Genomic DNA, 56811 nt, shown 5'->3' on the forward strand with positions numbered 1-56811 from the left:
TTGTTGGTTTCATGCTGTGGCCTGTGAGCAATGTTGCGCAATTTTGTATCATAAACACCTTCCTGCCTTTATCAATGGATGCCCAACCTAAGGCGAACTGATATGATGGCTCACATTGTTCGTATGTTTGTTTAACCCTTATTTGATCTTAGGAAATTAGTACATCATGGAGCGTCGTTACCGACTTGTTTTAGCCTGTCCCGATCGCGTTGGCATTGTGGCAATGGTAAGTAACTTTATTTCTAGCCATGGTGGCTCTATATCCGATGCCAATCAGCACTCAGATCCTACAACTGGCTGGTTTTTCATGCGCGTGGAGATTGGAGCAGTAACTCTGCCTTTTTCGTTGGATGAGTTAAGAGAGGCTTTTACGCCTATCGCTCAATCGTTCAATATGACATGGAACATGGCTGATTCTTCTAAGCCTAAACGCGTTATCTTGATGGCGAGTAAAGAGTCTCATTGTTTGGCTGATTTGTTGTATCGCTATTCATCAAAAGAGTTATTTTGTGAGATTCCTTGTGTTATCTCTAATCATGATGATCTGCGCAGCATGGTGGAATGGCATGATATTCCGTATCACCACGTGCCTGTGGATAAAGACAATAAGCAACCGCATTTTGATAAGGTGCAGTCTCTGATCGAGGAGTATAAGGCGGATGCCATTGTGCTCGCACGATATATGCAAATTTTACCGCCTGCGCTATGTGATATTTATCCTTTCCGAATTATTAATATTCATCATAGCTTCTTGCCTTCGTTTGCAGGGGCTAAGCCATACCATCAAGCGCATGAACGCGGTGTCAAATTGATTGGTGCCACTTGTCATTATGTTACGCAAGATTTAGACGCTGGCCCTATTATTGATCAAGACGTAACGCGTATTAGCCATCGAGACTTGCCAGAAGAAATGGTACGTTTAGGGCGTGATGTGGAGAAAACGGTTCTTTCACGTGGTTTGCGTTGGCACTTAGAAGATCGCGTGCTAGTGCATGGCAACAAAACGGTTGTCTTTAACTAGAGTGCGCGCAAAAGAGGATTTAGGCTCGCGCTAAGTGAACAATTTAGCGCGACAGTCGACAAAGCTGAACTAAACTAATAAGGAAAGGAGACAAACTTTCACGTTGCCTCCATGACAAGCAGGAGCGGTATCATGTTAAAATCAGTCAGTGTCCAAGATTACATGGCCACCGGTTTAGTGACCTTTAAACCTGAAACGGAGTTGTTCGAAGCCATTAGTGCTTTATTGCGATATAAAATATCCGGTGCTCCTGTGGTCAATAAAAAAGGTGAGCTAGTCGGCCTTTTGTCAGAAGTCGATTGCTTGCGGGCCATCCTCACCCATACCTACCATGAAGAAGAATGCGGCGGCTCTGTTGCTGATTGTATGACTAAAACTGTTGAAACCATCAATTATGATGCGGATATCGTTGATGTCGCTCGTTTATTTATTGATAAAGGCCGTCGGCGTTTACCTGTGGTTAAAGACGGTAAATTGGTGGGGCAAATCAGTCGTAGTGATGTGTTAAGAGCCTTTGAAGCCTTTGCTGAAAATGAATAGTGTTAAATTAAATGCTCCCTTTCGTTTTTGAAACGCTGGGGGAGTATTATCGTTATGTGGTACATAAATGTCGGTAACAATGCCTGAAAAACCCTTACTTGTTTATCCCTCACTCGCGCGAAAGTTAGGTGTTGAAGCTGCGCTTTTGTTTGGTTTGTGTGAAGACATGCTGGCATGCCCTGCAGCGGCAATCGTTGCTGGCAAGCAGGGACAGGGAATAAGGGAAGTAACTTTGTCGCACACGCAGTGGCTGAAAATGACAGAGTTCTGGGATGTCGATCGAGTTAATGAGTTAGTGGCCGTTATTGTTCGTAATACGGCTATCAGTATCGCCATTGCCAGCGATGGACGAGTGCGAATAGCCGATGCGATAAACAACGCGGTGGAGACACCCGTAGGTACGACTCATGACGAGTCTGGCGTATCAGCCCGTTTTGAAAGTGCTGAGTCTAAGGCTGCGCGAATGGAAGCGGTTGCTAGTGTTCGTCAATTAGATTCTGTGGAGCGCCTAAAAGATACAAAGATTACGGCTGCAGTGCCGAGTGTGGCGGAGCTTCCTGTGTATGATCAACCACCACCGATGCCTCGCCGTCCTTTACCGTCGCGTACTAATGCTAATATCCGTGAACGTGGGCCCGCTCCGGTATTTGGCGGCAGTATTGGCTGGAAACGTCAAAAAGATGATTCACAGCAAGACCGTTTACAACAGTTATTTGAGCAGCATGAAGAGCGAAACCAAAAACTTCATCCTATGTACTTAGGGTGGACTCCTTCTGAGTTGTTTTATTCTATGCTCCCGCGACATCAAATACCGCGCGAGGTAGTTGATACCTGTATAGATGAGTTTATCCTTTACTATATCGACAAAGAGCGTAAAGAAAGTAATTGGGATCAAAAATTCCTCGCGTGGGTCAAACGCGAGTGGGTTCAAAAGCAAACCCGCGAGTCACGCGAACAACGTAAAGAGCAATCTTTCTCAGGTCAATCGAATGAAAACACCCGCAGAGATTCTAAAGAAAACCGAAAACGGGTTACCGCAGCCATCATGGACATCAAAGACACCGATTGGTAGCGAGTCACAAACATCGGCAACTCCGGAGGTTATTAGCTTAGAAACCAAAGCAATGGTTAATATGATCTTTGCTCGGTTTATGGCTATTTATGGTCACAAATTTAAGAGCTGCTTTGAAACTCAAGATGAAATTCGTATAGCCAAACGAGAGTGGGCATTGAGTTTGACTTCTTATGATGAAAGCCAGCTTGTTCGCGCCGTTGACCGCTGTAAAGAAACTTTAGCTTGGATGCCGACTGTTTCAGAGTTTTTAAAAATCTTAGAAGAAGTCGGTGCTGGAGATGGTATACCTTCCGTACGTGCTGCCTATATAGAAGCTTGTCGCTTTTCACATGACCCGGTAGGTAAGCCGTGGAGCCACCCAGTGGTATATCATGCGGGTAGAGAAACGGGGTGGTTTGCTCTTAAAAGCGAAGAAGAGCGCACCACATTTGGTTTGTTTCGATATCATTATGAATTGGTGTGTCGTCGCTTTAGAGCTGGGGAATCGTTTGATATACCGCAACCTAAAGGCGTAACCGATAACCGCGACGCGACCTTGTATGCTTTTATTAAGCAATGGAGTGAATCCCAGTCGATTACTCAAGAGCAGGCCTCATCGTTGTTATATTATTTAACTAAACCTGAGGGTACGCGAGTTAGGGCCAGTTTAAAGAAACAGGCGATGGAGCAGGCTGCCCGGCTGGGTATTGATGAGCTACCTGATCAAGTGGGGAGCGTCAATTAACTGTATCTCATAGTAAAAAAGGCGAAGCTGTCACAAGCTTCGCCTTTTTTATGTGTGGTATTTATCGTTGATGTTAATGCGTTGTAAACTGGTTGCCAAACATATGGCCAATCGCTGCGCTTAGTGCTTCACTTCGTTGCGGCTGTCTAAACTCTCTCAGTATTAATGCCCGCAATGCTGGCATAAACATCAGGTCGGCCAATATGCGAGAAAAACCCGCCTGACCGGCTTCAGACTCCGCTAACTTTTCGAGAAACACTTTTAAAATATCAGGGTACTGAAGCGTCAAGAAACAGCGGGTGGCGATGGCTGTTAATACTTCGGCACTATAGGCATATTGAGAATTCAGGGTCGTTAGAATGGCTTGTTGCTTAAGTGCTTCGTCATGAGCTTGCGATAGCGCTCGCAGCAGAGCGGCGATTACAACGGGCTCTTGGTTGTCATTATCTAAACTGTCACTTAAACGTTGTTGTAGCGCGCCGGCTAAGGTGTGGTCGGGTAAGATATGTTCTAGGCAGCCACCTAATGCGCTGAGTACTTCGTTTGGCAGATGCTCGATGGAAAGGGCAAGTGCATGGCTGCTTTGTGTGTCGAGCCGCGCAACAACGTCGGCGATACCTTGATATCCTAATCCCTGCCAATTATTCCAGCCTAACTCTCCAGAAAAATAAGCGTTCGCTTCACGATAAAAGCCACTCGGGTCGCGCCCAATTTTTGTAGAGGCGATGGCATGGAACATGGCCATTTTTTCTTGATCAGGAGTGAAAGAAAAAGGGTTGTCTTTTAGTGCATCCTTTTCTTCATCTATGGTTTCTTTATTTAACATTTGGGTGATGTTTTGCATCAGCCGTCCTAAAAAATCATCACGAACTGCTTGGACAAGATAACCTTGCTCGTCCAAAGGAAATTTTAGGAACCACACCACGTTTTGCTCTTTGTTTTTAGGGTTCCACAATAACAAAGCCAGCCAAGCATGGTGCAAATATGGCGTCGGGTAGGGGATGCTTCCCTGCTCTAGTTTATTAAATTGGTCGGTAGAGAGTTTGCTGATGCGGCGTCCCATATCAAAGATTCTGAATTGAGCTCCGCTTTCGTTCAGTAGCTCATAAATACTAGAAAAAGACATGTAGGCCTCACCTAATTACTGTTACGGGGTATCGCTGTTATCGAACAGCATAATGAATGGGCGGCATTTTACCAGTGATGATGGCTAGGGTCAGCTCTCTCTTAGGCTTACTTCTTGGCTTTATCATTTTTATATACGAAGCCCACTTTTATTGATGCAGGTCCGGTTGTGGTGAGTGATTCAGCGTAAGCTGAGGGTATGTTTACTAATGAGATGGTGTGAATGGCTTTACTTAAATCTCTTGTTGGCAGTTTACGCGATTTGGCTCCCATTATTGTAGTTATCGCTTTTTTTCAGCTAATGGTTTTACAGCAAAGTGTGCCGGACTTAATGCAATTACTGGTGGGCTTTGTCTTAGTTATATTGGGACTAACCTGCTTTATATACGGTTTAGAGATGGGGTTGTTTCCTATTGGCGGGAGCATGGCATATGCCTTTGCTCAAAAAGGAAGCGTGTTTTGGTTGTTAGTGTTCTCGTTCGCGCTTGGGTTTGGGACAACCGTTGCAGAGCCCGCATTAATCGCCGTATCGGCTGAGGCGGCAGATGTGGCCGCTAATGGAGGGATGATTTCAAATACTGAATCTGAACGTCAGTCTTATGCGAATGGCTTACGCCTGACGGTCGCGTTTTCAGTTGGGTTAGCCATCGTTTTAGGGGTGCTACGTATTTTGAAAGGCTGGTCTATCCAGTACATGATTATGGCGGGCTACTGTCTTGTGGTGGCGATGACTATGGTAGCGCCTCGCGAAATTATTGGTATTGCTTATGATTCGGGCGGTGTGACTACCTCCACAATAACGGTCCCACTAGTGACTGCACTCGGGGTGGGCTTGGCATCCTGTATTGAGGGGCGTAATCCAATGATTGATGGTTTTGGATTGATTGCGTTTGCCTCATTAACACCTATGATTTTTGTGATGGCATACGGCATGGTGGTGTAAATGGCATTAATGACAGAGTTAGTGAGCACCTTTGCCACCACGGTGCGTGATGTACTGCCTATTGCCTGCATTCTTTTTGGCTTTCAGTTTTTTGTTCTTCGCCGTCCGATACCGCAGCTCAAACGGGTGCTCATCGGTTTTTTATTTGTGCTGGTGGGGCTGAGCTTATTTTTGTTAGGGCTTGAGAAAGCTCTATTTCCCATTGGTCGGTTGATGGCAGAGCAGCTCACTGCAGCGGATTTTATTCAGCATTGGCGGCTATCACCTAGTCATCGTGCGTTGCATTGGGCTGATTATTACTGGGTCTATGCGTTCGCATTTGCTATAGGGGCAAGTACAACTATAGCTGAGCCTTCGTTAATAGCTGTGGCGATTAAAGCCAATCAAGTTTCAGCTGGTGCTATTGGTGTGTGGGGGTTGCGTTTGGCGGTAGCGTTAGGCGTTGCATTGGGTATTGCGTTAGGAGCTTGGCGTATTGTGACAGGATACCCAATTCATTGGTTCATTATAGCGGGCTATGTGTGCGTGGTTATACAGACATGCTTTGCACCTAAATCGATAGTGCCTTTAGCCTATGATTCTGGTGGGGTAACCACGTCAACGGTAACCGTCCCTTTAGTAGCGGCTTTAGGGTTGGGATTAGCTGAAACAGTTCCTGGTCGCAGTCCACTTATTGATGGTTTTGGTCTTATTGCGTTTGCTAGTCTTTTTCCCATGATCACTGTCATGGGGTATGCGCAATTAAGTACGTGGCGACAACATAAAGAAAATGACTAAGCTGGATTAATGGAGAGAAAGTATGCACTTTAAATTGCTTTTGGTCTTTGTTGAAGACGGTAAAACAGACGAGGTCATGAAGGCGGCACGTGTTGCTGGGGCAACGGGGGCAACTATTATTAATAATGCACGTGGCGAGGGTATTACCCAAACGAAGACGTTTTTTGGGCTTAATTTAGAAACACAGCGTGATGTATTGTTATTTATAGTTGAAGAGCATTTGAGCCGAGCAATTTTAGAAACCATAGCAGAGGTTGCAGGTTTTGATGAAATGCCGGGTAAGGGGATAGCAATTCAACTAGATATAGAAGACGCCGTGGGAGTTGCGCATCAAGTACAGCAGTTAAGTTCTGCTGTGGAGGAACAGATATGAACGACCAGCTAAGCAAACGTCATATAGTTCGGGTGAGCCAAGTAATGGCTCAAAGCTATGCGATGATAGACGGGTTAGCGACCATCCAAGAGGCAATCGACTTATTTAAGCAAGACTTGGCGAGTGTTCTATTGGTTAATAAGCGCCATGACGATGACGAATACGGATTATTACTGCTGTCTGATATTGCTAAACAGGTTGTCGCTAAAGATCGTGCCCCAGAGCGTGTCAACGTGTATGAAGTGATGTCTAAACCTGTAATTGCGGTAGATCCTGATATGGACGTTCGTTACTGTGCGCGCTTATTTGAGCGCTTTGGCCTGTCGATAGCTCCTGTCATTAAACTGCAGCAGGTTGTCGGCGTTGTGAGTTATAACGAGATTGTGTTTGGGGGCTTGTTGGGGGAGGACAGCAGATAAAATGAAGCCAGTTGTTATTTTATCTGCTGTGTGGCGTTAATGCGGTACGCGTAAGCAATTATCGATATCGCCTATCAGTGCGGTTAAGCGCTGGGTATTCTGCGGCACGAGTTTAAGAGCCTCCTCGGCCATAGGCAAAATATCACTGTTGGTTGGCAAAGGATGACCAAGGCGAACCATCTTGCGAAATAGCGGAATCATTATCCACTGAACCCATTCTGCAAAGCTTAGTGAATCAACTGCAAAAGGTTCTGTGCTTGCAAGGGCTTCTGCACTAGGCTCAACCGTTTGCCACAAAGAAAGCGTTTGCATTTCTGATTCAATGGCGTCAAGAATAAATAGTAGTGTTTGTTCTTTGCTCATGTCGCATTTCTTACTTTTGAGAAGTGGCTGACTTTAAAGTATCGCTAATTAAAAAAGCGAGCTCTAATGCTTGTTCACCGTTTAAACGTGGATCGCAATACGTATCATACTGAGCGGCAAGTCCTTCTTCGGTAATTTGGTAGGCACCGCCCACACACTCTGTCACATTGTGACCAGTCATTTCTAAATGAACGCCGCCAGCATGTGTACCTTCTGCTTTATGCACTTCAAAGAAACCTTTCATTTCTTTAAGAATGGCATCTACACTGCGCGTTTTATAACCGTTATGTGCTGTTGTTGTGTTGCCATGCATAGGATCCGAGCTCCAAACGACATTACGCCCTTCAGCTTTTACCATGCGAACGAGTTCGGGTAACTTTTCGGTAATCTTTTCGGCACCCATACGAGCAATCAACGTAATACGCCCGTTATCATTGTTTGGGTTGAGTATGTCTAAAAGTTCGATCAGCCCATCACGCGTGGTTGTTGGGCCTACCTTTACCCCAATCGGGTTACGAACACCGCGTAAAAACTCAACGTGAGCGTGGTCTGGTTGTCGAGTCCGGTCGCCTATCCATAGCATATGAGCGGAGCAGTCATACCAGTCACCTGTTAGGCTATCTTGGCGAGTTAAGGCTTGTTCGTAGCCCAATAATAACGCCTCATGGGAGGTATACAGGCTGGTTTCTTTGATTTGAGGTGTGTTTTCAGCATGGATGCCACAGGCCTCCATGAAAGCGAGAGTCTGATCAATTTGATCAGCTAAGTGTTGGTATTTCTCGCCTAAGGGACTCGCTTGGACAAAGCCTTGGTTCCATCGGTGTACTTGGTGTAAATCGGCAAAGCCACCTTGTGCAAAAGCGCGTAGTAAATTTAATGTGGCGGCTGATTGGTGGTACGCCTTGAGCAGGCGCTCAGGATCGGGCTGGCGGGCTGCTTCAGTGAACGCGATGTCATTGATGATATCACCGCGGTAACTTGGTAACGATACACCGTCGAGCGTTTCATGAGACGATGAGCGCGGTTTGGCAAATTGCCCCGCCATTCGGCTGACTTTGACGACAGGAACGCTGCCGGCAAAGGTCATAACAACCGCCATCTGAAGCATAACTTTAAAAGTATCTCGAATTTTATTGGCACTAAATTCGTTAAACGTTTCAGCGCAATCTCCGCCTTGTAATAAAAAAGCGTTTCCGGCGGCCACATCTGCCAAATTTTTGCGTAAAGAGCGTATCTCACCTGCAAATACAAGCGGCGGGAGGGCGGCTAGTTGTGATTCGACTTGAGCAACATGATCAGCATTGCTGTATTCAGGTTGCTGTAAAATAGGTTTGCTTCTCCAGCTGGTCGGTGTCCAAATACTCATGGCTTAGTACGTTTTTCCAATAGTCAATTAAGCAATCCAGTGTAAGGTATCGCTGTGATTATACAAGCGGTCGATGCACATAAGACGTAGTTCATTGTTAGCCTGTCGTGTGTAATGGGTTATAACAAAATGCTTAGTTTTATATAAAGGCAACGTAGCGTTGCAATCAACACAAAAAGCGAGGGGGTTACGATGTCTAAAGATGATTGGCAAAAAGGGTTGCAAGTAAGAACAGAGGTGATGGGTGAAGAATTTGTTCAAAAAGCCATCGATAATACGACACCGTTTACTGAGCCACTACAAGAGTGGATAAATGAACATGCATGGGGATCGACTTGGCAAAGGCCTGGGCTTCCTCGAAAAACACGTAGTTTAGTGACTATCGCTATGCTGGCTGCACTCAAGGCTCCAACAGAGCTCAAAGGGCATGTTCGGGGGGCACTGCGAAATGGGTGCTCACCTGAAGAAATCCAGGAAGTATTGCTTCAGTCGCTTGTGTATTGTGGTGCTCCAGCGGCTCAAGAGGCATTTAGAGCAGCTAAGGAAGTGATTGAAGCCTGGAACCCTGACGAGTGATGCTCGTCAGGTAGGGTGTATGCTTAAGCTGAGCGAATACCGGTCAGAGTGCTAAAAGAGACTTGCTTGGCCGTGTCTAAAAAGTCGACCATGAACTCTGAGTTTTTCTGGTCTTCTCTAATTGCTGCGTAAAGAGTGCACCATACGCCACGCTCACCGAGTGATTTGGCAGCCACATAATCGCGCTGGAGGTATTCGTGTAAAGCCCAGTTAGGTAAGGCAGCAACACCGCGCCCGCTGGCGACTAGTTGTAAAATCATCAGGGTGAGTTCTGCGGTGCGGGTATCATGTGGCTCTACGCCTGCAGGTTCCAAAAAACGCGTAAATAAATCTAAGCGGTTTTGGTCAACCGGGTAGGTGATTACCGTTTCGCTTTCTAGATCGGTTGCGTGCACGTACTTTTTGTTTGCTAAGCGATGGCGTTTACCAACAGCCAATAATGACTCATAACTAAATAATGGTATGTAAGTTATGGTTGCACGAGGTTCTGGATCAGACGTAATAACAAGATCTAGATCGCCACGAGCGAGTGCCGGTAATGGTTGAAATGTAAAGCCGCTGGATAAGTCCATTTCTACTTCTGGCCAATGTTGTCTGAAATGGTCAATGGTGGGCATAAGCCAGTCAAAGCAACTATGGCAGTCAATACTGATGTTGAGCCTTCCAGCCTCTCCGCCAGCCAAGCGTGCGATATCCCGTTCGGTATTGCGGATCATGGGAAGTACTTCGTCAGCGAGGGTAAGCAAACGTTGGCCTGCAGAAGTAAAGCATATAGGTTTGGTTTTTCGAATAAAGAGGGAGCAGTTCAGGCGATCTTCAAGATCTTTAATCTGATGCGATAGTGCTGATTGCGTCAGATGAACTCGGTCAGCAGCCTCGACTAGGCTACCTGCATCTCTGAGTGCGGACAGTGTTTTTAAATGTCGTAATTCGATCATGCCTCAATCCTGAATGGCCTAACAACAGTAGGTATAGTTTAGACGGAAAGAAGGCAAGCCGGCCAATATTTATTATAAAGGCCGGCATCGCACTAATTAACGAGCAAAAACTCTAACAGTGCTTTTTGTGCATGTAAGCGGTTTTCAGCTTCGTCAAAAACAACTGAGCGCGGGTCTTCCATCATTTCTTCGCTGACTTCCTCGCCACGATGTGCAGGAAGGCAGTGCATGAATAAAGCGTCTTTATCCGCTAAATCCATTAATTCAGGTGTTACTTGAAAGCCTTCAAACCGCTTTAAACGAGTTTCTTGTTCGTCTTCTTGTCCCATTGAAGCCCACACATCCGTTGTTACAAGGTGTGCACCCTTAACGGCCTCTTTTGGTGAGTGAGTCAATGTGATGCGATCTTTGTATTCTTCAAGCAATTCGGCTTTAGGCTCAAACCCTTTAGGGCAAGCAATGTTTAGGTGGAAATCTAAGATAGCCGCCGCATTCATGTAAGATTGGCACATGTTGTTGCCGTCGCCTATCCATGCAGCCGTTTTACCTTTGATATCGCCACGGTGTTCCACAAATGTTTGCATGTCTGCTAATAGCTGGCATGGGTGGTAATCATCGGTTAGTGCATTGATGACTGGAACACGTGAATGTTGCGCAAAGGTTTCAACAATCTCATGGCTATACGTCCGGATCATAACAACATCAACCATGCTTGAAATGACGCGTGCCGAGTCTTCTACTGGTTCACCGCGACCCAATTGGGTGTCGCGTGAAGATAAGAACATGGCATGTCCACCTAGCTGGGCCATACCTGCTTCAAATGAAACACGTGTCCGAGTCGATGATTTCTCAAAAATCATTGCCATTACTTTGTTGGCAAGTGGCTCGTATACTTCACCTCGGTTACGCATCTCTTTTAATTCGGTAGCCCGGCTCAGTAGCTGTTTTAACTCGTCAGAAGTTAAATCCTTCAATGTTAGGAAGTGTTTTGTATTCATACATTCTTGCCGTCTCCGACGGCTTTCCTTATGGACCTTTTCGGTCTTTATTTTCTCGGTTTTGAACGCTCGTCGGCTGCATAAATTTTAATCAGCTTGCATAGCGTGTTGACCAGTAGGTCGGCTTCGGCATCAGTCATAATGAGAGGGGGCAATAATCGAATAACTTTCCCGCCACCTGTGATGTTAAGTAAGATGCCTTTTACTTTAGCGAGCACGGCTAATTCGGTGCCTGCTTCGGTGAGCTCGATAGCAATCATTAAGCCTTTGCCGCGAACTTCACGGATATAGGGCATGCCTTCAAGGTTTTCTTTGAAGCCTTGAAGCATACGGTCACCTAATTCGGCCGCACGATCACACAGGTTTTCTTGCATAATAGTTTCTGTAACGGCTAAACCAACAGCACAAGCCAATGGCGTTCCGCCAAAGGTGGAACCATGGGAACCAGGCATGAACACTTCGGCGGCACGACCTTTTGCTAAGCAGGCCCCTATAGGAAAACCATTGCCAAGCCCTTTAGCCGTAGTCACAACGTCTGGCACAATATAGGTATGTTGGTAGGCGAAATAGCGACCAGTTCGTCCATTGCCAGTTTGTACTTCGTCAAGCATGAGTAGCCAATCGTTTTCGTCGCAAATGTCGCGCAGCTCAGCTAAATACTCGCTATCGGGGATACGTATACCCGCTTCACCTTGGATGGGCTCAACTAAAATAGCAACGACATTCTTATTGCTGGCTGCAATTGAGCGAACCGCGTTAGCATCGTTAAAAGGCGCGCGAATAAAACCACTCACAAGAGGTTCAAATCCGGCTTGCGTTGCTCGGTTGCCAGTGGCGCTCAGTGTTGCCAATGTCCGACCGTGGAATGATCCATCCATGACGATAATGGCTGGGGATTCGATCTCTTTAGCATGGCCAAATTTGCGAGCAATTTTAATAGCTGCTTCGTTTGCCTCAGCGCCGGAGTTAGCAAAAAACACACTATCCATGCCAGCAATTTCAGTGAGGCGATCCCCTAGCTGTTCCTGTAGAGGAATTCGGTACAAATTAGAGGTATGGATAAGTTTGCTTGCTTGCTCAGTAATGGCTTTGGTTATGGCAGGGTGAGAATGGCCTAAGCCACACACCGCAATACCTGATAAAGCATCAAGATAGCGATTACCATCAGTATCAAACAGCCAAGCGCCCTCACCGGACTCAAAGCTAACCGAGAGCCGATTATAAGTGTTCATCAAGGACTGCTGCGCCATGTTCAATCTCCCGTACAACGCAAAAAGGCAGCCTTAGCTGCCAAATAAAGAAAGGCATTCTATTGTCACTATCTATTTTTAGCAACTTCCCGCCGGAAAGCTTGAAAAAGATAGTAAAGGCACAATATAGCAGGTAAACGGATGACTGTAGCAATTTGGACTCGATAAACCCGCTTAATTTTTTGTATTGACCAAGTAATTAGCTAGGGTATGTGGTAGGATTTTTACAGATAAATTCACACGGTTAATGAGTCGCAAGACGTGAGAAGGTAAGCTAATGAGCGTTATAGATACTATTAAAGACCAGATCGAAAAAAACTCTATTTTATTATATATGAAGGGAACACCACGTTTCCCTCAGTGCGGGTTTTCTTCTCGTACGGTTGAGGCACTTATGTCATGTGGTGAGCGTTTTGCGTTTGTTAACATTTTAGAAAATCCTGAGATTCGTTCTGAATTACCCAAGTACGCTAACTGGCCTACGTTTCCGCAGTTGTGGATTAACGGCGAATTAGTGGGCGGATGCGATATAGTGACAGAACTGCATGCATCAGGTGAACTTGAAACAATGGTCAAAGCAGCGGCTGAGTCTGACGAGACACCTGCTGAATAAGCCATTATGTCAATTGTTCGTCATTAAAGTTTTATGAACAAACCTTACAATGCGGGTTTGTTAAGTTTTACCTAACGATAGATAAAAACGGAGAAAATCATGGGTGTATTAGTAGGAAAGCAAGCGCCGGACTTTACAGCGGCAGCAGTACTTGGCACTGGTGAAATTGTAGATGCATACAACTTGAAAGAAGCAATCAAAGGGAAGTACGGTTTAGTTTTCTTTTACCCGTTAGACTTCACATTCGTTTGCCCATCTGAGTTGATCGCATTAGATAAGCGTATGAGCGCATTTGAAGAGCGTGGCGTAGAAGTTATCGGTGTTTCTATCGATTCTCAATTTACTCACAACGCGTGGCGTAACACACCTGTTAACTCGGGTGGTATTGGTCCAGTTAAATACACATTAGTTGCCGACACAAAGCACGAAATCTGCAAAGCGTACGATGTTGAAGCTGAAGGTGGTGTTGCTTTCCGTGGTGCTTTCATTATCGACAAAGAAGGTAATGTACGTTCGCAAATCGTTAATGATTTACCACTAGGTCGTAACATGGAAGAGTTGATCCGTTTGTTTGACGCGCTTCAATTCCATGAAGAGCATGGCGAAGTTTGCCCAGCTGGTTGGAATAAAGGTGATAAAGGTATGCAAGCGTCTACTGACGGCGTAGCTAAATACCTTTCAGAGTCGTCTGACAAGCTGTAATTGGTTCTTTTTGAATATAAAACCCGTATTTAATGATACGGGTTTTTTTTTGTTCATTTTTTCTGGTGTAATATAGCCTGCAGTCAATCACATGGATCAATTCCGAACCGGAATTTATGAGGAAGTAAAGAATGAGTAAAGCCAGTCAATTTAAGATGTTATCTGTATTGGGTGTGGCAGCATTGGTTGTGGGTTGTGCAGAAGTGCCTTCAGCTAAGTGGGAGCAGAGTACACCTTTTTGTGTTGCCGCAGGTGCATTGGCTGGTGGCGCTGTTGCTCAAGCTGCTGATAATCAGGGCGCCGCAGGTGCTTTGGTCGGTGCTGGAGTGGCGTATTTGATCTGTCACAAAGAGCCTGTTTGTGAGGCAAATGAAATTAAAACGGGCAAAGGTTGTGAGCTGGATAGCGACCAAGATGGTATTGTGAATCGAGCTGATCAGTGCCCCGGTACACCTGCGCGCGCTCCGGTAGATGGTCGTGGTTGCCAACTTGATTCAGATGCCGACGGTGTTGTGAATGTTTTGGATCAGTGTCCAGAAACACCAGCAGGGATTGAAGTAGACCCAGCGGGTTGCCCAGCAGATGAAGATCTTGATGGCGTGGCTAATGCAAACGATATCTGCCCGGCAACACCGGTTGGTGTATCGGTTGATCTTTCTGGCTGTCCTGCTGTCGATAAGTTGTCGTTAGAGGGTGTTAACTTCGAATATAAATCAAGCCGTTTAACGTCTGAAGCTAAAGCTATCTTGGATAACGTTGCTGAGGTGTTGAGCGCAAGCAGCAGTAAATTTACAGTTGAAGGGCATACGGACTCCGTAGGATCGGCTTCCTATAACAAGAATCTGTCTCAAGCACGTGCAGATTCTGTCATGGCTTATTTGGCGTCTAAGGGAATATCAACTGAGCGTATGAACGCTATCGGTTATGGTGAAAGCAGCCCTGTCGCAACAAATGATACTGAAGCAGGGCGAGCGGTTAATCGCCGAGTTGCACTGGTTCCTGTCATTTAATGCTATGAGCGAGTGAATAAAAAAGGCAGCGAGAGCTGCCTTTTTTATGAGGAATTACGGTTTCGTTTAATCGTGTTCTTGTAAGTCTAAGACCATGTCCCAACCACCTAAATCTTTCCAGCGGTTGATAATGCCACAAAATAGCTCAGCTGTTTTTTCCGTATCATACAGCGCGGAATGGGCTTGTTTTCCATCAAACGGTATACCGGCAACATCACACGCTTTGGCTAACACCGTCTGTCCGTAAGCTAGGCCAGCTAATGTGGCTGTGTCAAATGATGAAAAAGGGTGGAAGGGGTTGCGCTTTATATCACTGCGCGCAGCAGCTTCGTTGACAAAGCCTTGGTCGAATGATGCATTGTGACCAACCAAAATAGCGCGCTTACAGCCATGTGCTTTTACTGCTTTGCGGATCGGTTTAAAGATGAGCTCAAGGGCTTCTAATTCAGAAATCGCTTCTCTTTCCGGTGAAAAAGGGTCGATTCCCGTAAAATCGAGAGCGGCCTGCTCTAGGTTGGCACCTTCGAAGGGGGCGACTTCAGCAACAAAGCTTTGGTCGACAATTAAATAGCCTTGTTCGTCCATGGTTAATGTGACAGCGGCAATCTCAAGTAGCGCATCGGTTTTTGCGTTAAAACCAGCTGTTTCAACGTCAATGACAACAGGTAGGTAGCCACGGAAGCGTTCTGCCATTAATTGAGCGGATGAGCGATGATTCAAGAGAATTCCTTACTAGGCTGCTTGTAATATAGAGGGTTAGCCGACATTCTATCAGCCGTGATAGGTAAGGCCAAACACAGAAAAAGGGTTGGCTTTGCCTGTGTCTATCAATTTCACTGGTTAAGCTGTGTTTCTTTAGGCCGATAGCGTAAACATACCGTAAATTTTTGTGAGTCGTAAATTGTTAATATGATACAAATAATCCGTTTAGCCTTAGTAAGCTGGGCCGTGTTAAGTGCTCCTTTTGTAATGGCGGTAACTTTTATGGCCAGTATTGATCAGTCGGTATGGGATGTAGAAACATCAAAATTTTACTGCCGCCTATCACAAGAGGTGCCAACCTTTGGTCGTGGAAGTTTTTTTCATGAAGCCGGTGAAAAGGCGGTGTTTGAGTTGTCGCCCACGCAAAAAGGCAGCTTTTCTGGTGACGTGCGTTTAGTGGCCGAAGCATCACCGTGGCAGCCCGGGTTGGCGCCAAAGTATATTGCTCAATTATCGGTACCTGCAGCTTCTTCACCAGATCAAATCAAGCCATTAATGGTTAGCGAGCAATATGCCGGTGAAATGCTAGTATCGTTATTTCAAGGCATGTCGCCTACCTTCACAATGTCGAATTGGTTAGGGAGCGGTGAGCGAGCAAGAGTCGCGCTGTCGGCCGCAAATTTTCAAAAGTCTTACAGTGATTACATGGCATGCGTTGATGAGCTGTTGCCTGTGAATTATCGGCAAGTTGCTCGCACCGCCGTATTGTACCCGCCTGCTCAATGGCGCTTGTCAGACGCCAGTAAGGATCGCTTAGATCTTATTATTGAGTACGTTAAAACAGATCCTAAGGTGAAAGAGTTATATGTTGATGGGCATTCTGATAATGCGGGAAGGCGTTTATTAAATCGGGATCTATCTAAACAGCGTGCGGAAGACATAACGCGTTATCTCGTTGCTAATGGGATTAGTGAGGAGATGATTACCACTCGTTACCACGGAGAGCGGTATCCAGCGGTTCCCAATAACTCCAAAGCTAACCGTGCTCGCAACCGTCGCGCGACCATCAGGCTTGAGCGGGAGTGATGCAGTAATTCGTTTCTTTCGGTGTTATAATCTCGCGTTTGGTATGACTTTAAAAGTAGGCTGCATAGCGGCCATATTTCAGTGGAGCAAATGAATGTCCGATATTAAAAAGGTAGTACTGGCCTATTCAGGTGGATTGGATACATCTGTTATCGTCCGCTGGCTGCAGGAAACCTATAACTGTGAAGTAGTGACTTTCACAGCTGACCTGGGGCAGGGCGAAGAAGTGGAACCCGCGCGAGCAAAAGCTGCAGCCCTAGGTGTTAAAGAGATTTACATCGAAGATCTGCGTGAAGAGTTTGTACGTGACTTTGTTTTCCCAATGTTCCGTGCCAACACTATTTATGAAGGAGAGTACCTCCTCGGTACATCCATCGCACGCCCTCTAATTGCCAAGCGTCTAGTTGAGATTGCAAACGAAACGGGTGCGGATGCTATATCTCACGGTGCAACGGGCAAAGGTAATGACCAAGTTCGTTTCGAAATGGGTGCGTATGCACTAAAGCCAGGCGTTCATGTTATCGCCCCTTGGCGTGAATGGGATCTAACGTCTCGCGAAACCTTGATGGCTTATTGCGCTGAGCATGATATTCCGGTTGATTTCTCGGGCAAAAAGAAAAAGTCTCCATACTCAATGGATGCTAACTTATTGCATATCTCTTATGAAGGCGGTTTGTTAGAAGATCCATGGTCTGAAGCAGAAGAAGATATGTGGCGTTGGTCGGTTTCTCCTGAAGCTGCACCGAATGAGCCAACATACCTAGAGCTGACATATAAGAACGGTGATATTGTTGCAATTGATGGTGAAGAGCTATCTCCAGCAACGGTTCTTGAAACACTGAACAAAGTCGGTGGAGCGAATGGTATTGGTCGCCTAGATATTGTTGAAAACCGTTTTGTCGGCATGAAAGCCCGTGGCTGCTACGAAACACCGGGCGGTACTATTATGATGCGTGCTCATCGAGCTATTGAATCTATTACGCTAGACCGTGAAGCGGCGCATTTGAAAGATAGCATGATGCCGAAGTACGCTGAGCTGATTTATAACGGATTCTGGTGGTCAGAAGAACGTAAAATGATGCAGCAAATGATCGACTATAGCCAACGCCATGTAAATGGTGACGTACGCGTTAAGTTGTACAAAGGTAATGTCTCTGTGGTGGGACGTCGTTCAAATGACAGCTTGTTTGATGAATCGATTGCAACATTTGAAGATGATGCAGGCTCTTACGATCAAAAAGATGCTGAAGGTTTTATCAAACTGAATGCATTACGCATGCGTATCGCTGCAAGCAAAGGTCGTGATTTGTTAAAAGACTAACAGCGACTGTCTCTTTTAAAGCCCGCTAATATGCGGGCTTTTTTGTATAAATGGATTTTTTCTAATAGTCTGAAGACAGTTTCGGTAGTAAGAAGTCCATAATGCCTAAAAACGTGTCGAGTAGTTCAGCGTTAATCGTTGATTCACAGTTGGGTGAAATCAGTCATCACCGAGAGATAGTGGGGGCGCTATCATTCGATAAAATTGATGTCGCTTCGTCTGTTAACATGGCGCTGTCTTATTTGCGCAGTGTTCGCTATGACTTATTGCTGGTTTCATATGATCTGGGTAAGGGGCAAAAAAATGGGCTTCAGGTCATCCAGGAAGCCTTGGCCGAGCACTTGCCTTTACATCGTACTGTTACCGTGTTGCTCACTAACCCCGATGTTTCATTACTGGTGGGGTCCTTGAGCGCAGCTCCTGATATTTATTTGGCTAAGCCGCTATCCCGAGATCGATTGGCTCCGCGTTTAGAAAAAGTTCAACGTGTAAAGCGGGCTGTGTACCGGGTTGAAGAAGCAATGGATCAGCAGGAGTGGAATAAAGCCCTGATTTATTGTGAGAAGCTCGCGAGTTTTTATCCTGCTTTGGCTAGTTACTTAAATCGTATGTCAGGGATTTGCTTTTTAGCCTTGCAGGACTATAGCCAAGCAGAGAAGGTCTTTGAAAAGGCGGTCTCAACGCGTCGGCAAAACTGGGCTAAATTGGGGTTAGGTATTACATTTTTTTCCCAAGGCAAATACCAAAATTCACAGCAATGTTTGCAAGATATTATTGATCATCAAATAGTATCCATTGATGCCTACAAGTGCCTTGCGCAAAGCTTTCAGGTGGCGGGCCAATCAGGGGTGGCTATTACGACCATGAGAAAAGCAGTGATGATGCAGCCTACCGTTCCGCAATCCCATGCGGCTCTGGGCAATATTGCCGCTTTTTTTACCGAGTGGGCTTTAGCCGTGGAAGCCTTTCAAAGCACAATGGACTTCTCGCGATACACAGGCTTACAAAGCCCAGAATACTATTTTGCTTATGTTCGTGCTTTGTTAGCTCGCTTTGCCGATGGCCAGATATCAGCAGAGGAAATGGAAGTTAAAGCGCTACGTGCATTGGAATCCGTATCGAATGATTTTGATGCGGTTTCCATTGAATGTCGTGTGCATGTTTTAGGTTTCTGGCTTAATTGGAACCAAGAGAAACAATCGTTAGCCTTAGCGCACTTATCGCAAGCACATGAGATTTTTTTGGCAATGCCTTTGGATGACCAGTGGCTTTGGTTGGACTGGCTAGAAGAAGCGCTGGAATGCGCTGCTAATGCTACGCAGCTGACCTCGCCGCGTGAGATGATGGTTAAAACGCGCATTAAGGATAGCTGGGTCGATTTGTTATTGGTGGGGATACACAAGCTTAATTCAAAAGATTACTCACAAGCTCAAGTTATGTTAACGGAGTCATTTCGCTTGCAGCCTGCGTCTGTGGCCACTGCGTTGGCCACAGCTCAGTTATTGATTACAATTAAAGTTAAAAATGTGCAAGATTGCACTCCTAGTAATCAACAAATCGCCCATGTGTTAAATGGATTAGTGGCTCAGGAGTTTGGCCTGTTAACGCAACGACAAGCGCAACAAAAAGCAAAATTGATACCGCGTTTGTATGAGCTGTTAGAGTAGTTCGTCTTCATCTGAGAGGATGGATGTCTCGCTGATTTCATCAAAAGCCTCTTCTGGTACATCGCCTCTTATCAGGCCGCGAGCTAGTTTTCGTGTTAATAACTTGCCTTGAGCACCATCCGGTAAATCTGTGAATATGATCACATTTTTATCAATAAGTAGCTCAATTAAGTCTTCTATGATCCGAGAGATTGCCTTGTCAGACTGATCTAAATAAGCATCAGGAGAAAAGTTCTCGTCATTTACAGAAAGGAAGTCGCGAACATCGGGGTTGGACATGTCGACCTTTTCTGCGCCATCTTGGTAAGTCTCTGATAAACCAGTGATCCTACCCTCAGAGTTCCGTAGTGCGTATAGCATGAATCAATCATCTTTCAGTTAATAATATACATGTTAGTATGTAGCCCTAATTAGAGTTTGGTCAAGAAAATGGATACTGTGCAAGACTCATTATTAAATTGTTTAGTCCACCTCACCCAGCAAAATCATAGACCTTTATCCGCTGAAGTGCTGCGTGATGGCTTACCGTTAGAAAATAATAAACTGACGCCCAAGTTGTTTGTACGAGCAGCAAAGCGAGCCGGGTTTAAATCGCGTGTGGATAAGCGTGACCTGCAAAGTATCGCGCCGCTGACTTTACCGGTCGTGTTGTTGTTAAAAAACGATGAAGCCTGCATTCTTCAGGAGCTGGATAAAGAGGGCGGTACAGCTGTCATTATTCAGCCTGAAAGTGGCGGGGCTCACCAAGTCGCCCTTGACGAGCTTGCTGAGCAATATTCCGGCTATGCTATTTTTGTGAGGATGGAATACCGTTTTGCCGATCAGGTTTCTCGAGTACTGGATCAACGGGAAGGTCATTGGTTTTGGGGAACTATTTGGCGGTCTGCAAAAATATACCGTGACGTGTTGATTGCTTCCTTCCTGATCAACCTATTCGTGCTTGCTAATCCGTTGTTCGTCATGAACGTTTATGACCGGGTAGTACCTAATTCGGCGTTAGAAACGTTGTGGGTGCTGGCTATAGGCGTGATGATTGTCTATCTGTTTGATTTTGGGCTTAAAATGCTGCGCGCTTACTTTATTGAAATAGCGGGTAAAAAAGCTGATATTTTACTATCGTCCTTACTTTTCGAAAAAATTATGGCGTTGCATTACTCCGCAATGCCTACCTCGGTCGGTGGCTTTAGTAGCAACTTACGAGAGTTTGAAAGTATCCGGACTTTCTTAAGCTCCACAACCAATACGATCATTATTGACATTCCTTTCGCCATTATCTTCCTAATTGTCATCGGGCTTATTGGTGGGCCGTTAGTGGTTGTTCCATTGGTTGGGATTCCTATTATTGTCATTTACTCCTTAGTGGTGGCGCGTAAGCTCAAATCTGTTGTAGAAAAAACATTCGCAGCTAGTGCGAAAAAGAACGCGACACTTATTGAGTGTTTAACCGCTATGGAGACGGTTAAAACTCAGCGCGCAGCCTCGTCGCTGCAGCTGCAGTGGGAACAAGCGGTAGGTTATATTTCGCATTGGGGATTGAAGGCCAAGATGTTGTCTTCCTCCGTGATGAATTTTGCAGGCTTTGTTACACAGGTGTGCTCGGTAGCGTTGGTCATGACCGGCGTATATTTGATCGCTGAGCGTGAAATCACTATGGGGGCTTTGATAGCCTGCGTGATTTTATCTGGGCGTGTTTTGCAGCCGATGGCTCAAGTTGCTGGCTTAGTGACGAATTTCCATCAGTCTAAAGCCGCGTTAGAAGCGTTAGATCAAATTATGCAGTTACCTGATGAGCGTGAAGCTGGTCGTCAATATGTTCATCGCCCGGAACTATCAGGCAAGCTGGAATTTAAAGACGTTCAGTTCAAATACCCTAGTAGTGAACAAGCGTCTATCGAAAAGGTGTCTTTTAAGGTTAACGCCGGTGAGAAAATTGCGTTGATTGGTCGCATCGGCTCTGGCAAGTCGACTATCGAAAAACTCCTGATGGGGTTGTATCGTCCGGATCAAGGATCTGTGCGGATTGATGATATCGATATCAACCAGATTGATCCGGTCGATTTACGTCGAAATATTGGCTACGTGCCTCAGGATATCATGCTTTTTAGTGGCTCTGTGCGAGACAATATCGTGATGGGCTCGCCAGAAGTAGATGATGAACGACTTATCCAAGCAGCGCGTATAGCCGGAGTGGATAACTTTGTTAACCGTCACCCTCATGGCTTTGATATGCAAGTGGGTGAGCGTGGTAGTTTACTGTCCGGTGGTCAGCGTCAAGCGGTTGCCATAGCGCGTGGGTTGATTCATGAGCCTAATATTTTGATATTAGATGAGCCAACAAATTCTATGGATAACTCCACCGAAGATTTTATTCGCAAGCAACTAACACAATACAGCAAAGATAAGACGCTAGTGCTTGTTACACACAAAATGTCTCTCTTATCGCTAGTGGAGCGAATAGTCGTTATTGATGGTGGTTTTGTGGTAGCGGATGGCCCTAAAGCGGTTGTCTTGGATGCCCTTAAACAAGGTCGTTTGCATATTCAGCGTTAAGGTTGAAAGTGATTATGAGTGAAGATCAAAAGGTTGCTAAGGACGACTTGACTTATATGTCGAGTGTCAGTGAAGCCATTTTAGAGCAAACCCCAAAAGGGGCTCAGGTGCTTTTGTGGGCATTTTTTGCATTTATTATCATTGCCATTATTTGGGCTAATTGGGCAACTTTAGATGAAGTTAGTCGCGGTGAGGGTGAAATTATCCCGTCGCAACAGCTTCAAGTTGTTCAGAACTTAGAGGGCGGTATTGTTTCCCAAATCCTTGTTAAAGAAGGGGATTTGGTTGAGAAAGGCCAAGTCCTATTACGAATTGATGACACACGTTTTGCGAGTACTTTCAAAGAAAGTCGTGTTCGCCAGTTAGAGCTGCTCGCAAAAGCGGCACGCTTACGAGCTGAAGCTAACAGCGAGGCTTTTGTTCCGCCTGATGATTTTCCGCAAGAGTATCAATCGTTGTTAGATCAAGAAAAAACCTTGTACATGGCTCGTCGACAAGAGCTGGGCAATACATTAGATATCCTTGGTCAACAAACCACCCAGAAAAAGCAAGAACTACGCGAAGCGCAGTCTAAACAAACACAATTGCAACGTAGCTATAACCTGCTCAATAAAGAACTCCGAATTACCCAACCACTCGTTGCTGAAGGTGTGATTTCCGAAGTAGAGTTTCTTCGTTTACAGCGTCAGGTCAATGACTTGGCAGGAGAAAGAGAAGGTGTTCGTTTGAGTATCCCTCGCATCGAGTCGGCACTTAAAGAAACAGAGCAAAAGTTATCGGAAGCTCAATTCCAATTTGTTAGTTTGGCGCGAGCTGAGCTCAACGAGACGTTATCTGAAGCGGCGCGAATTAAAGAAACGTTGGAAGGCATGCAAGACCGAATAACCCGAACAGAGGTGAGATCTCCTGTGAAAGGTACGGTTAAACAGCTATTGGTCAATACAATCGACGGAGTTGTGCAGCCTGGGGATGAAATTATAAATATTGTCCCGTGGGAAGACACCTTGTTAGTTGAAGCCAAAATTAGACCTTCTGATATCGCTCAGGTGAGGCCCGGTCAAAAAGCGATAGTAAAAGTATCCGCTTATGATTTTAGTATTTATGGTGGTGCAGAAGCCCAAGTAACCTTCGTCTCGCCAAGTACCGTGCTCGATGAAGAACAAGAGCCGCACTACATAGTGAGGTTAAAAACGGATTCTCCTTATATCGAATCAGACGGTACTCAACTGCCGCTAATGAGTGGTATGACAGTGTCTGTCGATATCCTTACGGGTGAGAAAACGGTAATGGATTACATATTAAAGCCAATTCTTAAGGCAAAACAAAACGCATTAACTGAGCGTTAAGTCCATAAGGTTATCCTGTGCGCGGCCGACGTATTACTGAGTAATGAACTATATTGTTATCTAGTCTATGTTTGAAGTTGGTCTACATGGTCTTTTTGTGTGCGAATGGATACAAAAAGCGTTATATTAATGGGGCGTTAAGATGAAGCTGTTCATTGTAAGCGACAATGCTAAAGTCATTGCGCGTTGGACATTGATAGCCGGTAATACACAGCACACGTGTGAAAAATTGAGCTTAGATTTGTCGCATGTAAATGCAGATAAGTTAGAAGGGATTGGTTTACTCCATTTAGCTTCGTTAACTGCGGGTGAAGTTGGCCACTATCTTAATGTATATTCGCGCATAAAATGGATCGCTTTTTCTGATGTTCCTAGCGATTCAGAAGGGTTGAAATGCCTTGAAGCAGGTTGTCGCGGATATATAAACACGTATACGACCGAGAGTTTGTGTGAAGAATTGTTTGATGTCGTCGCCCGAAATGATATTTGGGCGGGTCCATCAATTACTAAACTTTTACTGAATCAATATTTGAGTGACAGACCTGGCTTAAAAAATGAAGGCGCTGCGCTCAATGATGTGTACAATCGCCTAACTCGCCGAGAAGAAATGGTTATGCGTGCAGTTTTGACAGGTGCGGCTAACAAAGAAATAGCGAGAGATTTAAGCATCACAGAGCGGACGGTTAAGGCTCATGTGGCTTCAATCTTGCGTAAAACACAAAGTAAAGATCGAGTTTCATTAATTGTTAAATTCTCCAATAGGGTTGCCTGATTGGATTTGCTGGGGGAGCAGAAGTGGTCGTTAAAAGGACGTTATTAGCACTAGCTGTTGGCATGAGTTTTGTCTTGCCCGTTAAAGCTGTAGAGCTTGATCAAGTGGTGACTCAAGCAGTGCTATCTAATCCTGATGTGAAATCTGTCATGAATGCGCGTAATGCAATTTATGAAGAGATTAACCAGGCAAAAGGCGGTTTTTACCCGCGTATTGATATAGCCGCTGGCATTGGTTACGAATGGACAGATACGGTATCCATTGATGATGTAGAGCTTAAGCGAAGAGAAGCCAGTTTTAGCATTGACCAAATGCTATTTGATGGTTTTTTGACTGATAGTGAAGTTGATCGCCACTCTGCAAGATTAGAATCAAGCAACCACCGTTTACGTGAGGTTGCTGAAGAGACGGCTTTAGAGTCATCTCGTGCTTATTTAGAAGTACTAAAGCGCAAAGAGTTGTTGAGCCAAGCAAAAGAAACGCTTTACAACCATGTGCGGGTTTATGATCAAATCAAACGACGCACGGAGTCAGGTTTAGGAACGTTGGCATCTAACCAGCAAGCAGAAGGTCGTTTGGCTTTGGCTGAGGTTAATGTGTTAACCGCTGAGAATAATCTGCTTGATGCTGAGGCTACGTTTCAGCGTGTTACCGGAGAAGTGGCTCCGGAAGTGATGGATTTTCCGCTAGTTGATCAAGCAATTATGCCGGCTACCTCGGACGAAGCTGTTAAGCGTGCCCTAGAAAAGCACCCAACAATTCTGCTTGCCGATTCGGACGTGGAAGCGGCTCGTGCACAGTATGAATCCGCGCGCAGTCTATTGTACCCAACGTTGAACTTTGAAGTAGATCGGAACTGGAACAACAACATTGATGGTGTTCGTGGTGACAATGAAGATCTAACAGCGATGTTCCGTTTACGCTACAACTTATACAACGGCGGTTCAGACAAAGCGCGTGTGCGTCAAACGCACCATCAAATTAATGAAGCGCGTGAGATTCAAGCCAGTGCTAAGCGTCAAACGCTAGAGAGTATCGAGTTGTCGTGGGGAGCCTATGAGATCCTTAAACGTCAATTAGAGTACTTAGAGAAGCACGTAGTAGCGAGTACGCAAACACGTGATTCATACTTCAAGCAGTTCAATATAGGTCAGCGTTCTCTGCTTGACTTACTGGATACTGAAAATGAAGTGTTCTCCTCTAAAAATGCTTACATATCTGCAAAATACGATTTTGTAATTGCACAGTATCGCTTGCTTAGTGGTATGGGTGAGATTTTAGATATGTTGCAAGTTGATGTGGCTCCATTAGCGTCAACGGAGTTTAGTGATTACCGCACTGATTTGAAATAATCACAGCACGGCCTTTGTCGCCGTTTGCATTAATCAGGCACGCCCGATAAAATCTCGCGGCCTGTATTCAAAGAAAGGGTTGCTGGCTAGCAACCCTTTTTCGTTTCCAAAGGATCGTATGAAAGCACATAAAATTTTACAAGCCCCCGTGCCTATGCGTTGGGTGGGGCCAATTAAGATCTCGGGTCACATCCTTAACGAAAAAATCAGTGTGCCTTTGGCAACATATGAGACTCCTTTGTGGCACTCGGTAGGGCGCGGAGCGCGTGTTTCGTCTTTAACCGATGGGATTAAAACAACTATTGTGGATGAGCGTATGTCGCGCTCTATCCTACTGGAAGCTAATGATGCATTTGAAGCATTTCAGGCGGTAGAGTCTATTAAAGCTCGCCAGCCTGAAATTCAGGCGGTGGTGTCAGGTTCTAGCCGCTTTGCTGTTTTATTAGATATACACAGCCAGATTGTTGGTAATCTAATTTATCTAAGGTTTGAGTTCAAAACCGGTGATGCTTCTGGTCACAACATGGTAACCAATGCGGCTGATCGGATAATTCCTTGGGTGCTAGAGGCATATCCTGAGTTACGTTATTCATCCATTTCTGGCAACTATTGTTCTGATAAGAAGGCAACGGCCGTTAATGGTATTTTGGGGCGTGGCAAAAATGTGATCTCGGAGATTGTTATTCCGCGTGAACTGTGTGAAAGACGCCTGCTAACAACGCCAGAAAAAATAGTTGACCTGAATATTAAGAAAAACTTGATCGGCACTATGATTGCTGGTGGATTGCGCAGTGCGAATGCTCACTATGCCAATATGCTGTTAGCTTTCTATTTAGCGACCGGTCAAGATGCTGCTAATATCATCGAAGGTTCACAAGGTGTTGTGCACGCAGAAATACGCGATGGCGATCTGTATTTTTCTTGCACCTTGCCTAATCTTATTGTTGGTACGGTAGGTAATGGTAAAGGGCTAACTTTCGTTGAAGAAAATTTGACAAAGCTAGGCTGCAAAGAAGCGCGCGAGCCAGGTGAAAACTCACGCCGTTTAGCCGCGATTTGTGCTGCTACTGTGTTATGTGGCGAGCTTTCTCTTTTAGCTGCTCAAACTAATCCTGGCGAGCTGATGGAAGCCCATATTAAATTGGAGCGTCAATGATCGATCAGACGAATGATCGTAAAATAGAGCATATCAGGGCGTTTGATGTAGACCCCGATATCGAGCGTAATGGTAGGTATTTTGATCGCATTAGGCTCATTCATCGTGGGTTTCCCGAAATAGACTTGTCCGCTGTGGACCCGAGTATTGAATTTTTAGGTAAACGCCTTAGTTTCCCGTTGTTAATATCGTCTATGACGGGAGGAAATCATGAGCTCGTGCGTACGATTAATCGAAATCTGGCCGTGGCAGCTGAACATTGCCAAGTAGCGTTAGCGGTGGGTTCGCAGCGGGTTATGTTTTCGGATCCTGAAGCGGTTGAGAGTTTTGATTTACGTAAATATGCCCCTACGACTCCCTTAATTGCTAACGTTGGGGCAGTGCAATTAAATTATGGGTTTAGCGCGCAACAGTGCCAAGCGGCTGTTGATGTGTTGCAAGCCGATGCATTGTATTTGCACCTAAATCCTCTTCAAGAAGCCGTTCAGCCTGAAGGGGATACTAACTTTGCAAATATTGCCCGTTTAGTGGCCGATGTTGTTGCAAATTTAGATGTTCCAGTACTGTTAAAAGAAGTCGGTTCGGGGTTAATGCCGGCAGATATTGAGCTTGGTCTACAATCTGGGGTACGCCATTTTGATGTGGCTGGCACCGGTGGGACATCTTGGAGTCGTATTGAACAGCATCGCCGGCAAAGTACAGGTGATGGATTAGGCTATACGTTTCAGGACTGGGGGGTTCCAACCCCTGTTGCCCTGCGGATGGCAAAACCCTATTTAGATAGAGCGACTTTGATATCAAGTGGTGGTCTCAGAGATGGGATTGATATGGTGAAGTCTGTTATACTCGGCGCCTCTTTATGTGGCGCTGCGGCACCGTTTTTAAAGCCGGCAATGGAATCAGCAGAGGCGGTTATCACTGTGATTGAGCGTCTAAGAAAAGAGTTTGTCACAGCTATGTTTTTGCTGGGAATGCCGGATGTAGTTTCGCTGTTTGGGAATGAACAATTGATCCTTGAAGAGCGTTAAGGAACAGAGATAGATATGTCATCAGTTGTTGGTATAGATCAAATTAGTTTCCATACCTCAAATCATTTTTTTGATTTGAGAAGCTTGGCTGAGCACCAAGAAACCGATCCGAATAAGTACTATGAAGGGATCGGCCAAGAAAAAATGGGTATGGCCGCCCACGATGAAGATATCGTAACGATGGCTGCTGAGGCCGCTTACCCTCTTGTACAAGGGGATGATTCGGCTGCTATTTCTAGTTTGTTATTCGCCACGGAAACGGGGATTGATCAATCGAAGGCCGCTGGTATTTATGTACATCGGTTATTGGGTTTATCAAATAACTGTCGTGTAGTTGAGCTTAAGCAAGCATGCTTCAGCGCAACGGCTGCATTGCAAATGGCATGCGCACTCGTTGCTCGGCAACCAGAAAAGAAAGTGTTGGTCATAGCGTCGGATATTGCTCGTTATGAGCTAAACACGCCGGGCGAGGCTACACAAGGTTGTGGCGCTGTGGCTATGTTGGTGACGGCTAACCCTCGGTTAGTCGAGATTGATCCAGAAGTGGGCAATCATGTCGAAGACGTAATGGATTTTTGGCGGCCTAACTACCGAAAAACAGCGTTAGTGGACGGTAAGTACTCGACCAAAATTTATCTACGATCATTAAAGCGCGCATGGGAGAACTTCCAAGCGGTTAGTTCGTTAAATTTTAATGACTTTAGCCACTTTTGTTATCATTTGCCGTTTAGTCGAATGGCGCAAAAAGCGCATCAGCATCTCGCGAAAGTGAATAAAACGACGCTAACGCCAGAGCAGCTAGAAGCACAAATTGCTGACACCCTTGTATATAACCGGATCATCGGTAACAGCTACACGGCGTCGATGTATATTGGTTTAGCCTCATTGCTAGAAAATTCTGCTGAGAATTTAGCCGGTCAGCGTATAGGTTTCTTTAGTTATGGCTCAGGCAGTGTGGCCGAGTATTTTTCCGGTAAAGTAGTGTCTGGCTATGAAGCGCATTTGTTCACGGCTGACCATGCGGCATTATTGCAAGCACGACAGCCGCTAAGCTATGAAGAGTATATTCATTTATATCACGCACCAGATCCAACGGACGGTGGTGAACATGTCATTCCGGTGTCAACCAAGGGGCGTTTTCGTTTGGCATCGATCTCACATCATAAACGTGAATATGTAGCGCTCTAATGCAAGCTCGTGCGCCAGGCAAGGTGATTCTCAGTGGGGAGCACTCGGTCGTTTATGGCGCTCCTGCATTGGCAGTAGCGATCAAAAAGCATACCTATGTTAGCTTTAAGCCCGTAACAGAGAGTAAAACGATTAACACTCTGTTTGCGGGTATCTCATCAGGTATGCACTATCCTTTGCATGCACTCAGCCATCTAAAGCATAAGTTAGACAATCGCTTTGAGCAGTTTGTAAAAGGCGATTTGCCGGTGCGCGGCATAATGAACCAACCAGATGATTTGTTGGTGTACGCTATGACTACGCTTATGCATCATTTACCTGTACCCGGTCGTGTCTCGTCAACGAGTTATCTGCCTATGCCGGGTCGCTTGTTGAGTGAAAGTGATCTTCCTTTAGGGGCTGGTATGGGGTCATCGGCTTCTGCTATTGCCGCTACTTTGGTGTTGTTCGAGCATCTATTGGACAAGCCTCTGACCTTAGATCAGCGTTTTGAAATGATTCGCTTTTGTGAGCGCCTCCAACATGGCCGTGGTAGTGCAATTGATGCCGCAACGGTTACTTATGGAGGCCTGAATCATATCCAAGCGGGTAAAGTGGCTGGTATCGATCAGCATTTAGGGGCGCATTGGTATTGGATATTTACGGGCTCCCCAACCGTAAGTACCGGAGAGTGCGTGCAGTCGGTTAGAGAACATTTTGAAGACGATACGGCGCTTTGGAACGCTTTTGCTGCGATTACCCGAGGCTTTGTGGACTGCGTGGGCGATTGTAATGTCAGTGAGACGCGCAACCCTCATATTGATTTGATTAAAGAGAATCATCGTTTGTTGCAACGTATAGGTGTAGTGCCTCATTCCGCTTCATTGCTTATTGATGCTATAGAAGCAGACGGCGGTGCCGCGAAAATCAGCGGAGCTGGGGCAACCAGAGGGGATGCTGGTGGTTTGGTGATAGCGTATCAGCCAGATGAGCAAGCCATGTCACAAGTCATGTCGCAATTCCCAGGTTATACGTGGGGAGCGGTGGAGCAAGATAGCCAAGGAGCTTGTTATGTCGGTGATTAAGGCATCAGCGCCGGGTAGTATTATGGTGATGGGCGAGCATGCGGTCTTATTCGGGCACAGGGCTATTGCTTGCGCGGTTGATAAAAGAATTTACGTTAGCCTCGCCCCGCGCAAAGATAGACAAGTCAGTATCTCGTCAGCGCTGGCTTCGTATGAATCTTCTCTGGATCAGCTAATGCCTGAGCCACAGCTTAGCTTTGTTCTGTACGCTATACAACAGGTAGCAGCAACATTGCCTTCGGGGTTCGATTTAACGATTGAATCAGAGTTTTCACATACGGTTGGGTTGGGTTCCTCAGCAGCGGTAACAGCATCTGTTGTGGCTGTGTTAGCAGAATATGCGGGTGACGAGCTGGATTCATTTGCGTTGTTTGAGCGCGCTCTTTCTGTGGTTCATGGCGTGCAAGGGCGAGGATCAGGTACAGACCTAGCAGCCAGTGTCTATGGAGGCTTAATTGCTTATACCGTTGAGCCCCGAGAAGTCATGCCGCTGTCGGGACTGCCTCCCATATCATTATTTTATTGTGGCTATAAAACACGTACGCCTGATGTGCTAAAAATAGTAGAGCGTAAGGCCAATGAGTTTCCTGATCTTTACCGGCAGATCTATCGTTTAATGAATGATACCAGTGAGCAAGCCGAACAGGCGATTCATGCACAAGCATGGGACCAGCTTGGTGCGCTTATGAACATATACCAAGGCTTACTGGATGCTCTTGGTGTGAGTGACCACTCCCTGTGTGACATTATTTATACCCTACGCGGGTGTGATAATGTTTGGGGTGCAAAGATATCAGGATCAGGCTTGGGGGACTGTGTCATTACGTTGGGTAGAACCTCAGATTTACCGCAGGCCTTGGCTGATAAATACGAAGAGATTCCTGTTGCCATTAGTAAAAAAGGAACACAGTGTGATGTTGTCTAAAGCAGAAGTGGTTGCTCGTTATTTGCCAGAGACCTTGCAGGTTAAACCTTCGGCCGAAGCTTTTGCTCCCAGCAATATTGCTTTATGTAAGTATTGGGGAAAGCGCGATAACGCCCTCAATTTGCCTGTCAACTCAAGTCTTTCAATCTCGCTAGGGCATTTAGGGACACATACGCGTTTAGCCTTATCGGATTCCGGTGAGGATAAAGTGCTGCTTAACGGTAAGGAGCAAGCGTTAGACTCTCCCTTTGCTGCCAAAGCCATTGCATTTTGGGATCTTTTTAGACGGGATCAAATTCTACCCATCGAGATAAATACCACCAATAACATACCAACCGCCGCAGGCTTAGCCTCTTCGGCATCGGGTTTCGCCGCGCTCACTAAAGCGATAAATGAATTTGCTAATCTCAATTTGCCAATAGATGTGTTGTCTGCTTTTGCCCGCATGGGAAGCGGTAGCGCGTGCCGCTCATTATTCGATGGTTTTGTTGAATGGGAAATGGGGCAGCTAGAAGATGGTATGGACAGCCATGGCATTGCTTTAGAGGCTGGTTGGCCCGATTTGCGGGTAGGCTTAGTGAAAGTTGAAACGGGTGAGAAAGCGGTAGATTCACGTTCGGGGATGAAGCGTACTGTTGAAACGGCTCATCTTTACCAAAGCTGGCCCATGCAAGCAGCTATGGATATTCAAAAACTACGCCAAGCAATTGCGGATAAGGATATAGATGCCTTAGGCATGACGGCTGAGCATAATGCTATGTCGATGCACGCCACCATGATCGCCTCATGGCCACCGTTGCTTTATTGGCAGCCGGCTTCGGTTGCGGTTATGCAGAACGTTTGGGGGCTTAGGGAGCAAGGTGTATCTGTGTATTTAACGATGGATGCAGGCCCCAATATAAAGCTGCTTTTCGAGGCTGATCAAGAGGCTGCAATTAAAGCTGTTTTCAACGATATGGAAGTTGTATCACCATTTGCGAGCTGATGGTTATTGCGCTCAGTGCAAAACATATTTCCCAACTAGTTAATTAGAACTCCATTCCTATACAATCCCGAGCCCTCTGCTGTATGGGCAAGGGCAATAATAACTACAGTACTCAAGCGCAGAGCGCTGAATAAAAAGGCCCGCCAGCCTTCAATGAGTACAACCTAATGGAGTTCTATTATGGTTATCCAGCTATTCCCTTTATGGGCTGTTTTATTATCGGTTGTTGCATTTTTTCTACCAGCCTTATTCGTTGACTTAAAAGCTTATATCGTCCCTTTGCTAACCCTTATTATGTTGGCAATGGGCTTAACCTTGAGCCTTTCTGACTTTAAGCGTGTTTTGCAAAAGAAGAGTGCTGTTGTAGTGGGTGTGGCGCTTCAATTTCTAGTCATGCCTGTCGCGGCTTACGCTGTTGCTACTGTGTGGGGCTTTGATAGTGATTTGACGGTGGGCATGTTGCTGGTAGGGAGCGTAGCCGGTGGAACCTCGTCTAATGTAATGTGCTATCTAGCGAAAGGAGACACGGCGTTATCCATATCAATGACAGCTATATCAACCTTGTTAGGTGTTGTGCTAACACCGGTACTAGTCTCTTTGATGATCGGCCAAAGCGTTGATGTGCCTGTAGCAGGTATGTTGTTGAGCTTAGTAAAAATTGTGTTAATTCCGGTCGGTTTAGGTGTGTTGATTAATACATTTCTTCCTGGTGTGGTTAAAAAATCAGAACCTGCTTTCCCCTATGTGTCTATGTTTGCCATTGTGCTTATCATTGCAATAGTGGTCGCGCTAAGTGCGCCTAAGTTGGCTGATATTGGCTTAGTCGTTGCTGCGGCTGTTGTTTTGCATAACACCATTGGTTTGATACTAGGCTATTGGGTAACCTTCCTTTTAGGCTTCGATGCCCGTGTATGTCGTACAATTGCATTTGAAGTAGGCCTACAAAACTCTGGGCTTGCCGCCGCTTTGGCTATTAAGTTCTTTACGCCAATGGCCGCGCTTCCTGGCACGGTGTTTAGTGTTTGGCACAATATTTCCGGCTCTTTATTGGCGAGTTATTGGAGCCGACGCCCTTTAGTTGAGGCGCCAGAAGCCAGCGCTTCAAAAAGTGATGTAACAAGCTAACTAACCGTTGTTTGGACAAAATCCATATAAAAAACGGGTCTGATGGCCCGTTTTTTTGTAGGCTATACCACTCTCCATATAATGATTACGGCTGGGTGTCATATGGGGTATTGGATAATTAACGAGAGATCGACTCCACAGTGACCGCTGTTACCGCTATACGTGGCTTTATTATTGCCCGCCATCAGCAAGATCAAAACCATACGCTCCAACTTCGTTACTGGGTTCGTCATGATGCCGGAGTATCGTTGATATCTATTGATCACCAAGAAACGGTTTTTTTTGTCTGCGATGAAAATGTGGACGATATTCGCTTGATCTGTAGAGACTTGAAGGGGTGGCGGCTTAAAAAGCTCTCGTTAACGGATTTGAATTATAAAGGCGTGCACGGGTTATATACGCGCTCTCTTCGAATACAGCGCGAGATCATAGAGCGGCTTACACGACACGCTATCGCCATGATGGAAGAAGATATCCGCCCAGTAGATCGTTACTTAATGGAGCGTTTTATCTTTGGCGGTGTAGAGGTGTTTCTACAACCCGGATTACCCCCCAAGCTGCGCCCGACGGATTACAAACCTTCTTTAACCGTTTTGTCTGTCGACATCGAAACCACCATGCGAGCAGATCTGATCCATTCAATTGGCTGCTATCAAGCGATCTATTCTCCAAACTCAGACGCTATCTCATTAGATAGTGATGGAGGCGTGACTCAATCTTGCCTCCTCGAGCGAGTGGTATTAATGAGAGGGGTTGGTAACAACACAGAACTCATCCGCTATTTCCCTGATGAGCGCACATTACTTAAAGCTTGGGTGGAGTTAGTAAAAAACATTGATCCTGACTTGTTGATTGGTTGGAACGTAGTTGGTTTCGATTTTAAAGTTTTGGCCCAGCGGGCTCAGGCATTGAAAGTGCCGTTAACCATCGGGCGAGATCAACAACCTTTGCAGGTCATGCAGTCGGGGCAAGGGAAATGGTATGCCAGAATAGAAGGGCGCAATGTCCTAGATGGAATTGATACGTTAAAAAACGCGACGTTTCATTTTGAAAGTTATAGCCTCGAATCTGTCGCTCAGAGCCTATTTAAACGGGGTAAGCTGATAACGCATCCTAATGACAGAGGCGAGGAGATTCAGCGTTTATACCGTGAAGATCAACCCGCATTAGCGCGCTATAACTTAGAAGATTGTAAGCTGGTTTGGGATATTTTTGTTGAAACGCGTCTTATTGAATACCTAATAGAGCGGACTCGGTTGACTGGCCTGTCGTTGGATAAAGTGGGAGGCTCAGCGGCTGCTTTCGATTTTCAGTACTTACCACGGTTGCATCGACATGGGTATGTAGGCCCCGAATATGCTAGTGGTGCGAGTGGGCTGGATGCGCCGGGCGGCTTTGTTATGGAGTCTTTGCCTGGCTTGTATCGAAATGTGTTGGTGCTCGATTTTAAGAGTCTGTACCCGAGTATCATCCGTACATTTAAAGTAGACCCGTGTGGCTTAGCTGAAGGTCTTAAAGCTTCGTCTGATGACACAGGGCTTGTGCCAGGTTTTAATCAAGCGGTTTTTAGTCAAAACCCATCTATATTACCCACCATTATTGAAGAGTTGTGGGCGGCGCGCGATCAAGCTAAAAAGCGTGAGAACAAACCACTATCCCAAGCCATAAAAATTATCATGAACGCGTTTTATGGTGTGCTGGGTTCTAATGTGTGCCGCTTTTTTGATCAACGATTAGCCGGTTCAATTACATTGCGTGGCCATCAAATTCTGCAGCAAACCCGCGATGAAATAGAGCAGGCGTTTGGCTATCAGGTTATCTATGGAGATACGGACTCTGTCTTTGTTCTGTTAGATGATGCTTGCAAAGAAGAAGAGGCTGCCGACAAAGGCAACGAACTGGCGGTGTACTTGAATGCTTGGTGGTCAGAACAGGTTCAGTCACGTTTCGGTATAGAAAGTCATTTAGAGCTAGAGTATGAAACGCATTACAGCCGTTTTCTCATGCCGCGCATGCGTCACTCTGAAAAAGGGAGTAAAAAACGCTATGCCGGTTTGTTGCGCTCCACAAATGGCGATACTCACATGGTTTTTAAAGGACTGGAAAACGTTCGCTCCGACTGGACTCCTTTAGCACGCGAGTTACAACGCACATTGTACGAAGCAGTATTTCGTGATCAGCCTTATAAAGAATACATTCAAATGCTGATCAAACAACTACGAGCGTCTGAGTTAGATGACCAATTGGTTTATCGACGCCGCCTACGCCAGCCGCTTAGTGATTATATCCGTATGAAACCTCCGCATGTACAAGCGGCACTGAAAGCTGAAGCCGAGCAAAGTAAGTATGAAAGGCCCGTTTTGTATCAGCCTGGCATGCATGTGAGCTATATTATGACGGTCAATGGCCCAGAACCCGTTGAATATCGACGCTCGGCTATTGATTACGAGCATTATATAGAAAAGCAAATTATGCCCGTTGTTGATGGGATTCTGTGCTTTTTGGATGACAGCTTTGAAGCACTTACTTCCCAGCAAGTCGATTTGTTTTCTTAAATAATGATGTCGCCGCGCAGGTGGCATGAAGTGAAGTTGGGTAATGGGTTTTAATCGTTATCTACTAAAATATACATCCCTATCAGTATGTTTTTACGGCGTATTTTTTAGAATCAGGTTCGAACTGCAATGTATAAAAAATGATCAGATATCCCTTTACAGATGGTTTATAACCTCTATCATCTACCCTTTATTATCACGTAATTTGGTGTAGTGTAAGTCGTGCAATGACGCGAAAGAGACTCTTTCTTATTGTTTAAGAGCGCTCTTAGCCGTTACTCCTCATGCAGCTAATGTATTTTTATCTATACTTAATCCAAAGTAAGAGCAAAGCGCAAACGGTACATGTGCTAAATGCTCAGTAAATTTGAACCTCACTGTCACGGCTTGTATGTGGTTAGCCTAGTCACTGAGTATATCGGTAAAGCTATTCATTGGTGGCTACCCCAACACAAGTGCGAGAATGTAATTAGTTTATGAAGTCACAGTTTTTTATCATTGCTACCTTAATCAGCCAACAAGCAGTGGCCGCTGAGCAATACCCGACTGATTATAAAAGCCAACCTTCTCGCTTTTTTTCTCAGCAAAGTTACAGTGAAAGTACCTTATCCAACCAAAGCCTTTCGGGTTTAGCCGAGAAGTACGAGAATGACTTTTCCGTTCGCCAAGATGGGAAGCGTGGCATATGGGTAGGCGCAAAAGTTACCGAGCAACTGTCGGGCAGTATGTATGTGTTAAGCCGTAGTTCTCGTGAGTATAAAACCGAGTTGCCTTTAGCATTTACCAGTTATCAAATTAACAATGCATTACGCCTACGGGCAGGTCGCCTACCTTATCCGCTTAAAATTTATAATGATTTTAGAGATTTAGGCTATATTTACCCTTCAAATAAAACCCCAAGGGCAACAACGTTTGCTCCTATGCAAACTATTCAGGGCTTAGATTTCCAGTACAGCTTTTCCACCGGTAGTGTATTGCATGAGTTGAAGGGCTACTTAGGGAGTGCATGCGATGACTATACGTTTTCTGACGGAACCTTTGGTTTATTAGCGTCAGACGCATGGGGCTTTTCGTACGAGCCAAAATGGAGTCATAACCGGCTCAGTATGGCCTATCATCAGGGTGAAACTGATTTTACCATGTCTGATGTGATCTCCATGTACGAAGGAATCTCTACCTACTCAAATATAGCGCCGTTATCTTATCTGCCTGGCTTGGCTCAATACATAGAGCCTGAAGATGAACTAAGTCTATTGAGCCTTGGTGGACGCATGGATTTTGATTCGTTGTATTTGCTGGGCGAATATAATCAGTTGCGTTGGGATAACGAGTATCAACCCCAGCGTCGTCGATTACATTTGATGCTGGGAGGGGATGTAACCGATAGCTTGCAGTTATACACCTCTTACGAGCATGTGAATGATAGTTTGTTAGTTGGTCAACCCGATAGCCGACCCGCAGGTATGGCTTTGAGTGCTTCATATCAATTTGATGAAATGTTAACGGGGTTGCGCACCATTGTTGAAGGTGACAGTGCGTTAACAGGGCTGTTTATGAGTTGGGATGTATCACGTTTATTTAATGTGAAAGCGCACTTTAACCATCTGGATTCTGGTGCGGGCGATGATCAAAGCCTAGTTAGGTTGTCGATAGATTCCCTTTTCTAATGACTAACGCATAGCGTGGGTCAGGAACTAACCCAATCAACTTTAAGGCACTACTTAAAATTGACTGGGTTATAAGTTTAATGCTTATCCAAACACTATATCGCCAATCACCAAGCTACCGGCATAGCCCACCAAATAAGCAATGAGTAAGAAGAGCGTGTATTTGAGATAACTAATAAAGGTAACCTCTGCAACTTTACTCATAGCGACAATGCCGGCGGCAGAGCCTATGACTAGCAAAGAACCGCCAACCCCCACTGCGTAAGTTAACGATAACCAACTGGCTTCAGTCATGGCGGGGTCTGCTTTTAGTAAGGCAGCCGTTAATGGCACGTTATCGACTAATGATGACAGTAGCCCCATTACAAAGTTTGCATGAATCGGCGGTAGCACTTCGTAAATAGTAACGAGGTTATCCAATACCCCAATTTCTTTGAGCATACCAACCAGTAATAAAATCCCTAAAAAGAAGAGCAGCGTATCAAACTCAATGGCGCGGATGTAATCAAGCATGTCTTCTCGGCTATCTTGCTTATGAACAAAACGGCCAATCAAGAACATGATCGATAAACCAAAGAGGAAGGTTAAAACCGGAGGAACTCCTGCGATTATATTCAGTAAAATAGTAGAAATAATGGTGGCCAAAAAGATGATGGCAATCGACATGCCCACTCTGTCATGCGTGCGGGCACCGCCATCAATTAAGAGCTCGCCGCTGAGCCCAAATGACAGCATAGAGGCGAGTAACATCACACTCACGAATGAGGGGAGTGACAACCACAGCAAATCTTGAATGGCCACTTTGTTATCTAAAAAAATCATTAATGTGGTTACATCACCAGTGATTAAGGATACACCACCAGAGTTAACGGCAAACACCACCATCACCGCAAATTTAAGCGTTTTATGAGGGGGGAGTTTAAGTGATAACACTAATGCGACAGAGACCAATGTGGCTGTGATGTTGTCAGATAACGAAGAAAAGATGAAAGAAAAAATCGCCACCATAAAAATTAAGCTTTTCTCACCAATACGTGAAGGTAAAAACTTATAGATGAGGGTTTCTATCAAGCCGTGATGGTTTAGGTAGGCAACAAAGGTCATCGCGGCCATAAGGAAAAGCCATAAGCTGGCGATTTCTAGTAGGTTCTCATTGAGCATGAGTTGTATATCAGCTGCTTCTACGCCTTGATCCGGGAATAGAAATAACAGCAACCAAGCCAGCGTACCTAAGAATAAAGTGGATTTAGCTTTGTTAAGATGGATGACATCTTCCAGCACAATCATCAAAAAGGCGATGCCTGCCAGTAATAGTAAAAGCGTATGCATCAAACGGACTCCTTGTAAGCGGCCGTGATTAAATTTTGGGGTGGTAAGATAATAAGGTAGAACAACTTCAATGGCTCGATAAGCCTTGAAAATTAGCCTTGTACTTGATCTGAACTAATAGCAAAGTACTTGGCCGATTCATAATGATTAGTGCAGCGGACTCTATCAATGACTGACAACAGTAGCCATTCCCAAAATTGGTATGTTTATATACTGCTTTGTGCGGATGCTAGCCTATACACAGGTATTACAACTAACTGCGAGCGTCGGGTTAATGAACATAACAGCAACGATAAGTTGGCTGCGAAATACACACGTGTGCGGCGCCCAGTAACCTTGGTGTGGAGCGAGCCGCATCAGGATAGGTCGGCGGCTTCATCGCGCGAATATCATATAAAGCGTTTAAGCCGTGCTCAAAAGTTGCAACTAATCCACAGTCATCAATCTTGCCAATAAAGTTCGGTAGCAGGCGCGCAAGTGTACGTTTATTAAGTGTTATAAGGTAACAATAATTTACGGCTTTGTGCTGTTATGATATAACGTATTTAAAACTCAGTTTTAAATAATCGTATGAGAAAAGGGTAGTGAGATGGGTTCATTAAAAGTAAATGCGCTAAGAAACAATACAGCGAAAGTACGTCATCTGCTTGCAATACTGGGTGTAGCTGTCTCTGCGGGTGCGGTAGCTGGCGAGGCACATGAGCATGGCAAAGTAGCACTCACATTGGCAATCGAAGCGGGTAACGTAGAAGTGAGTTGGCGCTCTCCTGCTGTTAACCTTGTTGGCTTTGAGCATCAGCCAAAAACTCCTGAAGAAAAGCAGAAAGTTGAGCAAACCTTATTAAACTTAAAACAAGGTTACGAACAAATCGTACTACCTGAGTCAGCACTGTGTTTATTAAAAGAGGCTGATATCGACACCACCTTAGCCGCTCATACTGAAGGTCACGATCACGACGACCATGATCATGATCATGAGGAGCATGACGACCACGATCACGACGAACATGACCACGACGAACATGACCATGAGGAGCATGACGACCACGATCACGACGACCATGACCACGATGATCATGACCATGAAAAGCATGAGGGCCATGACCACGACGAGCATGATCACGATGGCCATGCCGATTTTTCAGCTAAATATACTTTTGAGTGTCGTCACCCTGAACATCTGAAGCAAATTGAGGTCAATTTGATGCCGAGTTACCCTGGTATTGATGAAATTCGATATCAAGCTATTACTCCCGCAGGTCAAACTGGCGGGTCATTAACTCAAGGTAATACGGTTATCGTTTTTTAATTGACATGTAGTAAGGATGTTTAATGCCAGCGGTAGTGGTTAAGGATTTGAAGTTCTCGTGGCGCGGCGGATCTAATCTGTTAGATATACCGCGTTTCGATCTGGACACAGGTGATAGGGTATTTTTGCATGGCCCATCGGGGAGTGGAAAAAGCACCTTACTTAATCTGCTAACCGGCATGCTACTACCGCAGCAAGGAAGCATTCACATCAGTGGAACAGATATAGCCAGTTTGTCAGGGGCACGGCGTGATCAATATCGTGCGGATAAAATTGGCTTTATCTTTCAAACCTTAAATTTATTACCGTACTTATCCCTAACTGATAATGTTGCAATGGCTTGTCGTTTCTCGGAAACGAAAGAAGCTTACGCTGTAAGTCAGCACGGTTCTGTGGGCAAGGCTGCCGCTTATTTTTTAGAGCGTTTAGGCTTAGCCGAGCCACTGCAGCGTAATGCCAAAGTAACCGAACTGTCTGTAGGGCAGCAGCAGCGTGTAGCTGTCGCACGGGCGCTGATTGGTTCACCATCGTTAATTATCGCTGACGAACCGACGTCTGCGCTTGATAAGCAAGCGCGTGAGCAGTTTGTTGAAATACTCAATGAGCTCGTCAGTGATTTAAACACTACGTTAATTATGGTGAGTCATGATGAAGCGCTAGCCTCTTCGTTTAAGCGCAGCGTACCTCTTACCCAATTAAATGAAGTAACACGGCTTGAGTCTAAGGTAGGTCAATCGTATGTTGGTTAAGATTACATTGGCTAGTAGTTGGAGCCGTCGTCATGTTTTATCCATGATTGTTTTATCGATAGCCCTGTCTGTCGCGCTTTTATTGGCTGTGGAACAAGTACGTTCAGAAGTACGCAATAGTTTTAATCGCTCAGTTGCCGGCACCGATCTCATCGTAGGGGCTCGTGGTGGTGAGTTGCAGTTGATGCTTTACTCTATTTTTCATATTGGCCAAGCCTCTAACACAATTTCGTGGAAATCCTTTGAGCTAATTCGAGATAACCCCAATGTAGAGTGGGCATTGCCTATATCGCTGGGCGACTCCCACAAAGGATTTAGAGTGGTGGGTACGGACGCCAAGCTATTTGATTATTTTAAAGTTGGTCGCGATGAGGCGTTAGTTTTTAAAGAGGGCAAGCGGTTTTCAGACCTATTCGATACGGTCATCGGAGCCGATGTGGCCAAAAAATTGAATTACCGCATTGGCCAATCCATTACTCTTTCTCATGGTATGGGAGCAACCAGCTTTTCTGAACATGACGACCGACCGTTTACTATTGTTGGGATTTTAGAATCGACAGGCACCCCAGTTGATCAATCTGTTTATGTCAGTTCCGAGGCAATAGAAGCCATTCATGTTGGGTGGCAATCCGGCACTCGCATTCGAGGGCAAACGGTGAGTGAGTCTGATATTCGTGATATGTCATTGACGCCTAAACTCATTACCGCTGTTTTAGTTGGTGTGAAGTCTAAGCTGAGCACCTTTACGTTACAGCGTCTTATCAACGACTATAAAGGTGAGCCGCTTCAAGCTGTGTTGCCGGGGGTTGCGTTACAGCAGTTGTGGCAACTGATCCGCATTGCTGAAAACGCGCTGTTTGTCGTGTCTATTTGTGTGGTTATCAGTGGATTTGTGGGTATGCTCTCGGTATTGTTAACCAGCTTATCTTCCCGTCGTAAAGAAATGGCCATATTACGAGCCGTAGGGGCAAAGCCAAGGCATCTAGTTGGTTTGTTAATGATGGAATCGGCGATGGTGACCTTGTTAGGAACTGTTCTAGGGACGGTTATGGCCGCAATTGGGTTGCTCGTTAGTGCGCCGTGGCTGGAATCACAATTTGGCTTTCACTTAGGTGGGGTCTCATCCATTATCTCTACGTTGCCTATGCTGGCGCTTGTGTTAGCCTTGGGGGCTTTAATCGGTATATGGCCTGGCTATCGAGCGTATCGTCAAACAGCGCACGATGGATTAACTGAACGATAGATACCATCGTTCTAATAAAGTACAGATTACGTGAGTAAATCAATAATGCTAAGTAGTTTAACGCGCTTACGAGCGCGAGGTGTGGTGGCAGTTCTTGCCTTGTTACTTGCTTCTTTTGTCGGGGTTTCTTCGGCAACCGCAGAGGCTGTCTCTTCAGTCAATGGTGAAACCGTTGAAACGCTTGATTGGGAAGTCTTGATGCCCCCCGGTTACACGCTCGATGGTTTATTAGACGACGAATCGTTTGCAGGCATCGGTACTTTAGAAGACGGTGACCCTCAAGCTGACCTCATGATGAGTAAGCTGCAAGAAGCGCTTAACTCGGCACCTGTTGTACCTGAGATGGACGGCAAAATGGTGCGCTTACCCGGTTTTGTTGTACCGCTAGAAGGTGAAGACCAAACGATCTATACCTTTTTCTTAGTGCCATACTTTGGGGCGTGTATCCATGTTCCCCCACCGCCATCTAACCAGATTGTCTATGTGCATTATGAGCCCGGTGTAAAATTGGAAAGCTTATACGATGCGGTCTGGATTACCGGTAAATTACGTACTGAAAACTTCAGTAACGAGATGGCGTCTTCCGGATATTCGATGGAAGCATTCCGTATCGAGCCTTATGATGGGTAACTAAAAAATAAATGCTAAAAAAGGGTGATTTTTCATAATTACCTTCTATTATGCGCGTTATTAGCAGCCTATAATCGGCGACCCTAAAACGCGCCCATCGATGTTTTTCCCGTTGCAAATGTGGATCTCCTTGGCGTAGGGTAGGTTAATCTTTTACTCAGTATTATCTGCAGGACACTACGTTGAATAAAACTATTATCGGTGCCGAAGAGTGGTTGAGCTTTCCGACACTGGGCATTCATGCCATAAAAGCCCGTGTAGACTCTGGTGCTAAAGTTTCCGCGATTCATGCCTTTAACGTGCAGGAGTTCCGTCGCGAAAGCCAGTTATGGGTCAGTTTTGAAGTGCACCCTTTGCAAGGTAATAGATCAACGATGGTTCGTTGTGAGCTGCCCGTGCATGCTAAACGCCGAATTAAAAGCTCCAGTGGCGAGTCTGAGCAGCGCTATATCGTTATCGCTCCCATGAAGCTTGGTGATCATCAATGGGATATTGAGCTATCGCTATCTAATCGAGATTCCATGGAGTACAGGATGTTACTGGGCCGTGAGGCGATGGAAGGGCGTGCGCTAGTAGACCCTTCGCAGAGTTTTGCTGTCGGGGAAATGGAAGATGAAATCATTCAAACGTTATACGGGAAAGTAGAAAAACCCAAAAACGGTTTGAAGATTGGGGTGTTGGCAAGCAACCCTGACCTCTACAGTAACCAACGGTTACTAGAGGCTGGTGCTGAGCGCGGGCATGAGATGGTGTTTCTTAACTTGCAGCAGTGCTATATGAAAGTGGACGACATCAATCCCGATGTACACTTTCGCGGTGGAGCAACGCTAAGCGACTTAGATGCTGTGATTACCCGTATTAAGCCAAGCCAAACTTTTTATGGCTGTGCATTGGCGCGCCAGTTTGACAGCATGGGGATTTATACCGTTAACTCGTCTGAGGCGATAGCGCAATCTCGGGATAAATTGTTTGCGTTACAGCTAATGCTAAAAAGCGGTATTAGCATTCCAACTACGGGCTTTGCTAGCTCGCCAATGGACACTAATGACCTCATTGAAATGGTCGGTGGTGCTCCGTTAATTGTTAAGTTGTTGGAAGGTACGCAAGGCAGTGGTGTCGTTTTGGCCGAAACTAAAAAAGCGGCCGAAAGTGTGATTAACGCCTTTAAAGCGGTGAGTGCTAATTTGTTAGTACAAGAGTTTATTAAAGAAGCAGATGGCAAAGATCTACGCTGCTTCGTTATTGATGGAAAAGTAGTCGCTTCTATACAACGCACGGCAGCGCCGGGTGAGTTCCGAGCTAACTTGCACAAAGGCGGTAGCGCCTCCATTGTTAAGATTACGCCCGAAGAGCGCAAATTATCAATCAAGGCAGCAAAAGCGCTTGGTCTTCAGATAGCGGGTGTTGATTTAATCCGCTCGAAAAAAGGTCCGCTGTTGCTTGAAGTGAACTCATCTCCTGGTTTAGAAGGCATAGAGACTGCTACGGGTAAAGACGTGGCGGGTATGATCATTTCATCGATTGAGAATAAACTGAACTGGAAGCAGCCAGTAGCAGGAGCCACCGCCGATCAGGCGAGTGAGTAAACCTGTTGTAACAGCAAGCTAAACCTGATGAAGGGCTTAGCTTGCTCTTGTTTGGCCTCGTTAGACAATGAACTCCCTGCCTTGAAGCCGTTAATGCGCTCAACATAGCCAGTATGGATTGTATTAAACGTTATGATTTATCCACACACTAAACTCCCTAAAGTCGGTACGACTATCTTTTCAGTGATGTCGCAAATGGCGGCGGAACATAACGCAATTAACCTGTCTCAAGGTTTCCCCGATTTTGATGGGCCGTCAGCGCTTCTGGAGGCCGTTGGTCGTTATATCGCGCAGGGTGCTAACCAATATGCACCTATGACGGGCGTACCTGCATTAAGAGAACAAATCGCCCAAAAGGTCGCTTTGCTTTACGGCCGCGAGGTGTCGGTAGACCATGAAATTACCGTTACCTCGGGTGCTACCGAAGCCTTATTTGCTGCCATTGCGGCGGTGGTGCGTGCGGATGATGAGGTGATAATTTTTGATCCCGCTTACGACAGTTATGAACCAGCGATAGAGTTGAATGGTGCCAAGGCAGTACGTTTACAGTTGCAAGCCCCAGACTTTAGGGTGAACTGGGATGAAGTAAGCGCGCAAATTACCGACAAAACACGCCTGATTATTCTTAACTCACCCCATAACCCAACCGGTACTACATTAGGTGCGGATGATTTAGAAAGGCTAGCCGAGCTAGTGGAGGGCACTGATATTCTCTTATTGGGCGATGAGGTGTATGAGCATATTGTTTTTGATAACGCGCCACACCATAGCTTGTTAACACATGCGCAGCTGTATGAACGCAGTTTTGTTGTTTCATCGTTTGGTAAAACGTATCACACAACGGGTTGGAAAGTGGGCTACTGTGTCGCACCGCCGGCTTTAAGTGTCGAATTGCGCAAGGTGCACCAGTACCTTACCTTTTCGACCTCAACTCCCATGCAACTCGCGTTGGCTGATATTATGCGCGATGAGCCTCAACATGTGAGTGAGTTACCCGCATTTTATCAGCATAAAAGGGATCTTTTTTGTGATTTGATTCAACCCAGCCGCTTTAAATTTACACCGACGTCGGGTACCTATTTTCAGTGTGTTGATTACAGTGCGATTAGTGATTTACCGGATGTCGAGTTTTGTAAATGGCTGATTGAAAAAGCTGGTGTCGCGGCCATACCTGTTTCCGTTTTTTGCGAAGCGCCACCGGATATCCGCTTAGTGCGTTTTTGTTTTGCGAAAAGTGATGAAACGTTGCGAGCAGCAGCCGAGCGCATCTGTGCCATTTAAGCGCCCTCAAGAAACCCTATAAAGTGTTAACTGGCTATGTGAAGGAGGTGAAATGGAAACGTTAAACTCATTGAGAGTCTCATTGGTGCAAACCCCGCTACATTGGGAAAATGCAGCAGAAAATAGAACCCAATTCACGGCTTTATTAGCGCCTTTAGCCGGCCAAACAGACTTGGTTGTGTTACCTGAAATGTTCACAACGGGGTTCATGATGCAACCCGAGGTACAGGCAGAGCCCGCTGATGGGCCTACGTTAGCTTGGATGAAGCAGCAAGCCTGTCAACTCGATGCCGCTATCTGCGGGTCTATTGCGGTAGAAGAAGGCGGACAGTATTTTAACCGCTTTCTGCTGGTTACCCCGCAAGCGCATGTGATGAGCTACGACAAACGCCACTTATTCCGAATGGGAAGTGAGCCAGACCATTACACAGCGGGGCAAGAGCGCAAAGTTTTCGAATACCGTGGATGGCGTATATTACCTCAAGTGTGCTACGACCTACGTTTTCCTGTGTTTATACGTAACCGCAATGACTACGATTTGGCTATATTTGTAGCCAACTGGCCTGCTGCCCGTGCGCGGGTTTGGCGTACGTTGCTAGAGGCGCGAGCACTCGAAAACCAAAGCTATGTAGTTGGGGTTAACCGCATTGGTCAAGACGGAATGAACCTTGATTACCGCGGGGATAGTATGCTGATTGATTACAGTGGTACCGCGTTAATTGATCACAGCCCGAATGAGGCGTTTGTAGAAACGGCAACAATCAACCGTAATCGCCTTAATGACTTTAAAGCCAAGTTCCCTGCGTGGATGGATGGAGATGAGTTTACGTTAGCGACTTAGCCGTCTTTACTTTTTACGTGTGAGGGCGATTTTTTCTGCCACTGCTGGCGAAGATCGTCACAATAGTTAGTGTTGTTGGCTTTGGGCGTAAACCAAACATAATCAGCTTTGGACAGCGTTGTGTAGTCTTGCGCTTGCTCGTGTGTGGCGTCTACTTCCACTAAGAGTATCGTGCGTGTGTGTTGCTGTTCGACTGGCGACAAATGTAACGGGACGCCTACGCTTTTATCCGTGTGAAAACCTCCTGCCACTAAAATGACGTTATCGGTAGAGCGCTGTTTAATGGTGTAAGCTAAGCTCGCATCTCGTGCCAGTTGAACGCTAACCATAGGCGCGAGCTGGTTGCGCTGCATGAGCTGGCAGTGGCTTTCGTACACTTGGTCAAGCACCTGATCTTTAACTGCCTGAGTGATACCCTGCGTGCTAGCAAACCGCTGTGTTTTGGGGACTCCCGCTTTATAAATAGTATTAATAGCATCTCGGCTAATGTTGCCGCTGTGTACAGGCATGTTTTGCTCAAGCGCCGCTTTGATTAATGGCCCATAATCTTGCCAAGGCCAGCTATCGTCCTGCCAGTTTAGCCGCTGTTTTAAATCCGAATCGCTCATGCCCGAAATGATAGTGTTAGTCGTTTGGCTGTCATCTAACATTTCGAGCACAAGACTTGTGTTGGCAGAGTCGGAAGGGTAGAGCTGTTGTATTAGCCACGTTTCTATTTGATGGTGATCAGCGTTGTCGTGCTTTTCACCAATAAGCACAATAGGGTATTGAGACAGCTCGCTAACAAGCTCTGTAGGCGATAGGGATCTTTGGCTCTCAAGGGCTATGATTTGGCCAACTAACGGATGGTCTTTAAGCAGGGGCGATTGCCAGGTTACGGGCATAAATGTGTTAGGTGTTTGGCTAGCAGGTGCGGCAGCTGCCAAAAAAAGAGAAAGAGAGGTAATTAGGCTAGCTAGATGTTTCATCATGAGTCTTAGTCGTAAAAAAGACCCCGAAGGGCCTTTCTAATAAGAGGAAAAAGGGAAATATTAGCTTACTTTTTCGAGTAGCTCGTCAATATCTTCATAGCCTTCTAGCTCTATCTCTTCGTCAGGCACTGCGCTTTCGGGCTCAACTAAGAACGCTTCTTTTTTAGGTAGCCCTTTTTTGTGAACCATTTTACCGTGCATTTTATCGAGCTGACGGTCTATTTTTTGTGAAACGGCGTCGAGCGCAGCATAAAGGTTTTGCCCTTCAGCTTTAGCGGTGACTTCTTTACCACCGGCGTGGAGTATGGCTTCGACTTCGTCTAGGTGATCGTGTTTAGACAGGGTGACTTGCGCGCTGGTTATCATATCAAAACGCTCCTGAGCGTGTTCTAACCAACTTTCTATTTTTTCGCGTACGGCTGGGGAAACTTTATCTTGGCGATGTGTGACATTAATGATCATCTTTTTATTTCCTTACTGTCCTATGACAGGCGTTAGCAAAACAGGGGTAAACGTAAATCCTTCCTCCAATGGGAATCTCCAAATGAGATTCATTATCAAATGTGACTGTAAGATTACTATAGACCTGTTTTGCTCGCTTTGGAAACAACTTTTTTCCGTTGATCTGTGCAACAGTTGTTTTAGCTCAGCGGAAGGAACTTATTCCTCTACCCATACCTCACGAACAGGTTCCCCAAAGTCGTCGTAAATAATTTTCTTTTTGGGTTTACGTGAAAAAGAATGAGAAGGTTTAGAGACCGTTTTGGCACGTCGGCGCGCATCGATAGCTGCCATTTCTTTTGTGGTAGGCGTGCGCTCTTCTTTGGGGTAGCCAAATACAAAGCTATTACGATTGTAGTTGCCGTCTTCTAAACCAGAGGCTCCACTTTCGACGGACTTGATTTCACCGCCTTGCTGGATGAACTCTTCGATCTTAGATTCAAGCTGTTGGCGGGTTTCCGCTTTTGTTGGACGTTTATTCATAGTTGAAATTATGCCGGATAAAGCAGCACGATGTCTTGTTTTATACGTTAAGAGTGTGGGTTGCTGACCCGAGGTTGGCTATACTAGTCTATATTTACACGCAGAGTTACTGAATGAACTACTTAACTATAGACCAGTATCGACATGCTTGGTTCTATCGCCATCAAGATATGCCTGTTCCAGCCTCCGATTTGGAGCAGATAAAACCCATGACACCAGCGCGCTCGCGTACCTTATGGGAAACTTTTATCAGTAAAGAAGCCGACTTCCCCGAAGATTTTGGCAAAGGCGAGTGGGTCACTCATGGCAATACGTGGTTAGAAACAGACTGCGATTGGCAGACACCCTGGGAAAGTGAAGATCAAGAGTTGCCCATTAGCATACTCGAGCACCTGCTATGGGATGATGGCACTGTTGTCTACTTTTGTTACGCGGCGGATCATGTTGTAGAAACGCGCTGGGGCGTCTTTAAAAAATACTGGAAGAACTTCTTATTCATGGATGACGGCCCGTTACTGATAGGCAAACGGCGTAAAGAAGTTGTCCAGTTTTTCCAGACGGGCCGGTGCCGTATAGGGAACCAGCCTTAGGCCATTTAGCTTACGGCCTATGCTTAAACGCTTGATAGCGGGTCGACAGCGCAATGCTTATGGCCCGCCCTATATTGCTTAGCAAACGTACTACACTTCGCCGTCATTGCTCCAATGCAACGCGTGCAGAAACTGGCTTTCACTAAAGTGCTGAACTTCACCCTTTGTTAGGGAGTTTCCAAACGTAGCAGCCCAGTCCATCCATTGAGGACCAGCGACAATTGCAATGCGTATAAAATCTTGTGCGTGGTTGATGCCGAGTTTTGCATCTTCCCAGATAGCACCGACCTCAAAGCCCGTAAAAGTTTGGTCAAAGTAAATAACCATGCGTAACGGGCCAAATTTTTGTACTTTGTCTTCAATTAAAGGTACTAAAATTTCTTGGTAATCTTGGGTGCTGAGCGTTTCTGAGGCTTGTACACAAATGAAATCGCCAGCAGTATCGGGTAGGACAGATAGCATAATTAGCCTTATAAAATGAAGTAAATAACATTAAATAAGGCTAATTGTACGGGAGCTTTATGCCGTGAACCAGTTCTCAAGGAAGAGATCGATCAATGCATCGCCATCTTTAATGAGGTTAATTCGGTTGCAACGATCCTGCATATTAATATCAATCAGTCCGTGGGCATAACTCCATAGCGCACTGGCAAGCAGCTCCGGGGAGTAATCTTTGCGTAGCTTTTGCTTATCCGCTAAATTTTGAATAGCGATCAATAAATGGCTGTATATGCTCTGGGCTTTGTCTTCGAGGAAGGTTTGCAGGTCAGTCTGTTGTGTTGTAGCTTCGACAGAGTTCATCACAATGCGAACGGCCTGGCTGGCTTTTTCGTCTTCGGCTATAGTGCTAATCATACGTTTTATTGTTGATTTGAAATACTCAACCGGTTCTGGCTCGTTGAGTTGTAACAGGGCATTAAACGTATTTTTTAATAAGTGTGAAGCGTCACGCTGCCACAAGGCTCTGATCACGTCTTCTTTGTTCTCAAAGTGCCAATAGACAGCGCCACGTGTCATCCCTGTGTACTTGGCAATATCATTCAGGGTGGTGTGGCTGGCGCCTTGCTTGTTGAATAGCACTGCGGATGCATCGAGAATGGCATGATAGGTTTTAAGCGCTTCTTCTTTAGTTTTTCTAGCCATATTAATTAGTTTCTATTTTAACAAGTGTATTTACAGGGTATTATACATACAAACAAGAATGTATAAAGGTGGTGGGTAAAATATGTATCGTCTTATGATGTTGATTACATCGGTTCTGATTTTGACCGCCTGTGGAGAAGAGGCAGAGTCCCAATCTACACAAGAGCCAGTCATCAGACCTGCAAAAATCGCAGTAGTTCAGGGCGCAGAGCAACAAGCAAGACGAATTTTTCCGGGTACCATCGAGGCGGCTCAACATTCTGCTTTAAGCTTTAGGGTATCAGGTGAATTAACAAAGTTACCAGTTCAAGCCGGTGCCCGTGTCGTTAAGGGACAAGTCTTGGCTGAATTGGATCAATCCGATTACAAAAATACCTTGGCTGACCGTCAGGCTAAGTATGATTTAGCCAATATCCAGTATAAGCAGATTAAATCGCTGCTAGAGAAAAACTATGCCAGCCAAACCAAACTAGATGAAGTACGCGCTAACTTAAAAGCGGCACAGTCGGCCCTTGCGATTGCACGTGACAATTTAAGCTATACGAAGCTGGTGGCGCCATTTGATGGTGTTGTAGCACGTGTTGATGTTGAAAATTACCAATCTATTCAGGCATTAAAACCTATTATTGAGCTACAGGATGTAGGCGATGTCGATATTGTATTTAATGTTCCCGAAGCCTTGTTAACACAAATCAATCCGCAAACCGCACGTGATTTGTGTGGTGTGGTCCGCTTCGATAGCCGGCCTGATCAGGAGTTCCCCGCCTGCTATAAAAAGCATGACTCAGTACCCGATACATTAACTCGGACTTATCAAGTCGTGTTTACTATGCCTCAAGGGAGCAGTTTTTCGGTACTACCGGGCATGTCTGTGAGTATCGAAGTCAATCTGGCTCCGGCTTTACTGCAGCCAGCGGCTGAAACCGTCGTGAGTGTGCCGCTAGGGTCGGTTTTTGAACGGGGTGGTAAAGAGTACGTTTGGTTGCTGGATGAAGCGCTTGTTGCCTCTTTGCATCCGGTTAATGTGATCCGCATCGTCGATGATCATATGTTGGTTGAAGGGGTAGCCTCGGGAAGTAAAGTGATTGCCGCCGGTGTGAGTTACGTACAAGAAGGGCAGCAAGTTCGTCCTCTCGCTAAAGAACGTGGGCTGTAAGCTGAGGCAATTTCATGAATTTAGTTGATTACACCGTACGCCACCGCTCTGTGTCTTGGATGGTTATTGTCCTATTAATTGGGGGAGGCATTCTCTCATTTCTAGGATTGGGCCGGTTAGAAGACCCCGCATTTACGATAAAACAAGCGTTGATCAATACCCAATACCCTGGGGCATCTCCACAAGAAGTCGAAGAGGAAGTGACGCTAGTACTCGAAGATGCGATTCAACGTTTACCTTACGTTGACCACATAGAGTCGACCTCCAGTGCGGGGCTATCTCAAATTAAAGTAGAGATGAAAAGCATTTACCGTAAGGATGATCTCGCGCAAATATGGGATGAGATGAGGCGCAAAATTAATGACAACGCCATGTATCTGCCACCCGGTGCCGAATCACCGATGGTGATTGATGACTTTAGCGATGTTTATGGAATATTTTTAGCCGTTACCGGAGAGGGGTTCGATTACCAGCAGCTTGCCGATTACACGGATTTTTTAAAGCGGGAGCTCGTTCTAGTGCCCGGTGTTGGCAAGGTTACCGCCGGTGGTGAGCGTAGCGAACAAATCCAGTTGGAAATTGACCGCGCCAAACTAGCGGCATCTGGCTTTTCGGTCGCTGCTTTACAGCAGGTACTCAGTAATCATAATTTGGTTAATGATGCCGGTAAAATCCAAGTTGGCAGCGAATATATTCGTATATCACCCAAAGCGAGTGAAAACTCAGCTGTTTCGGGGCTGTCCAGCATCCTTTTAGGGCAGGCTAACGGTGAGTTGGTTTACCTGACTGATATAGCCAAGATCAAAAAGAACTATGTTGATCCCCCCACGCATTTATACCGGTTTAATGGCGATTCGGCCCTCACACTCAACATCTCGTTTGCTAACAATGTCAACGTAGTAGAGGTTGGCAAGGCCGTAAACACGCGCATGGCCGAGCTGGAATACGCGCGTCCTGTTGGGGTTGAGCTCAATTATATTTATAACCAACCGCAGCGTGTTGAAGAGTCTGTCAATAACTTTTTGATAAGCCTTGGGCAAGCGGTAGCGATCGTGGTTATTGTTTTGCTGCTCTCGATGGGGCTGCGACCCGGCATATTAATGAGTGGCGTATTACTGCTGACAATTCTCGGTACGTTTATTGTAATGCGTATTATGGATATTGAGCTGCATCGAATATCGCTGGGGGCATTAATTATCGCATTGGGCATGTTGGTGGATAATGCGATTGTGATCACCGAAGGCGTGCTCATAGGTATGCAGCGCGGGTTATCGCGGTTGGCGGCGGCAAAACAGATAGTGTCGAACACCTCGTGGCCACTGTTGGGCGCAACGGTTATAGCTATTACAGCGTTCGCGCCTATCGGCCTGTCGCCCGATGCCAGCGGTGAGTTCACCAATAGCTTGTTTTGGGTGCTATTAATCTCACTGTTTTTGAGCTGGATACTGGCCATTACCATTACCCCTTTCTTTTGCTATCTGCTGTTTCGTGATCAAGTCGCAAATGGGAAGCAGGCAGAACCAAACGACCCGTATCGTGGCATCGTCTATCGAGTGTTTCGCCACATGCTGCGCTTTACTCTTCGTTTTAGGGTACTCACGATGCTGTGCATGTTGGCGATTCTAGCCACATCGCTTTGGGGCTTTAAATTTGTTAAGCAAGGCTTTTTCCCAACCACATCACTTCCGATTGTATTGGTAGATTACTGGCTACCTGAAGGGACCGATATCAGGGCTACGGAGCGTGATATTGAGCAGTTAGAACAGCGCATTTTATCGCTCGACAATGTAGCGAAGGTTACTAGCACAATAGGCCAAGGCGCCGAACGTTTTATGCTGACTTACAACCCAGAGCGTAACTTTGCGAACTACGCTCAATTGATATTAGAAACCCACAGTTACGAACAAATAAAGCCAACACTGAATACCATCACTGATATTTTGAATGATGAGTTCCCGCAGGCATTCACTAAATTCACCCGTATTTCGATTGGCCCCTCAACAAAAGCTAAAATTGAGGCCCGCTTAAAAGGGGCGGATCCCGATGTCCTGCGCGAGTTGGCGTTAAAGGTGACCGCGGTTTTTAATGCAGAACCCGAAGCGGTTACGGTAGATCAAGATTGGCACAATCGCACGAAAGTGCTGCGTCCTATATATGATGAGGCAGAGGGGCGACGTTTAGGCGTGAGCGAAGCCGATTTGAGCGATGCGCTTAAAATACACGTTAATGGTTTGCGCATTGGCGTGTTTCGCGATGGCTCTGAGTTGCTACCCATTGTGCTGCAAGCACCAGAAAGCGAGCGTAATGGCGTAGAGTCGCTCCAAAACATACAAGTATACAGCTCAACCCAAGGGGCTTATGTCAGTATTGGGCAGTTGGTTAAGTTTATAGACATCGATTGGGAAGACCCGCTCATTAAGCGCCGCGATCGTAAACGAACCTTGGCCGTGTTGGCTGACCCCAACCCAGAAACGGGGATTACAGCAACTGATCTATTCGCTAAATTACGTGATAAGGTCGAGGCTATCGAGCTACCTCATGGCTATGAGCTTGAATGGGGAGGTGAATACGAAAGCCAACAAAAAGCGAACAAAGCGGTATTTACTCCGTTCCCTCTGGGAATCTTAGTGATGTTCGTTATTACCGTATTCATGTTTAACTCCATCAAACAAACACTCGCTATTTGGCTAACGGTTCCATTGGCCATTATCGGCGTTACCTTTGGCTTAATTGTGATGGGCGCGCCTTTTAGCTTTACAGCGCTGCTGGCTATTCTTAGTTTAGTGGGCATGCAAATTAAAAATGGCATTGTATTAGTCGAAGAAATTAAGCGCTTGCAAGAGGTGGAGTCTTACGGCTGGTTAGAAGCCATTGAAGAAGCCGCGGTCAGCCGGGTACGCCCTGTAACAATGGCCGCTATCACCACTATTTTAGGCATGATCCCGCTGCTGGCAGATGTGTTTTTCGAGCCGATGGCTGTCACCATTATGTACGGTTTAGGGTTTGCGACTGTGCTAACGTTGTTTGTGGTACCCGTTTTATTCGCGCTCTTTTATCGTGTTAAGGCGTGATAAATGGGAATCTAATAGACTGTTCGCTTAATATGGATTGATTAAAAACTAACCAAGGACGGTTATGAATACTACGCTTATTACTCGTGCGTTTTTTACCGCTGTGTTGGTACAAAGTACTTTAACTTTACCTGGCACCGTTGGTTATGCCTTCGCCGATCATCAGCCCCCACTGCAATTGGCCGAAACACTCGATGTAGCCGATATCGATGTCGATTTAAGCCGCTATTATTATGCTGAAAAGTTAGATGGAGTTAGGGGGTTTTGGAATGGCCAGTCTTTACTCACGCGTCAAGGTAACCCCATTCAGGCTCCGGAATGGTTTTTAGATCAGTTGCCTTGGTTCCCTGTTGAAGGCGAGTTGTGGCTAGGGCGAGGGTTATTTGATGAGCTATCAGGCTTGGTGCGTCAACAGACGCCAGATGACCACGAATGGCGCAAGGTTCGCTTTATGTTATTTGATTTGCCCGGGCATGCAGGTCGTTTTGTTGATCGCCGCATTGCGTTGGAAAACTGGGTGCGGCTGCATCCGCGAGACAATGTACATTTGGTAGAGCTGCACCGATATCAATCAAATGATCAGCTGTTAGATACGCTTGAACAATGGCAGTCCGACGGGGCCGAAGGCATCATGCTCTACAATGGCGACGGGTATTATCACAGCCGACGCAGCCAAGATTTGCTTAAGCTAAAAGGTTATCAAGATGATGAGGCCGTTGTCGTTGGCTACCTTCCCGGTAAAGGGAAGTACGAAGGGGTCGTCGGCTCGTTATTAGTCGAGAACAGCGAAGGCGTTCAGTTTAAGGTCGGCTCCGGATTAACCGATAACGATCGTGCTAACCCGCCTGATATAGGGGCAACAATTACTTACCGTTATAATGGCCTCACCACCTACGGTAAACCGCGCTTTGCACGTTACGAGCGCTTATATCGCCCTTAAGCCATCAGCTAAGGGCGCAGGAAACCAGCCAGCAGGACAAAGGCTAGGCTGGTAATGCGCCTGCTAAATACTCGTATGCTTCTCGTAACTCTATAAAGTCGTGTGGGTTGCCCCCTCTATCCGGGTGGCACCTCGCCGCCATACGCTGAAATTGGCGTTTCGCCGAGCGCTGAGTTGCCAGAGCAGGGTCCAGCGCTAATAGTTCGCAGCATTGGGTTATTTTATGGGGCGATAAGCACCGCGTCCAAAACTGGTTGAGTAGGGTGTTCACCGCTTGTTCGTTGGTGTTGTCGTAATGTTGCCAATCGAGATAATAATCCGCTAGCGCCGAATCACGAGTGTTGCAGGGCAGTTGGGTCGATTGAACGGTTTGAGTGGATACGCTAGCCGCAGTATTAGGGGCCAAATAATTACGTAAAGGCGAAATGTGCAAATAACCGATGCCTTCTTGCCATAAAATGCGTTGGGCTTGGTATAAAGCATTCATGGCTAAAAAGTTTTTTTTAAACAGGATGACTTCGTGAGGCTCGTGAGACAGGTCATCAAAAATACCCGCCTCTTGGCACTCGCGTATCAGGTCTAAAAGGCTAAACCCCGCGCACGAGTTGGCTGAGTCGGCTTTTAAAATACCAAGCGCTAAAGGCAAAGCGGGGTTGTTAATCAAAACCAGTTAAGCTCCTGTGATTGAGTACCCCTGTGCGGCGGGCTGAGGCTACGTAAGAGGCTATCGGCTTGGCACATCGAATGTTTAACCGTATGCTGCACGTCATTATTGTTTGATAGACCTAAGGACCCCGTGTGAAGAACTTATCTAAAATGCATCGACGTATCTTACTAGTCTTAATTTTAGGCGCTGTTTGGCTGGTTAATGAGTATAACGATGGTCGTTTATTTAATAACCCGACCGTAAAGGCAATGCTGGATAGCCAAAGCCAGCAAAGCAATAACACCTCATCTTCTTCGGCCAATACATCGTCGGTTACCGCATCTTTACAAGGCCAAGCACAAGTCGATCAGGCTTTTGCGCAACAGCGTAGCGATCTAATAGTGACGTTAGATGCCGAAGTCATTAAAGTGCTGCCAGACGATAACAAAGGCTCGCGCCATCAGCGTTTTTTGCTCAAACTGGATTCGGGCTTAACGGTGCTTGTAGCACATAATATTGATTTAGCCCCGCGTGTGGCTGATCTGAGCCGTGGCGATGTAATCCGCATTAAAGGTGAATACGAATGGACCGATAAAGGCGGCGTCATTCACTGGACACACCACGACCCGGCTGGTCGCCACGTTGGCGGCTGGATCGAACGCAATGGGCAGCGCTACGAGTAGTATTTACAGCCGCATGTTAGCGTTTAACCTTAGTGTTTATCTGTGTTAGTTGCTGCAAAAGGCGACTACACTGGACGTAATTAATAGGAGACTTTTACATGATCAGTATTGGAAGTGAAATCCCAGCAGTTAACGTCACTGTTGTAACACCAGAAGGTCAAGAAGCCGCTGTAGCTAGCGAGCTATTTGCCGGTAAAAAAGTCGTTTTGTTTGCGGTTCCCGGTGCCTTTACACCGACGTGTTCTGCGCATCACTTGCCGGGCTACGTTGTTTTGGCAGACGAGATCAAAGCCAAAGGCGTGGATATGATTGCGTGCATCTCTGTTAACGATGCATTTGTGATGAAAACATGGGGTG

Annotated in this window: 58 protein-coding genes and 1 pseudogene (2 of these 59 running past the window's edge); 43 read left to right on the forward strand and 16 right to left on the reverse strand. The window is 45.9% G+C overall.

Going from position 1 to position 56811, the window contains the following annotated elements; all coding sequences use genetic code 11:
• Positions 1 to 52 carry the 5' end (the start) of an alpha-ketoglutarate-dependent dioxygenase AlkB gene (locus OW491_RS16395; protein ID WP_249263596.1) on the reverse strand. Its footprint begins 623 nt before the window's first position, so 52 of the gene's 675 nt are visible here — the first part of the coding sequence; its start codon is at positions 50 to 52; the stop codon falls past the left edge of the window.
• A 114-nt stretch (positions 53 to 166) separates the two neighbouring features.
• On the opposite strand from OW491_RS16395, the gene purU reads away from it, so the two are divergent.
• The 4 genes from purU to OW491_RS16415 all read left to right on the forward strand — a co-directional run bounded on the left by purU (position 167) and on the right by OW491_RS16415 (position 3360).
• Entirely contained in the window at positions 167 to 1021 is an 855-nt protein-coding gene (gene purU / locus OW491_RS16400) for a formyltetrahydrofolate deformylase (protein WP_178969102.1), read from the forward strand.
• A 132-nt stretch (positions 1022 to 1153) separates the two neighbouring features.
• Positions 1154 to 1561, forward strand: a complete 408-nt coding sequence (locus tag OW491_RS16405; RefSeq protein ID WP_075172777.1) for a CBS domain-containing protein — start codon at positions 1154 to 1156, stop codon at positions 1559 to 1561.
• A gap of 67 nt (positions 1562 to 1628) precedes the next feature.
• A complete protein-coding gene (locus OW491_RS16410) occupies positions 1629 to 2633 on the forward strand; it encodes a DnaT-like ssDNA-binding domain-containing protein (protein WP_290036974.1) in 1005 nt (334 codons plus the stop codon).
• Positions 2551 to 3360, forward strand: coding sequence for a replication protein P (locus OW491_RS16415; RefSeq protein ID WP_246813463.1), 810 nt, complete (start codon positions 2551 to 2553; stop codon positions 3358 to 3360). The genes OW491_RS16410 and OW491_RS16415 overlap by 83 nt, the downstream gene beginning before the upstream one ends.
• Positions 3361 to 3433: 73 nt before the next feature.
• On the opposite strand, the gene OW491_RS16420 is transcribed toward OW491_RS16415, so the two are convergent.
• Complete coding sequence (locus OW491_RS16420; RefSeq protein WP_290036976.1) at positions 3434 to 4486, reverse strand: DUF3549 family protein; 1053 nt, start codon at positions 4484 to 4486, stop codon at positions 3434 to 3436.
• A gap of 222 nt (positions 4487 to 4708) precedes the next feature.
• Here OW491_RS16420 and OW491_RS16425 point away from each other — a divergent pair, with 222 nt between their 5' ends.
• Genes OW491_RS16425 through OW491_RS16440 form a run of 4 tightly spaced genes read left to right on the forward strand, consistent with a single transcriptional unit; the run spans position 4709 to position 6997 of the window.
• Positions 4709 to 5428 carry a DUF1538 domain-containing protein gene (locus tag OW491_RS16425; protein WP_075178432.1) on the forward strand — a complete coding sequence of 240 codons (720 nt, stop codon included), beginning with the start codon at positions 4709 to 4711 and terminating at the stop codon, positions 5426 to 5428.
• Positions 5429 to 6205, forward strand: coding sequence for a DUF1538 domain-containing protein (locus OW491_RS16430; protein WP_075172773.1), 777 nt, complete (start codon positions 5429 to 5431; stop codon positions 6203 to 6205).
• 22 nt (positions 6206 to 6227) lie between these two features.
• The gene (locus tag OW491_RS16435) at positions 6228 to 6578 is read left to right on the forward strand and encodes a P-II family nitrogen regulator (RefSeq protein WP_178969100.1); all 351 of its coding nucleotides are present in this window, start codon (positions 6228 to 6230) and stop codon (positions 6576 to 6578) included.
• Positions 6575 to 6997: a CBS domain-containing protein gene (locus OW491_RS16440; RefSeq protein ID WP_215152329.1), complete on the forward strand. Its 423-nt coding sequence runs from the start codon at positions 6575 to 6577 to the stop codon at positions 6995 to 6997. The genes OW491_RS16435 and OW491_RS16440 overlap by 4 nt, the downstream gene beginning before the upstream one ends.
• A gap of 36 nt (positions 6998 to 7033) precedes the next feature.
• Here the strand turns inward: OW491_RS16440 and OW491_RS16445 are convergent, their stop codons facing one another.
• The gene (locus tag OW491_RS16445; RefSeq protein WP_075172770.1) at positions 7034 to 7360 is read right to left on the reverse strand and encodes a YqcC family protein; all 327 of its coding nucleotides are present in this window, start codon (positions 7358 to 7360) and stop codon (positions 7034 to 7036) included.
• 10 nt (positions 7361 to 7370) lie between these two features.
• Positions 7371 to 8726, reverse strand: a complete 1356-nt coding sequence (locus tag OW491_RS16450; protein WP_178969097.1) for a class II 3-deoxy-7-phosphoheptulonate synthase — start codon at positions 8724 to 8726, stop codon at positions 7371 to 7373.
• 192 nt (positions 8727 to 8918) lie between these two features.
• Between OW491_RS16450 and OW491_RS16455 the strand changes: the two genes are divergently transcribed.
• The gene (locus OW491_RS16455) at positions 8919 to 9302 is read left to right on the forward strand and encodes a carboxymuconolactone decarboxylase family protein (protein ID WP_075178430.1); all 384 of its coding nucleotides are present in this window, start codon (positions 8919 to 8921) and stop codon (positions 9300 to 9302) included.
• Positions 9303 to 9325: 23 nt separating this feature from the next.
• On the opposite strand, the gene OW491_RS16460 is transcribed toward OW491_RS16455, so the two are convergent.
• The 3 genes from OW491_RS16460 to OW491_RS16470 form a co-directional block, all read right to left on the reverse strand.
• Positions 9326 to 10240, reverse strand: coding sequence for a LysR family transcriptional regulator (locus OW491_RS16460; RefSeq protein ID WP_075172767.1), 915 nt, complete (start codon positions 10238 to 10240; stop codon positions 9326 to 9328).
• Positions 10241 to 10332: 92 nt separating this feature from the next.
• Positions 10333 to 11238 (reverse strand): ornithine carbamoyltransferase, encoded by a 906-nt coding sequence (argF, locus tag OW491_RS16465; protein WP_075172766.1) that lies wholly within the window; start codon positions 11236 to 11238, stop codon positions 10333 to 10335.
• Positions 11239 to 11285: 47 nt separating this feature from the next.
• Entirely contained in the window at positions 11286 to 12488 is a 1203-nt protein-coding gene (locus OW491_RS16470) for an aspartate aminotransferase family protein (RefSeq protein ID WP_290036979.1), read from the reverse strand.
• Between the two features lie 277 nt (positions 12489 to 12765).
• On the opposite strand from OW491_RS16470, the gene grxD reads away from it, so the two are divergent.
• The 3 genes from grxD (at position 12766) to OW491_RS16485 (ending at position 14813) form a co-directional block, all read left to right on the forward strand.
• Entirely contained in the window at positions 12766 to 13101 is a 336-nt protein-coding gene (gene grxD / locus OW491_RS16475; RefSeq protein ID WP_075172764.1) for a Grx4 family monothiol glutaredoxin, read from the forward strand.
• A gap of 99 nt (positions 13102 to 13200) precedes the next feature.
• Complete coding sequence (locus tag OW491_RS16480) at positions 13201 to 13803, forward strand: peroxiredoxin C (protein ID WP_075172763.1); 603 nt, start codon at positions 13201 to 13203, stop codon at positions 13801 to 13803.
• A 131-nt stretch (positions 13804 to 13934) separates the two neighbouring features.
• Positions 13935 to 14813, forward strand: coding sequence for an OmpA family protein (locus OW491_RS16485; RefSeq protein WP_178969094.1), 879 nt, complete (start codon positions 13935 to 13937; stop codon positions 14811 to 14813).
• Between the two features lie 66 nt (positions 14814 to 14879).
• Here OW491_RS16485 and rnt read toward each other — a convergent pair whose 3' ends face one another.
• A complete protein-coding gene (rnt, locus tag OW491_RS16490) occupies positions 14880 to 15506 on the reverse strand; it encodes a ribonuclease T (RefSeq protein ID WP_212667456.1) in 627 nt (208 codons plus the stop codon).
• Positions 15507 to 15782: 276 nt separating this feature from the next.
• Between rnt and OW491_RS16495 the strand changes: the two genes are divergently transcribed.
• The 3 genes from OW491_RS16495 (at position 15783) to OW491_RS16505 (ending at position 19589) form a co-directional block, all read left to right on the forward strand.
• Positions 15783 to 16601, forward strand: coding sequence for an OmpA family protein (locus OW491_RS16495; protein ID WP_290036980.1), 819 nt, complete (start codon positions 15783 to 15785; stop codon positions 16599 to 16601).
• Positions 16602 to 16695: 94 nt separating this feature from the next.
• Positions 16696 to 17922, forward strand: coding sequence for an argininosuccinate synthase (locus OW491_RS16500; protein WP_075172759.1), 1227 nt, complete (start codon positions 16696 to 16698; stop codon positions 17920 to 17922).
• 101 nt (positions 17923 to 18023) lie between these two features.
• Complete coding sequence (locus OW491_RS16505; protein ID WP_290036981.1) at positions 18024 to 19589, forward strand: hypothetical protein; 1566 nt, start codon at positions 18024 to 18026, stop codon at positions 19587 to 19589.
• Here the strand turns inward: OW491_RS16505 and OW491_RS16510 are convergent.
• Positions 19581 to 19949 carry a hypothetical protein gene (locus OW491_RS16510; protein ID WP_277251994.1) on the reverse strand — a complete coding sequence of 123 codons (369 nt, stop codon included), beginning with the start codon at positions 19947 to 19949 and terminating at the stop codon, positions 19581 to 19583. The genes OW491_RS16505 and OW491_RS16510 overlap by 9 nt on opposite strands.
• A 69-nt stretch (positions 19950 to 20018) precedes the next feature.
• On the opposite strand from OW491_RS16510, the gene OW491_RS16515 reads away from it, so the two are divergent.
• From OW491_RS16515 to OW491_RS16575, 13 genes are all read left to right on the forward strand, one after another.
• Positions 20019 to 22139: a type I secretion system permease/ATPase gene (locus tag OW491_RS16515; RefSeq protein ID WP_175574720.1), complete on the forward strand. Its 2121-nt coding sequence runs from the start codon at positions 20019 to 20021 to the stop codon at positions 22137 to 22139.
• A gap of 14 nt (positions 22140 to 22153) precedes the next feature.
• A complete protein-coding gene (locus OW491_RS16520; RefSeq protein WP_290036982.1) occupies positions 22154 to 23485 on the forward strand; it encodes an HlyD family type I secretion periplasmic adaptor subunit in 1332 nt (443 codons plus the stop codon).
• A 142-nt stretch (positions 23486 to 23627) separates the two neighbouring features.
• Entirely contained in the window at positions 23628 to 24257 is a 630-nt protein-coding gene (locus OW491_RS16525; protein WP_075172754.1) for a response regulator transcription factor, read from the forward strand.
• A gap of 23 nt (positions 24258 to 24280) precedes the next feature.
• Positions 24281 to 25609, forward strand: a complete 1329-nt coding sequence (locus OW491_RS16530) for a TolC family outer membrane protein (RefSeq protein ID WP_290036985.1) — start codon at positions 24281 to 24283, stop codon at positions 25607 to 25609.
• Between the two features lie 118 nt (positions 25610 to 25727).
• Positions 25728 to 26765, forward strand: a complete 1038-nt coding sequence (locus OW491_RS16535) for a hydroxymethylglutaryl-CoA reductase (protein WP_290036987.1) — start codon at positions 25728 to 25730, stop codon at positions 26763 to 26765.
• The gene (gene fni, locus OW491_RS16540) at positions 26762 to 27793 is read left to right on the forward strand and encodes a type 2 isopentenyl-diphosphate Delta-isomerase (RefSeq protein ID WP_290036988.1); all 1032 of its coding nucleotides are present in this window, start codon (positions 26762 to 26764) and stop codon (positions 27791 to 27793) included. The genes OW491_RS16535 and fni overlap by 4 nt, the downstream gene beginning before the upstream one ends.
• Positions 27794 to 27808: 15 nt before the next feature.
• Positions 27809 to 28981, forward strand: a complete 1173-nt coding sequence (locus OW491_RS16545; protein WP_075172751.1) for a hydroxymethylglutaryl-CoA synthase — start codon at positions 27809 to 27811, stop codon at positions 28979 to 28981.
• Positions 28981 to 30045 carry a mevalonate kinase gene (locus tag OW491_RS16550; protein WP_290036990.1) on the forward strand — a complete coding sequence of 355 codons (1065 nt, stop codon included), beginning with the start codon at positions 28981 to 28983 and terminating at the stop codon, positions 30043 to 30045. Before OW491_RS16545 ends, OW491_RS16550 begins: the two co-directional genes overlap by 1 nt.
• Positions 30032 to 30970, forward strand: a complete 939-nt coding sequence (mvk, locus tag OW491_RS16555) for a mevalonate kinase (RefSeq protein ID WP_290036992.1) — start codon at positions 30032 to 30034, stop codon at positions 30968 to 30970. Before OW491_RS16550 ends, mvk begins: the two co-directional genes overlap by 14 nt.
• Positions 30960 to 31955: a diphosphomevalonate decarboxylase gene (mvaD, locus tag OW491_RS16560; protein ID WP_290037170.1), complete on the forward strand. Its 996-nt coding sequence runs from the start codon at positions 30960 to 30962 to the stop codon at positions 31953 to 31955. Before mvk ends, mvaD begins: the two co-directional genes overlap by 11 nt.
• A 180-nt stretch (positions 31956 to 32135) precedes the next feature.
• Positions 32136 to 33080, forward strand: a complete 945-nt coding sequence (locus OW491_RS16565; RefSeq protein ID WP_290036994.1) for a bile acid:sodium symporter family protein — start codon at positions 32136 to 32138, stop codon at positions 33078 to 33080.
• A 140-nt stretch (positions 33081 to 33220) separates the two neighbouring features.
• Positions 33221 to 35635: a DNA polymerase II gene (locus OW491_RS16570; protein WP_290036995.1), complete on the forward strand. Its 2415-nt coding sequence runs from the start codon at positions 33221 to 33223 to the stop codon at positions 35633 to 35635.
• A gap of 476 nt (positions 35636 to 36111) precedes the next feature.
• A complete protein-coding gene (locus OW491_RS16575) occupies positions 36112 to 37302 on the forward strand; it encodes a hypothetical protein (protein WP_075172745.1) in 1191 nt (396 codons plus the stop codon).
• Between the two features lie 84 nt (positions 37303 to 37386).
• Here OW491_RS16575 and nhaD read toward each other — a convergent pair whose 3' ends face one another.
• Entirely contained in the window at positions 37387 to 38631 is a 1245-nt protein-coding gene (gene nhaD, locus OW491_RS16580; protein ID WP_290036996.1) for a sodium:proton antiporter NhaD, read from the reverse strand.
• 168 nt (positions 38632 to 38799) lie between these two features.
• Between nhaD and OW491_RS16585 the strand changes: the two genes are divergently transcribed.
• From OW491_RS16585 to OW491_RS16625, 9 genes and pseudogenes are all read left to right on the forward strand, one after another.
• Entirely contained in the window at positions 38800 to 39087 is a 288-nt protein-coding gene (locus OW491_RS16585; protein WP_075172743.1) for a GIY-YIG nuclease family protein, read from the forward strand.
• Between the two features lie 133 nt (positions 39088 to 39220).
• Positions 39221 to 39940, forward strand: a complete 720-nt coding sequence (locus tag OW491_RS16590; RefSeq protein ID WP_290036999.1) for a DUF2796 domain-containing protein — start codon at positions 39221 to 39223, stop codon at positions 39938 to 39940.
• 23 nt (positions 39941 to 39963) lie between these two features.
• A complete protein-coding gene (locus tag OW491_RS16595; protein ID WP_075178413.1) occupies positions 39964 to 40689 on the forward strand; it encodes an ATP-binding cassette domain-containing protein in 726 nt (241 codons plus the stop codon).
• Positions 40679 to 41932 (forward strand): FtsX-like permease family protein, encoded by a 1254-nt coding sequence (locus tag OW491_RS16600; RefSeq protein ID WP_290037001.1) that lies wholly within the window; start codon positions 40679 to 40681, stop codon positions 41930 to 41932. The genes OW491_RS16595 and OW491_RS16600 overlap by 11 nt, the downstream gene beginning before the upstream one ends.
• 30 nt (positions 41933 to 41962) lie before the next feature.
• Positions 41963 to 42562, forward strand: a complete 600-nt coding sequence (locus OW491_RS16605; protein ID WP_290037002.1) for a DUF3299 domain-containing protein — start codon at positions 41963 to 41965, stop codon at positions 42560 to 42562.
• Positions 42563 to 42744: 182 nt separating this feature from the next.
• A pseudogene (locus OW491_RS16610) lies at positions 42745 to 43143 on the forward strand (RimK/LysX family protein); the annotation flags it as partial.
• An 81-nt stretch (positions 43144 to 43224) separates the two neighbouring features.
• Positions 43225 to 44148: a 30S ribosomal protein S6--L-glutamate ligase gene (gene rimK, locus OW491_RS16615; protein ID WP_246283359.1), complete on the forward strand. Its 924-nt coding sequence runs from the start codon at positions 43225 to 43227 to the stop codon at positions 44146 to 44148.
• Positions 44149 to 44280: 132 nt separating this feature from the next.
• Positions 44281 to 45429, forward strand: a complete 1149-nt coding sequence (locus OW491_RS16620) for a pyridoxal phosphate-dependent aminotransferase (protein WP_290037003.1) — start codon at positions 44281 to 44283, stop codon at positions 45427 to 45429.
• A gap of 52 nt (positions 45430 to 45481) precedes the next feature.
• A complete protein-coding gene (locus OW491_RS16625; protein ID WP_290037006.1) occupies positions 45482 to 46270 on the forward strand; it encodes an amidohydrolase in 789 nt (262 codons plus the stop codon).
• On the opposite strand, the gene OW491_RS16630 is transcribed toward OW491_RS16625, so the two are convergent.
• From OW491_RS16630 to OW491_RS16640, 3 genes are all read right to left on the reverse strand, one after another.
• Positions 46267 to 47241 (reverse strand): ChaN family lipoprotein, encoded by a 975-nt coding sequence (locus tag OW491_RS16630; protein ID WP_290037008.1) that lies wholly within the window; start codon positions 47239 to 47241, stop codon positions 46267 to 46269. The genes OW491_RS16625 and OW491_RS16630 overlap by 4 nt on opposite strands.
• Positions 47242 to 47301: 60 nt before the next feature.
• A complete protein-coding gene (gene raiA, locus OW491_RS16635) occupies positions 47302 to 47703 on the reverse strand; it encodes a ribosome-associated translation inhibitor RaiA (RefSeq protein WP_075172734.1) in 402 nt (133 codons plus the stop codon).
• Between the two features lie 198 nt (positions 47704 to 47901).
• On the reverse strand, positions 47902 to 48225 hold the full coding sequence (locus OW491_RS16640) for a hypothetical protein (RefSeq protein ID WP_075178407.1): 324 nt from the start codon (positions 48223 to 48225) through the stop codon (positions 47902 to 47904).
• 113 nt (positions 48226 to 48338) lie between these two features.
• On the opposite strand from OW491_RS16640, the gene OW491_RS16645 reads away from it, so the two are divergent.
• Complete coding sequence (locus OW491_RS16645) at positions 48339 to 48815, forward strand: DUF2947 domain-containing protein (protein WP_290037011.1); 477 nt, start codon at positions 48339 to 48341, stop codon at positions 48813 to 48815.
• A 90-nt stretch (positions 48816 to 48905) separates the two neighbouring features.
• Here OW491_RS16645 and OW491_RS16650 read toward each other — a convergent pair whose 3' ends face one another.
• Complete coding sequence (locus OW491_RS16650; protein WP_290037012.1) at positions 48906 to 49277, reverse strand: STAS/SEC14 domain-containing protein; 372 nt, start codon at positions 49275 to 49277, stop codon at positions 48906 to 48908.
• A 57-nt stretch (positions 49278 to 49334) separates the two neighbouring features.
• On the reverse strand, positions 49335 to 49958 hold the full coding sequence (locus tag OW491_RS16655) for a TetR/AcrR family transcriptional regulator (RefSeq protein ID WP_290037013.1): 624 nt from the start codon (positions 49956 to 49958) through the stop codon (positions 49335 to 49337).
• An 82-nt stretch (positions 49959 to 50040) separates the two neighbouring features.
• Between OW491_RS16655 and OW491_RS16660 the strand changes: the two genes are divergently transcribed.
• The 3 genes from OW491_RS16660 (at position 50041) to OW491_RS16670 (ending at position 55125) form a co-directional block, all read left to right on the forward strand.
• Positions 50041 to 51114: an efflux RND transporter periplasmic adaptor subunit gene (locus OW491_RS16660; protein ID WP_290037014.1), complete on the forward strand. Its 1074-nt coding sequence runs from the start codon at positions 50041 to 50043 to the stop codon at positions 51112 to 51114.
• Between the two features lie 14 nt (positions 51115 to 51128).
• The gene (locus OW491_RS16665) at positions 51129 to 54185 is read left to right on the forward strand and encodes an efflux RND transporter permease subunit (RefSeq protein WP_290037016.1); all 3057 of its coding nucleotides are present in this window, start codon (positions 51129 to 51131) and stop codon (positions 54183 to 54185) included.
• Positions 54186 to 54249: 64 nt separating this feature from the next.
• Positions 54250 to 55125, forward strand: a complete 876-nt coding sequence (locus OW491_RS16670) for a DNA ligase (RefSeq protein WP_290037017.1) — start codon at positions 54250 to 54252, stop codon at positions 55123 to 55125.
• 43 nt (positions 55126 to 55168) lie between these two features.
• Here OW491_RS16670 and OW491_RS16675 read toward each other — a convergent pair whose 3' ends face one another.
• Entirely contained in the window at positions 55169 to 55789 is a 621-nt protein-coding gene (locus OW491_RS16675; protein WP_290037018.1) for a DNA-J related domain-containing protein, read from the reverse strand.
• Positions 55790 to 55923: 134 nt separating this feature from the next.
• Between OW491_RS16675 and OW491_RS16680 the strand changes: the two genes are divergently transcribed.
• Positions 55924 to 56454, forward strand: a complete 531-nt coding sequence (locus tag OW491_RS16680) for a DUF3465 domain-containing protein (RefSeq protein ID WP_215152306.1) — start codon at positions 55924 to 55926, stop codon at positions 56452 to 56454.
• Between the two features lie 98 nt (positions 56455 to 56552).
• Positions 56553 to 56811: the 5' portion of a peroxiredoxin gene (locus OW491_RS16685; protein WP_075178402.1), read on the forward strand. The gene runs 215 nt beyond the window's last position; the window shows 259 of its 474 coding nt (coding positions 1–259); the start codon lies at positions 56553 to 56555; the stop codon falls past the right edge of the window.

This window comes from Neptunomonas sp. CHC150 (assembly GCF_030397555.1).
Taxonomy (GTDB): domain Bacteria; phylum Pseudomonadota; class Gammaproteobacteria; order Pseudomonadales; family Balneatricaceae; genus Neptunomonas; species Neptunomonas phycophila.

Bases quoted from the DNA above. Each gene is read 5' to 3' on its own strand.
- purU (WP_178969102.1), top strand. From the start codon at position 167: ATGGAGCGTCGTTACCGACTTGTTTTAGCCTGTCCCGATCGCGTTGGC.
- OW491_RS16405 (WP_075172777.1), top strand. From the start codon at position 1,154: ATGTTAAAATCAGTCAGTGTCCAAGATTACATGGCCACCGGTTTAGTG.
- OW491_RS16410 (WP_290036974.1), top strand. From the start codon at position 1,629: ATGTCGGTAACAATGCCTGAAAAACCCTTACTTGTTTATCCCTCACTC.
- OW491_RS16415 (WP_246813463.1), top strand. From the start codon at position 2,551: ATGAAAACACCCGCAGAGATTCTAAAGAAAACCGAAAACGGGTTACCG.
- OW491_RS16420 (WP_290036976.1), bottom strand. From the start codon at position 4,486: ATGTCTTTTTCTAGTATTTATGAGCTACTGAACGAAAGCGGAGCTCAA.
- OW491_RS16425 (WP_075178432.1), top strand. From the start codon at position 4,709: ATGGCTTTACTTAAATCTCTTGTTGGCAGTTTACGCGATTTGGCTCCC.
- OW491_RS16430 (WP_075172773.1), top strand. From the start codon at position 5,429: ATGGCATTAATGACAGAGTTAGTGAGCACCTTTGCCACCACGGTGCGT.
- OW491_RS16435 (WP_178969100.1), top strand. From the start codon at position 6,228: ATGCACTTTAAATTGCTTTTGGTCTTTGTTGAAGACGGTAAAACAGAC.
- OW491_RS16440 (WP_215152329.1), top strand. From the start codon at position 6,575: ATGAACGACCAGCTAAGCAAACGTCATATAGTTCGGGTGAGCCAAGTA.
- OW491_RS16445 (WP_075172770.1), bottom strand. From the start codon at position 7,360: ATGAGCAAAGAACAAACACTACTATTTATTCTTGACGCCATTGAATCA.
- OW491_RS16450 (WP_178969097.1), bottom strand. From the start codon at position 8,726: ATGAGTATTTGGACACCGACCAGCTGGAGAAGCAAACCTATTTTACAG.
- OW491_RS16455 (WP_075178430.1), top strand. From the start codon at position 8,919: ATGTCTAAAGATGATTGGCAAAAAGGGTTGCAAGTAAGAACAGAGGTG.
- OW491_RS16460 (WP_075172767.1), bottom strand. From the start codon at position 10,240: ATGATCGAATTACGACATTTAAAAACACTGTCCGCACTCAGAGATGCA.
- argF (WP_075172766.1), bottom strand. From the start codon at position 11,238: ATGAATACAAAACACTTCCTAACATTGAAGGATTTAACTTCTGACGAG.
- OW491_RS16470 (WP_290036979.1), bottom strand. From the start codon at position 12,488: ATGGCGCAGCAGTCCTTGATGAACACTTATAATCGGCTCTCGGTTAGC.
- grxD (WP_075172764.1), top strand. From the start codon at position 12,766: ATGAGCGTTATAGATACTATTAAAGACCAGATCGAAAAAAACTCTATT.
- OW491_RS16480 (WP_075172763.1), top strand. From the start codon at position 13,201: ATGGGTGTATTAGTAGGAAAGCAAGCGCCGGACTTTACAGCGGCAGCA.
- OW491_RS16485 (WP_178969094.1), top strand. From the start codon at position 13,935: ATGAGTAAAGCCAGTCAATTTAAGATGTTATCTGTATTGGGTGTGGCA.
- rnt (WP_212667456.1), bottom strand. From the start codon at position 15,506: ATGGCAGAACGCTTCCGTGGCTACCTACCTGTTGTCATTGACGTTGAA.
- OW491_RS16495 (WP_290036980.1), top strand. From the start codon at position 15,783: ATGGCGGTAACTTTTATGGCCAGTATTGATCAGTCGGTATGGGATGTA.
- OW491_RS16500 (WP_075172759.1), top strand. From the start codon at position 16,696: ATGTCCGATATTAAAAAGGTAGTACTGGCCTATTCAGGTGGATTGGAT.
- OW491_RS16505 (WP_290036981.1), top strand. From the start codon at position 18,024: ATGCCTAAAAACGTGTCGAGTAGTTCAGCGTTAATCGTTGATTCACAG.
- OW491_RS16510 (WP_277251994.1), bottom strand. From the start codon at position 19,949: ATGCTATACGCACTACGGAACTCTGAGGGTAGGATCACTGGTTTATCA.
- OW491_RS16515 (WP_175574720.1), top strand. From the start codon at position 20,019: ATGGATACTGTGCAAGACTCATTATTAAATTGTTTAGTCCACCTCACC.
- OW491_RS16520 (WP_290036982.1), top strand. From the start codon at position 22,154: ATGAGTGAAGATCAAAAGGTTGCTAAGGACGACTTGACTTATATGTCG.
- OW491_RS16525 (WP_075172754.1), top strand. From the start codon at position 23,628: ATGAAGCTGTTCATTGTAAGCGACAATGCTAAAGTCATTGCGCGTTGG.
- OW491_RS16535 (WP_290036987.1), top strand. From the start codon at position 25,728: ATGAAAGCACATAAAATTTTACAAGCCCCCGTGCCTATGCGTTGGGTG.
- fni (WP_290036988.1), top strand. From the start codon at position 26,762: ATGATCGATCAGACGAATGATCGTAAAATAGAGCATATCAGGGCGTTT.
- OW491_RS16545 (WP_075172751.1), top strand. From the start codon at position 27,809: ATGTCATCAGTTGTTGGTATAGATCAAATTAGTTTCCATACCTCAAAT.
- OW491_RS16550 (WP_290036990.1), top strand. From the start codon at position 28,981: ATGCAAGCTCGTGCGCCAGGCAAGGTGATTCTCAGTGGGGAGCACTCG.
- mvk (WP_290036992.1), top strand. From the start codon at position 30,032: ATGTCGGTGATTAAGGCATCAGCGCCGGGTAGTATTATGGTGATGGGC.
- mvaD (WP_290037170.1), top strand. From the start codon at position 30,960: ATGTTGTCTAAAGCAGAAGTGGTTGCTCGTTATTTGCCAGAGACCTTG.
- OW491_RS16565 (WP_290036994.1), top strand. From the start codon at position 32,136: ATGGTTATCCAGCTATTCCCTTTATGGGCTGTTTTATTATCGGTTGTT.
- OW491_RS16575 (WP_075172745.1), top strand. From the start codon at position 36,112: ATGAAGTCACAGTTTTTTATCATTGCTACCTTAATCAGCCAACAAGCA.
- nhaD (WP_290036996.1), bottom strand. From the start codon at position 38,631: ATGCATACGCTTTTACTATTACTGGCAGGCATCGCCTTTTTGATGATT.
- OW491_RS16585 (WP_075172743.1), top strand. From the start codon at position 38,800: ATGACTGACAACAGTAGCCATTCCCAAAATTGGTATGTTTATATACTG.
- OW491_RS16590 (WP_290036999.1), top strand. From the start codon at position 39,221: ATGGGTTCATTAAAAGTAAATGCGCTAAGAAACAATACAGCGAAAGTA.
- OW491_RS16595 (WP_075178413.1), top strand. From the start codon at position 39,964: ATGCCAGCGGTAGTGGTTAAGGATTTGAAGTTCTCGTGGCGCGGCGGA.
- OW491_RS16600 (WP_290037001.1), top strand. From the start codon at position 40,679: ATGTTGGTTAAGATTACATTGGCTAGTAGTTGGAGCCGTCGTCATGTT.
- OW491_RS16620 (WP_290037003.1), top strand. From the start codon at position 44,281: ATGATTTATCCACACACTAAACTCCCTAAAGTCGGTACGACTATCTTT.
- OW491_RS16625 (WP_290037006.1), top strand. From the start codon at position 45,482: ATGGAAACGTTAAACTCATTGAGAGTCTCATTGGTGCAAACCCCGCTA.
- OW491_RS16630 (WP_290037008.1), bottom strand. From the start codon at position 47,241: ATGATGAAACATCTAGCTAGCCTAATTACCTCTCTTTCTCTTTTTTTG.
- raiA (WP_075172734.1), bottom strand. From the start codon at position 47,703: ATGATCATTAATGTCACACATCGCCAAGATAAAGTTTCCCCAGCCGTA.
- OW491_RS16640 (WP_075178407.1), bottom strand. From the start codon at position 48,225: ATGAATAAACGTCCAACAAAAGCGGAAACCCGCCAACAGCTTGAATCT.
- OW491_RS16645 (WP_290037011.1), top strand. From the start codon at position 48,339: ATGAACTACTTAACTATAGACCAGTATCGACATGCTTGGTTCTATCGC.
- OW491_RS16650 (WP_290037012.1), bottom strand. From the start codon at position 49,277: ATGCTATCTGTCCTACCCGATACTGCTGGCGATTTCATTTGTGTACAA.
- OW491_RS16655 (WP_290037013.1), bottom strand. From the start codon at position 49,958: ATGGCTAGAAAAACTAAAGAAGAAGCGCTTAAAACCTATCATGCCATT.
- OW491_RS16660 (WP_290037014.1), top strand. From the start codon at position 50,041: ATGTATCGTCTTATGATGTTGATTACATCGGTTCTGATTTTGACCGCC.
- OW491_RS16665 (WP_290037016.1), top strand. From the start codon at position 51,129: ATGAATTTAGTTGATTACACCGTACGCCACCGCTCTGTGTCTTGGATG.
- OW491_RS16670 (WP_290037017.1), top strand. From the start codon at position 54,250: ATGAATACTACGCTTATTACTCGTGCGTTTTTTACCGCTGTGTTGGTA.